The sequence below is a fragment of the Bacillota bacterium genome (genome assembly GCA_013178415.1).
Lineage (GTDB): Bacteria > Bacillota > SHA-98 > Ch115 > Ch115 > Ch115.
Map to the genome: position 1 here is coordinate 1 of JABLXA010000013.1, position 57,671 is coordinate 57,671.

Sequence of the window (57,671 nt, forward strand, 5' to 3'; positions counted from 1 at the left end):
GGGGGTTTGGGACAATGGCACAAGCTGCTACACATTTGCCTAGCATCAAGTACCTTGGCCATGCCAGCGTGAGGATCAAGACCGCTCAGAATGTAGTCATTTACATCGACCCTTTTGCCGGAGATGATTATGGCGAGCCGGCCGACCTCATATTGGTCACACATGACCATGGTGACCATAATAGGGTTGATAAGGTCACAAAGAAACCCGGTTGCAGGGTAATCACCCACCGGGAAGCCATCGAAAATGGCGTTTACCAGGCCTTTACTGTGGCAGGCGTACATATTCGGGCGGTCGCCGCATATAACCGTAATCATAAGAAAGACGCCTCGGTCGGCTACATTTTGGAGTTTGACGGCATAAAGCTCTACCACGCTGGCGACACCTCAAAGATCAAGGAAATGGCCGATCTGGCTTCGGAAAATATCACCTATGCCCTACTGCCCATGGACGGCGTATATAACATGGGCCCTGAGGAAGCAACTGAATGCGCGGAGCTGATTAAAGCCAAATATTACATTCCCATCCACACAGGTCCCAACGGCATATTCAGTGAGGCTAATATCGCCAGGTTCAAGGCTACGGGCAAGCTTGTTGTAAAACCGGGCGACACACTTGAACTCACGATCTGACATTGCTACAAGGAGAGATGGTCGTAAGGTCCCATTACCAGTTCCATTTTGTTCGTATTCAAGGTCATACATGAAGGTCGGCTTATTTACGTTCATAACGAGGAGCGTATCTGGAACGTTGTTGAATACGTAAGCCGCCGCTATCCTGAACCCTACTTCCGCTATCAGCAGGCTCTCAAGGATATCATGGCTGAGGTGGTTGGCAATGCGGGTCGATCCTGATAGGATTAGGAGCAAGATCGCCTATATCCATAATGGCATTTGGCGATTTCTACATCAAAGTAATATACAGGCCGGCAATACATTGATAAAATGCTGTATAAAAAGACCGCAGGTGGGACCCGCTGGCAGCATGATAACTCAATATCTATGGCGCTGAAGCACGTATGTGAAGAGGCGAGCATATCATGAGCGCAAAACTCGAACATGTCAGAGCGACTCCAAGCGAAACCCAGTATATAGAGGTTGAGAGAGTCTTCGGATGATTTGCTATAGATCGCCAAGTCCAGAGTTGAAAGATAATCTGGTTATGTCATCATGCGGTTGCCAGGCGCGCCGCGCAAGATCAGCTCATATTCTTAGATTTGAGCTTGGTCGTCTATAGAGGTGAGCCCGATGAGGTTCATGAGCTACAACATCAAAGCCTGCATGCGCAAGTCCCATAACCCGAAGGATCAGAGTGAAGTCCCCGGGATAATGGGTATCGCCGAGGTAATAGCCGCACAATCCCCGGATGTAGTGGCCTTGCAGGAAGTGGACCGATGGCGATTGCGCTCGGGCCGCGTTGACCAGGTTCGCCAGCTGGGCGAATCCCTGGGTTATCATTATGCATATGCGCCTGCCTTCAGCTCCCTTGAAGCCGACGGAAGAAAGGGCGAATATGGCAATGCCTTGCTTTCGAGATTGCCAATTCTGTCGTGGGATGTTGTGCGGCTATGGCACCGGAGCATTCCATTCCCAGGGGAGCCACTCTGGGTTATAGAGCCACGGTGTTGCTTTATAGCCCAATTACAATTGATTCCTTCAGGTTTGCCAGATTTACCCGTCCCATCTCAGGCTGACCTGCCCACACAAATTGATTCCTCTACTCAAGACATCCCGAATATCACAGTAATGGGACTACATCTTTCAACTACCGAGGATCAGCGCGCCCGCCAGCTAGAACATATAGCTGACCTTGTGTCTGAGCGCTGTGACTTCCCGCTCGTGCTCATGGGGGATTTCAATGCGGGGCATGAAGAACTCAATACATCTCGATTATCGGGATTGCTTACAAATATCCTCGCAGGTAATCCTATACCGACCTTTCCTGAAGGGGAGGCTGCTCAGACAGCCATTGATCACATCTTCGTGAGCCGGCAATGGGCAATCAACGCAGTATGGGTAGTCTCGGATCGGTTGGGCCGGTCTGACCATAATCCGATTGTAGCCGACCTGGAGCTAAGGGGATGAGCTATGTTCCTTGATCAATAGATTTCACATAGACATAATCAACCAGCAGGGGGGATCGATATGCCTATTGGGCAACTGCCCGATAAAATGAAAGCAGTAGTAGTGCATGGGCCTGAAGATTATCGGCTAGAGGAACGTCCCGTGCCGAAGGCGGGCCCGGGAGAAGTACTGGTCAAGGTTCTAGCTACAGGGGTTTGCGCAAGCGATGTAAAGACATATTATGGAATGCGTGTCTGGGGATCGGAAGATATCCCTCCATATATCGAGGTTCCGGTTGTTCCTGGCCATGAGTTTGTCGGAGAAGTGGTTGCCCTGGGGGAAGGATCTGAAAAATATGGCCTCGCAATCGGTGATATGGCGGTTTCCGAGCAGATTATCCCATGCTGGGAGTGCCGCTATTGCCGGCGTGGCCAATACTGGATGTGCCAGAAGCATGACATCTATGGATTCAAGCGGGGGCGCGCGGAGGGCTCGTGGGCACAATATATGAAATTCCCAGCCAATGCTATCAACTACAAGGTGCCGAAAGAGATTCATCCAGAGATCGCCGCCACTATCGAACCATTGGCATGTGCAATCCATACTGTCGAACGCGCTGATATTCAGTTGGGCGATGTAGTCGTCATCGCCGGTATGGGTCCAATTGGACTCTTCATGCTGCAGGTGGCTAGAATGAGGGGGCCGGGGCTACTGGTCGCGCTGGATTTGAAGCCACATAGGTTGGGGCTCGCGCGGCGCCTTGGGGCAGATGTGGTTATCAACCCTGCCACTGAGGATGCTGTAGAGAGGGTCCTGGATCTGACAGAAGGGTACGGATGTGATGTATATATCGAGGCAAGCGGAGCCGGCGCAGCTGTGCCACAGGGGCTGAAAATGATACGGAAGTTGGGCACTTTTGTTGAATTCAGCGTCCATGCAGGACCTGTAGCAGTAGACTGGTCCGTTATCGGGGACCTGAAGGAACTCAATATTCATGGCGCACACCTGGGACCATATGCCTATCCCAAGGCCATCAAATATCTTGAGGAAGGTAAAGTATCAGCTGATCTTATCGTCACACACAAGCTACCTTTAGAAGGCTATAAGGAGGGCATCCGGCTGGTTCATGAAGGCAATGAATCGGTCAAAACTATCCTCTTGCCACATGCCTGATAGGCCCCTCATGACGCTGGGGCAGCGCCATCAAAGGACTAGAGATGGCAGCTGCCTATTTGTAGGGTAGTTGGCCAGGATGGGCGTTGCCCGGCACCATCAAAAGAATGAAAATGGCCATCGGCTATTTTCAAAATGGTAGGGTTTTGAAGATACCTGGCAGGGGGCCGGAAAAACCAGAGCTCACCCCCTGCTTGCCCTCTCCCGGAGCCAATTGCGTTCGATGAGCACTTTGCCGGCAGTCCATATAGGTAGGCGTGGCAAGACTCTAAACCTTGGTGCAGGATTATAAAGATTTCCAAAGATGACGAAGGCCTTATATTTCCCTATCTCAATGATGCATGGGATTGTCCCTGAAAAGGATCGCGGTTTCCCCTTTCCCGTAATCTTTCTGATGATATTCCCCGCAACCACAAGCGACTGGAGGTGCGCAACTGCTCCCATCTTCGGAATCGGCACCCCTGAGGGGAGCAAGATTTCTGCTACATCTCCTATTGCGTACACATTTTCATAGCTGGTTCTCAGGTAATTAGGATCTACATGCACGAATCCACCGTCGCTCGAAAGTCTGCTTCGCCTTGCGATCGCAGGGGGACTATGGGGTGGAATGCAAACCAGAAGGTCATATTGAGCTGTTCCCTCTCTAAACCTCAAGAGACGCCGTCCGGGATCAACGCTCGTAAGGTGGCAACCTCCTGTATGTGTAATCCCAGAGTTTCGAAGGCTGCGCAGAATTCCATTTGTGGCCTGCTTCCCCTCGAATTCGAATGGCTTATATTCAGGCGTGAATACGCTTATCCGTATCTTATCTCGCTTTCCAGCCTTTCGGAAATAGCTATCCAAAAGCATAGCAGCTTCATAGGCCACCGGGGGGCACCTATAGGGTCCCGGAGGGGCCACAATAGCAACATCCCCACCCTGGAAGACCCGCAGAGCTCCCCGCAGGCTTAGCACGCCCTCCATCGTGTAGAGATTGAAGCCCGCGCCCGAATGATCAGACACGCCTCCTGGCCCCAGGCATGCTTTCAGACCAGGGATGGCCTCCAGATCATATTCGATGCCAGGGGAGAAAATGAGGAAGTCATAGGACAGCTGCCCTGATCTCGTTGAAATGGTACGCCGGTCGAGATCTAGATCGGTCGCTTCATTTAGCTCGAGGATGATCCCTCGTGATGTAACCGGTTCTATATCTCTGGTTATTGCCTCAGCAGTACGTCGGCCGTCCATCACCCATAGTAGAGAGGGCGGAAAATACTGGGTACACTCTCGTTCCACAACAATCACTTTGTGTTCGTTTCCGAGGCCTTTTTTGAGAGCGATGGCCGCAGAGAGGCCTCCAGTTCCGCCGCCGACGATAACAATGGTTGCCATAATTCTTACCCCTGGATTCCACGCTTCTTACTCTTGGATATAGTATCGTACAAATATATGTGAGACTTTCAGGTTTTTATCATCCAGGGAGGTTGACCGCGAGGCCAGCTGAGGGAAACAGAGGAACATCTTGTCGGTGGGCTCTAGCGAGGAAAATGCAAACCTAAAAAATACTGGCTGGGGAGGAGGGACTCGAACCCCCGCACTCAGATCCAGAGTAGGAAGGCATACATCCCCGCATCTCCCGCCTTATCCCCAAAGCCTTTATATATCTATATTTTTACCGTACTGTATCCCCGCTAAAATTAGCTTTTTACATTGAAAATTATCTGTCGGATTGCCATGGGATTGCCACAAGCTAGAATCCAACTTGCAGCGCGACCAACGCCCCCGGCTTGATGGTGCCCAGGGTGTCCCCTGGCTGGACGATTAGGCCGCCTATCACCCCGAGATTCTTCTTGCCCGCCAGCTTTAAGATGATGTCATGCTGCTGGTCTATGACACCCTGCAAGGTCTTGATCGTCTCCATCAACTGGCTCACAGAAGCTTCTGCGCTATCATACTGAATCTTGAGTTTCTCATAGGTGGCCTGGTATCCCTCCGCAATAGCGATAGCCTCGTCGCGCTGGGCCTTCAACTCCACGATCTGATCCAAGGCAGCGAAGTAAAGTTTCGCCAGCGCCGCATAATCTGACGGGAGCTGTGGGGCCTCGGCGCGCACCACCCCAGTGGTAATGATAGACATCGCCAGTAGAATCATTAAGGTCTTTGCTGCCCGCTTCTTCAGGTCCTCCAACCTCTTATCCAGGTCTTTCTTCTCAGTCTCGATCCCCTCGACGGCCCGTTTGCGGTTCTGCTGCCTCTCAGCCTCGACCGCCACCTTCTCTCTTCCGTCGTCGGCCTTGCGTTTGGCCCTTCCAGCATCTTGCACGGCGCGCCCGGTCTGATACCTGTTCCACCCGAGAAGTATGGCGCCGATCGCGGCCAACACACCGAAAACCCACTTAGCCGCGTTCTGTATCTTCGCCCACATTATACTGATCCCTCCCGACCAAGTTTATTTTTTGAAACACGTTCCCCCCGACATAGATAGCAAATGCCGCTATCCACCACTCAGGGTCGAATTTCCCGGCGAATAATGCCACCGTCGCTATCATAAATCCCAGGAATTTACGGCTGCCGATCTTGCTCAACCATGGCTGAGGCTTATATTCCTTCCCCATTTTCTTAACCCCTTCCATTAATAAAAAATGGCCTTCTAGTTTCGCTTAGAAAGGACCTTTACGACGTTATAGGTATAATATAGACCTGCGCGGGATTAAAACGCGCCAGAATCGATCCTGACAACGCAGGCGCGATTCTATGAGCTTGCCCGATTCATCCATCCTCTCTCGAAGACCGCTAGTTTCGGATTCCGGTCGATCAGCCGCCTGTAATGGGTCTTTTGCTCGACTCTCATTGCTTCCAGGAGCAACCCTGAGTCAGCCTCATTCACCGCCTTAATCGTCTGCGGTCCCAATATCCCATCGACAGCCACCGGTTTCCCGATCGTAGCCAGAGCGCGCTGCAATAGCTTGATGCCCGTCCGCGCCCCGACGTTTACACAGGTGTCCAGCGCCTTGGTAGCCACGGCATCATCCTGAATCTCGTCCAAGCGGAGCCTCTCCCACCAGTCACGCCGGTAGATCTCAATGGCCTCTTCTTGCGTAAGATTCCCGATATCCAGGTTAGGATAGCTCCGCTTGGAAATCCCATATTTCGTCTCGCCTCCCGGGTCTTTAGGATCGTTCACGTACCCACCTTCATGCCGTAACACTGTTTTGATTATCCGGGCGAACCTGTCCATCCAATCACCCCTTTAATAGATTGACTATCAGCAAAGCCAACGATACAATAGCCGTGCCGAGTAACCCCATGATCCAGTTTTTTATGCTATCCACCTTTTTGTCTAGGCTTCGTAGATGCCCATTTTGGGACTTCTGCCAACCTTCCAGGTTTGTAACCCGCGCTTCAACCGCAGCCACTGCCGCTTCTATGCTAGTCATGCCACAACCCCTTTCAATGAGCAGGACCGCCCGCAGGCGGTCCCCTTGTCGGGAGCTTGTCGGGAGTACGCTAACGCAGCGCCTCCTTCCCCATCGCCTCCCGTGCCATATTTGTCATACGCACCTGAATTTCATAGAGTAGCTTCTTCTTTTCCGCTGCTGGAATGCTCTTGTCTGCCAGGACACGGTTTCGCTCATCTCGATACATCTTGAGCAGATCGTTATACACCTTGAAGACTTCATGCCGTGCAATATTCTTTGGTATAGTCGCATCCTGTCCGCGTTCTAACCGCCGGTTGAATGTGTTCCACTCGCGGTCAAGCCTGGAAAGCTCCTCGTAAAACTGATCCAGACTGCGGGGGCTGGATAGGGGCCTCCCCACAAATGCCCTTGCTCCCGGTATAAGCTCCGCAGCCGTCTTTTTCTGGGTAGCTTCGCCCGCGAGCAGGTCGAGAGTCTCCAGCCCCATCATGCCCAGGCCACCGCTATACGCCCTCACCGCCGCCTCAATGCGTCGAGGCGAGATATTGAAGGCCCTCCCCAGGGCCTTTGCTGGCGCCGTCGTGTACGGGCCGTACTGCTCGGCAGACTCCAGCAGCTTCTCGCTCTCAGGGACAATCGGTGCGCCGGTCAGCAGGCTCTTGTTGGCATACTGCTCCACAATCCCGATGAACGCTGTGGGCAGTATCGACGGAGTCACCATATCCCACGCTGACTTGGCGAGATCTTTCATCGCCTCGGGGTCATGCTCGTCGAGCCATTCCAGGAACCTCTCGGTCAGGCTCCCGAACAATAACCCGGCCTCGTGCGGCTTCGGGATATATATGGCTGTGCCTTCCTCGGGATAGAAACACCAGTATTGATCCTTGCGCCATCTGGCCTCCTCCTTGTATTCCCGCTTGTCACGGTTGATGAGATATACCAGGAGGCTGATCATCATGAGGAAGGAACCGCGCGCCAAGACCTTGACCGGAGCGCGCCTGAATTCCCGCCCGAGTCTGTCAATGCCTTGTATCTGCGGGTTCAGGAACCGCCAGGCCATGTTTAATTGCCGACCTACCGTGCCCGCCCGCTGGAAGTCGAGAGAAACCTCTCTCGACGCATACGCGGCTTTGAGCTTCGCTTCCCGGCCCGTTTTACCTTCGGTATCACGCAGGTACTCAGCCATCCTGGAGACTTCATCTGATATTTCCAGGATCGTTTCGAGGAATGTCAGCGGCAACCGGACGGTCCCTACTACTTTTTCGGCGAATGTAGTTTTACCTGTCATGCGCATGGCCCGCCGCTCTAGTTCCGGCCTGGACAGGCTGACCATGGCGGCTTGCGCGCCGCCGGCAGCTTCCCATTCGACGTATTTGTCACTCTTGCCCAGGATGTTCGCCAGCGCCCTAACCGTGTCTACGGGGATTAACCACGGCTTTTGGGCATACAATACCCGAGAGCCTGTATCACGAGCTATATTCCGGGCCGCAAACTCAGGCGTGCTGAGAGCGCCTATATGGAGCAGTCTACTCGTAACGGCAAGCAGCCGCGTCACGAAGTCTGCGGCTTGCACGTCCAGACCCTGGAGTGCCTTATATAGCTCCGGATGGACCTGGTAGAAAACTGCTTCTTTCCCGCGCCGGATCACCAGGATGTTTTCTTTCTGCTCTTTGAAGCGCGCAAACCTGACCGGCTCAAATACCGTTGCTATCTTCTCCAGATCAGCCAGGTCAAGCTCGGACTCGGGCACACCCGCGTCAATGAGATCCTTCTTTAACCGCTCTAGCTCAATCCTGTTTGCTTCGATCGGAGCGGGGATTTTCTCGATGAGCCATCCTGCACCCTTGGCCTCATCCGCAATCTCTGCGAGAGCCTTGCCGACATACGCGCGTTTGGCTATGTCCATGAAGTAGAAGGTATCCCGGATGTCAGACTGTATCGGATCCCAAATCGGACGTTCGGAACCTTTATACCGCTTGATGGCCTGTGGCAAGTCCGCAAGGCGTTTCCCGCGTCCTGGCCCACCCTTGTCTCCTGCTAACACCCGGTAGAAGGGGACGTGATGCTCATTTAATTCGCGCATCTTATCTGCCATGTCGGATGATAACGCCCCGGAATCTACTAGCCAGCCGATGAGGTTGTCCTTGAACTTTTCCCGTTCCTCTGCGGCCTTGCGGAATTCTAGGCTATCCAGCTCCCTGACGATAGCCTCGGCTTCGTCCTTTGTAATGCCCAGCCCGGAAGGTTTTCCTTGCTCCTCTAGTTCGACGACACGCCGCGCCACGATGTATTCAACGAATTCATCTATTCTATCTTTGACCGGCTCCAGTATCTTCTTATAGGAGGGGCCTGCTACTTTGAGATCCGGCGTAACCATGCCATGTTCAAGCATGGCAGATGCCGCTCTCGATGAGGACCTGGCGAGCCTGGCAAGGATATACGGGTTCTTCCGTATCTCCGCGTCGAATTCGCTATGCAGTTCCTGCGGCAGCAACACCTGCATGGCTTTATACACAACATGGAGATCGTCGAAGGCCGCCTTATAGAACATCTCTTTTCGGTTAAGGAAGGTTTCTTCCTCTGGCGCCTTCTTCACGATGTGAGCGCGCATGGTTTCCCTTGCACTTTGGGACGCATATCTGCGATAGAGGGATTGGGCCTCCTTCAGCTTGCCCAGCATCTCATCGCCAACCCTGTGTTCGAATTCATCCATGAACAAGGGAGCTGCCGTCTTAGCTGCCCTGGGATCTGACAGATACAACCGGACGAAATCGGCTGCACCTTCTGTTAGCTGCACCCCTAGGCCAGCCTTTGGATACAGCTTCTCACCTAGCGGTTTCAACTCTGATTTGAATTGCTTCAGATCACTCGGTTTGATCCCCAGGATTCCCTGTATATGGTGCCCCAGTTCATGGAATGTCGCCTGGAGATCTCCTGGGGATTTGGTGCGCGCTACCTGCTCACGGCCCTTGTATTCGCCCCTCGCTTTTTTCTTGATCATGTGCCCGGTCCGCATCGGCACCAGGAATTTCCTCTCGATATAACTGATAATGCTCTGTCTGCCTACAGGGGTCCCCGCTCCTTTACCGGTAGCGGGGCGTGAAGGGGCTGAAGGAGCCGTAGGTTGGGCAGGCATCCCGTGGATTTCCTCCTCGCCCATATCCTCACCTGCAGTCTCGCCACCGCCCGTGATCTCCTCCTTTTGCCCTAATCCGAGTTCATCCGCAATGGCGGCGCTGCGCCTCTCCAGATCGGCCAGCTCTTCCTTGTGTTCAAAGCCCTTGGCAAGTTCCTTTTGCAGCTCTGACAGATTGTGTTTGGCTTTTTCCATCGCTGCGTTGAGGTCAGCAAGGTCTTTTTCCATGTTCCTGATTACATATTCGACACCTGCCAGGGTTCCTGTGGCCTGATATTCACCTTTCCCGACGATATATAGCTCATTGCCGCGCGCAGATTCGCTCCATCGGGTTACCAGATCAAACCCGGCTATCCGGCCTATTTTGCCAGGTTTCCCGTTGACAGCCTTCTGTAACGCCTCATCTGCATCTTTCCGGCTGGTATAAGTCTTGCCTTTGACCTCCATTTTGAATTTGTCCTTGGAGATATCCTCGCGGGTAGCGATGTCCGCCTCTAACGCGGAGATTTCTGTTTCCAGGGATTTGATATATGTCGGCAATCTCCGGGTTACCTGGTCCTCAGCATCGCGTCGATTCTCATAATAGTGGGATTCAAGCATCTTCAGACGGCGTATCTCAGATTGCAGCTCCATGTATTCTTTGATCTTGGGGTTGCCGGATGCAATCGCCGCCATCTGAGCGTAGCTTAGGGCTTCATCACTGATGTCTTCCATCTCACGAATGCTCGTGTCACCGCTCATAATCCGGCTGAATGATTGAGCCTTCGTCGCTATTAAATCCCACATGAATGAGTCAAATGATCCCTCTGTGGCGTAGGCGTATACCTGTACTTCTTCATTCTCATTGCCCTGGCGCAGGATGCGGCCCTCGCGCTGCTCTATGTCGCACGGCCGCCACGGAGCATCCAGATGGTGTAATGCGACTAGCCTCTTTTGGACATTTGTCCCCATGCCCATCTTTTGAGTGCTACCAATGAGTATCCTTATGGTGCCAGCATTCACGTCGTTAAATAGCTCTTGTTTGGCTGCGTCATTCTTCGCTTCCTGTATGAAGGCTATCTCCTCTTTGGGCACGCCTCTAGCGATGAGTTTATTCCGGATATCTTCATAAACATTGAGGAAGCGCGCATCGTCATCATCCGCTTGAGATTCCGCTTGAGTTTCTTGCGCCTCGGTATCTGCGGCCCCTCTGGGGGTTGACAGGTCGAGGAAGACTATTTGCGTCAATCGCTTGTCGGCAGTTTCCCGCCATATTTGCGCTATTCTATCGGCGGCTACAGCGATTTTGCTATGGGGTTCTTCCGGTAAAGATGGATCCACCAGACGCATGTCAAGAGCAGCCTTGCGACCATCACCGGTTACCTTTAGCGCATTATCTTCATCCGGTTTAACTTCCCCGCGTCGTATGGCTTCCATGCGTTCTACAAGCTTCTGAATATATGCTTTCAACCGCTCTGAAGCTGGCGCGGACAACATTTTGCGCCCCCCGCCAGCAATCTTGGGTACAGGTAGCTTCAACATTTCCTGCGTCTGGACATCCGCGAACGAGCGGAACATCATTAGTAATTCGCCTAGATTGTTAAACTTGGCGAACCTATCTGTTTGGCGGTAACCGCTTCCTGTCGGAGACATTTCCCATACAGAGATGACCTCTCCAAACGCTTTTGCCCACGCATCGAAATTGTGTATGCCCTTGGCCTTTAGCTCATCGGGTTGCAAATACCGTTGCAGGGTATACATTCCAGCCATTGAATTGGCAATTGGCGTGCCGGTCGCGAAAACTACCCCGCGTCCTCCGTTCAGTTTTTGTAGGTAGCGGACCTTCATATAAAGGTCGAAGGCTTTAGCTGACCCTTCTTTCGACCCTACTCCCTTTACCCGGTTCATGCGAGTGGTAAAGAAGAGATTCTTGAACTCATGGGCTTCATCGACAAACAGCGCATCAACTCCGAGATCCTCAAATGGCAATGCGTCTTTGTCACGTTTGATTTTGCTGAGTTTCTTTTCCATCTCTGTCTCAAGCCGCTTTTTCGCCTTCTCCAGGTTCTTCACATACCCTTTGGAGGACCGTGTTCCAGATTGGACCTCTAGTTCTATTGCCGTTTCTAACTCTCTAATCTGCTCGTTGTAAAAATCCTCAATTGCCTGGGAGGACATCGGGATCATCCCGAAACTGGAATGGGAGATGATGATCGCATCATAGTCTCCCGTCGCGATCTTACTGAGGAACTCTTTGCGATGCGCGGCATCCATATGTTTCGCGTCTGCCACGAGAATGTTCGCGGCGGGGTAAAGCTGCAAGAATTCCTCAGCCGTGCCCTGCACCCTGTTGTTTGGCACCACCATCATCGACTTCTTGCATATTCCCAGACGCCGCAACTCCATTGCACCTGCGACCATCTCAAAGGTCTTGCCAGCTCCCACTACATGCGCCAGCAGGCAGTTCCCACCCTGCAGGATACGCCATATGGCATTCTTTTGGTGAGGGCGCAGGGTAATGGCCGGATTCTGACCCGGGAGAGTCAGGTGACTGCCATCATACGTTCTCAGGCGTAGATTATTATATTGATCGTTGTATAGTTTCATAAGTCTATTGCGACGGTTTTCATCAGACCAAAGCCATCGCTCGAATTCTTCCTCGATGGCGCGCATCTTTTCACGCGCTGCTTCAGTCTCCTTGGGGTTAAAGATCCTATCGCCATCAGAGGTAGTATCGTATATCTCTGGTTTCTTGTTTTGCAGGATGCACTTTTTGATAATATCGAGACCATCCATCCGGTACGTGCCCCATTTTTGAGTAGCTTCCACCGACCGGTGAGCCCATCTCGACGTCTCTTCAACGATCCAATCGCCGGTATTCTGCATGTATCGCACTTTGAAGTTGCTATATGATGTATCGAACAGATATGCCAGGAAATCTTGCATCACATCTTCCGGTATCCAAGGCGCCCCCAGTCTCGCCTTGATTTCCGTGTGTTTTAGGTCAACAGGCTGCACCGCCTTGAGAGCCTCGACATTCTCCTTGAATGACGGGTCATTCTGCGCGGCGGCTTCTGCTGCACGCAGCTTCGCCCGAACATCGCCAGAAAGATAATCGTCCGCTGTACGCCAACCATCCTGTGGATCATGGTATATAACGCCTTTTAGCTCGCGGATCATGTCGGCTACAGTCTTTCCGGAGAGTTTTGACATACGGTCAAGGTCCACGGTGCCAGTTTCATTCAGTGATACGACGAGGGCCTCCTGCGCGGTGTCAACATGTTCAACCGGCTTATATCTCTGCAGGGTCCGTACATGAAAGACGTCCGCTTTCTCAGCGGACGCCTGCCGACCCTTGGCTTTGTTCGGCGGCCTGTAGTTCTTTTCTAGGGACATTACCAGATGGTAGTCCGGATCGTTGGCGAAGATGCTATTGTTGGCTTTATCATGGAGATAACCATATTTCTTGACGAAGTTATCGTAAAGCGTATTGAGCGCCTTCATAGATGCTTTGATCGCATTGGGTGAAGCATCTTCCGAGAGTTGGAGGCGCAAGTGGGTCCTTAGCGCGTCGCGCAATGCCATCATCCCACGCACACGTTTCTCTGCCGTATCAGATAGACCCGCTGGGACTAGCACGTTCCCTTTCTTTACATGGAGCTTGCCGCCTACGTCCACAAATGCGTCTTCCTTGACATCCCCTGGAGCCGGTATCAGTTCGCGTGGTTCCACTGCTTCCGTGGCCTTGTGGACTGGTTTTGTAATGATATTTTCCGGCAACCTGCCAAAAGCCTCGGATAATGCTGCCCCTAGATCGCGCCCATCAGATTCAAGGGCGGCCCGGCCAGGATGTAGCTTATCATCCACGATTTTCCCCAGCATCATCTCCGGATGACGCACGAAGTATTCGTTGATACGGAGAGGATCCCCATATTTGCCGCGTACACCCGAATCTACAGTTCCTTGCCATGCCTCGCCAGCAGGCGGTGTTCCCGGTTCCCTCTTTTTGAGGATCAGGATATCTGTCGTGACTTCAGTGCCAGCATTTTCTTTGAAGGCGTTGCCAGGTAATCTGATAGCACCGATAAGGTCTGCCTTCTGCGCGATCAGCTTGCGGGCAAGCCCACTCCGCCCGCTATTCATAGTTCCAGCGGTGGTGATGGTCATGACTACCCCACCAGGACGCACCTTATCGAGCGATTTGAGGATGAAGTAATCATGAATGTATAGTTTGTATTTGTTGTATTCTGGGTCATTGACAGAATAGTCGCCAAAGGGAACATTGGAGATCATTACGTCGTAATAGTCGTTCGCTAGGTTCGCTTCCTCAAACCCTTGGACGCGCACGTCGGATTGAGGGTATAGCTGTTTGGCAATACGCCCTGTGATGGAATCGAGTTCGACCGCTGTAAATCTAGACCTTGATGCCACATCTTCCGGCGCCAGCCCGATAAAATGCCCGATGCCTGCTGCGGGTTCCAGAACGCGCCCGCCCTTAAATCCCAAACGCCGTAATCCGCTCCACATGGCTTTTACGACGGTAGGCGAAGTGTAATGCGCGTTAAGAGTTGAACCTCTTGCGGCTTCATACTCCTCATTACTTAGTAGCTCGCGCAATTCCTTGTATTCATTTGCCCATTCTTCGTTGCGATCCCAACTTGTTGGTGGTTGGAATGCCCTTGATAGACCACCCCACCCAACATACTTCACCAGGACCTTCTGTTCCTCTGGCGTAGCTTGTCTGCCTTCGGATTCAAGCTGTTTGAGCAAACGAATAGCTTCTACATTGGCACGGTACTTTGTCTTGGCCCCGCCTTCACCGATACGATCCTCATTAGAGATACGATAGTTTACTCCTCGTTCTCCTCGTCTCTCAGCGGCGGTTCTAATGTCGCTGGGTTTCTGTGGCCCAGGTCCTTCTGTTCCTTCTCCTCCGGCAGGTCGATGTACTCCTGTATCGCTAGGCTCCGTGCTAGATACGGTTCCACGCCCTGCTGCGTCAGAAGGCTGCACATTTCCGCTGCGTTCTCCTGCGCCGCGTATGCCGCCTTGTAGAGTCTCCCCGCCTTCTTGAGGTCGCGGTACATTTTCGGCCTGAATTCCTTCCAATGGTCCAGCGCCCTCAGTCCTAACCCGAGGAGCTTCCGCCTGTACTCCTCCTCGGTCATCTCCTGTGGCATGCTCCTTCACCTCCGATTTGATTATAGCACTAGACGGCTCTGTGGCGGGAGATAGCTCCCTTGGTGGCACCTGTAGAGTTGGAACAGACCCCTCAGCCTGCGGCACTGGCGCTTGTTGACCTGCCAGGCTATTTGCGAATTCTATACGTTCCGGTGTACGCTTGCCATACCACATCTTCTGTTTCGGACTCCACCGGAATCCCAGATGATGGAGCTGACTAATGACGGATGCGTCCGGCTTACTCTGGAAGCGTATCTCGACCCCGTCCTTTTCCTCATTCTGAGTGACCTGAACGCCCGTTGTTCCATGAGTTGGAGCGACCGAAGCAGGTGCAACTGGGGCCTCATGCGCAGCCGGAGCGGGCGCAGGTGATGTTTCAGAAATCTCTAGTTCCCTAATCTTCCCAGACGCTTTGAGATCCTTGACATAGCTGTTCCATTCATCGGCGGAGATCGCGCCATCTACTAGTTTAAGGCGCATACGTCCGGTTTCCTCCGCATCCTGAAGCCTTACGCCTGGGACAGCCGCATTCCCAAGCAGTTGATATAGCTTTGTTTTGACTGGTGAATAGTCACCACCCTTATACGCCCTCAATTGGTCGATAAACATCTTCTCTTTCGCCGTATATGTCTCTGGTTTCACGGAAGCCTCTGTTTTGATCTCTGGAGCCTTTGCAATCTGTACCGAAGGTGATTCTGCCTCGGGTATTCTCTCAGGGGTTTGGACGGCCTCCCGGTGCATTACAGAGGCAGACGTAAAGACTGCTGGAGGCGTTTCTGCCACCGGAGCTGTAGGTGCTGCATCGCCCTTCTTGGGTTCAATGTTGGTGCCATCGAGCAGATGAATCGTGTGCGGACGGTTCTCCAGACCGGCGTAGCGTGGCGATATCGTCCCTTTGTCGAGCAGCCGCTCAATCCCTTTGTTAAGGCCATCTATGCCATTCTTATTAAGTGCCTTTTCCGCTTCTCGAATAGCCTCTTCTCGAGAAAAAGCGCCTGGTATGATGCGATATCCGGTTATCCCTTCCGAAACGAGCCATTCATCTGGACGTGTCGGATCGTGATGCACAAAAAATTCATAGCCCTCAAATCCGGGGAAATTGACTTTTTCACCCCTGACTTCGCTATATCTGCGAGTTCTCCCATCGTTATCAATCACCGCAGAGAACATCCTATCCGGGAGAACAGGTTCTTTGGGCGCTAAGGTTTTCGGCTCCGGGGCGGCAGTGGCCTCTTGAGTAGGCTCCGGAGAGACAGCAGTTACCTTAGTGGTTACGGCTGTTTCTGGGGCGTTGATTTCTCCTGCTGTTTCTTGTGGGCGACTCGCTCTTTCGACCTGCGGCACCTCTACCTTGCCCTCTGAAGCTTCCGGAACTTGCACCGAAGGTGTTTCTACCTTGGGGACTTTTACAGGGGCTTGTTCGGGTACTTTGGCCTTTTCCACCAGCTCAGGATAATCCTTCAGCACCTCGCGGGAGACGGGCTTGCCTGCGGCAAGGGCCTCCTCGACCGCACGGCGATGCGCTTTTTCCATCAAAGGCCGGAACGTTGCCGTATCAACCATGTAGCGCAAATCCGGCTCTGTATTCTCACGGGCCTGTTCAATCCACTCCTCCTGCGTCATCTGCCAGGGTTCCTTCTGACCCTCTATTTTGACCTCTGGAGTCTCCGGAATCTGTACTGAAGGTGTTTCTATCTTCGGCACTTCTACCGGGGCCTGTGTGGCCTCCTGGCGCGTTGGTAGAACCTCTGTCTTAATGGATTCTTCAGCGCCCGTTTTTACAGGAACCTCTGGGGTTTCTTGCGTTTGGGCCTCATGTGCCACTTGCGGCACTTGAGTTATCTGGGTCTCTTGCGCTCCCGGTTTTGCCGCTTCCTCTACCCGTGCCTGATGGACTTTAGGAGTGGGAATAGGGGTCTTCGAGACTAATAGACGCCCAATCTGAAATTCATTCCCGGTTACGGGATCTGCCCCTCTGATTAAACTGGGATCATTGGCGCCCGTGACCTTAAACTGCCTGCCGTCGATGTCGTAGACTATATCTCCTGGCTTGATTGATCTATCAATCTGCCGCTTCAAGACAGAACCGCGATCAAGGGTAACCTTCTTATGATCCTTGTCCTCAGCAATTAACACATTCGGATCTCTGGCATCAACGACATGATATATGTTCCGATTCGAATCTATTACAGCGTCACCCGCATTGATCCGGTCAGAGGGGGGATTAACTATTTGTGGCGCTGATAATGCCATTTCATCGGGTGTTCCAGCCTTGATTACCTCTTTGACCCTTGCTGTCCTGGGCCGTGGCACAGATTCAGGTTGCGCTGTGGGGGCCACGGGTGTTACAGGCTTAGCCGGTTCAATCTCTATCTTTGTCAGATCCTTGGTCGGGACAAGCCAGGTTTTTCTCTTGCCATCCAATGGCTTATCACTTTTCACTTTGGCGGCAGGAGCCTTATCTCCGCTGAGAGCCTCTATTGTCCCAGTCACGGTATTGCCTTTATGCTGCCAACTCACTCTATCTCCAGGCTTTAAGCCAATCGCCTGTATTGTCTGCGCGGTCTCGGCTGTCGAACTGGGAACTGTCTGCGTGCCTTTAGCCGGAACCGTTACAACGGGGGCAACCTGGACAGGGGCAACCTGAGCTGGAGCGGCCTTCTGTTTCTTGGATGGCTGGACCTGTGGAGCCTGTTGTGTTCCCTGTTGTAGCTGCTTTACGACATTGTTGGCTATTCTACGTGCCTGGAGTTCTTCAGCCACTTCGTTAGCAACGCCTGTCGCGCCCATACCCATGCCCATCAAAGCGCCGATAACCCCCGCCTCTTTCATGGCTGGATCCCACGCAACCTTCTGGCCTTGCGCCTTGCGTTGGAATACCTCTTGCGCGACTTCCTCCGCGCCCTCCTGAATGCCGGTGGTCGCGAGACGGCCTGCTCCGCGCATGATGGGATTGAGCTTGCTCAACCCAGGCACCTTTGCGAACGAAGTTAACAACTCACCTGCGTCGAGAGCGATAAGGCTCAGGTTGTATTTGAATGTCTTATCAGCGGCTTTGTCTGCTTCTTGAGGCGACATTCCGCGCTGGATCATATCATTATAGGTCCCGCCGGCCTCCATAGCGCTTTCAATCGCCCTGGACATGGCGCCACCAGCGACAGAACCTATAATCTCTGATGTAACTGCGCCAGCTCCAGCGGCTGCCGCCGCTTTTGTGCCTAGTTTCATGCCTCCGATACCAACCGGCAGGAGAGCAAGCATAAAGGGTATTGACCTTGCGACTGGGCCGGTATAGAAACTGGGATCGAGGAGATCTCGCCAAGTGAAGTCCTTTATCTGCGGCTTGCCGACCTTCTGAATCTCTGCTCCAACAGAGATAAGCGTATCACCTAACTGCTTAGCGCCGAGCCACTTGGCTGCACCACCAGCAGATGCGGCAACATCGCCTACGCCTGCTGTGATACTCCGTAATATTTCAGTGAGTGGTGGTTCAGCCGGCGCGTTTGCCACCTGGGGCATTCCCTGGTAAAAACTCGGTGAACGTGGGGCTGAACTTTGCACGGAGAATGACATTGGCGTAGGTTGCGGTATCGTGGAGGCGGCATATGGAGTGGCATTCACCCTTGGGACCGATGGGGCTGGCGAAGCCGCCTGCATACGATTGATGCCGCCCATAATTGCGGCTAGATACGGATGATGCGCAGCAAAGCCAGGGTCTATACCCTGGCCCTGCCATTGTTGTTCATATTGGGCCTGTAGAAGGTCCAGCAATTCATCTACAGAGTCCTTCTTCTTTTTGTCTTTGTCCTTCTTTTGGTTCTGCTGAAATAGCAGATCTATAGAAGAGGGCATTGCCGCACCTCCTATTTCTTCTTCTTGCTAAATAGGCTAGTCACCCAGTTTATAATCTTGGATACCGTGCCCTCTTGGTTCTGATTACTCAGCGCTTCCGTTATCGCCTCCGGCGTCGTGCCATATTCCTTCGCAACCTGCGCACGTATCGCTTCCCCTCTAGGCGTTAACCATATAGAACGAGCCTGGGCAACATCCCCATTTGCGCGCGCCAGTATGTCAGCAGCCGCTTTCATCGCCCCGGATCTCACTGGGTCATCTTTAGTGTGGATAGTAGCTTTCGGGGAAACCCATTCGGGTGGGGTCTTGCCTTGCATCGCTGCCGCTATATTCTGAGCGACGTTAGCCGAGAATACCTCTGGGTCAGGGATTTCTTCGCCTTTGCTTTTCATATATAATTGGACCTTTGGGTCACCGTATTGCGCATTCCATATTTTCAGTCCAAAGTCCATAAGCTCCTTCATGTTTATTGGCTGCCCGGAGCTTACCTTGGTCTGGAGGTTTTTCAATGTTTGGGCGGCAATTTTGGCATTGTTCTCGGCTTCTTGCACTCTAGCGTCCTTCGTCTTCATGCTGACATACGCTTCGTCAAAGGAGATTTTCGCCTTATTAGCCGTTATCGCAGCTTCATTCTTCAAATTCTCTGGGAGGAACTTGAGAATCAGATCTTGCTCCGTCGCTTTCCCTTCCGCGATCCTGGTATTGGCAGCTTGTTCGCGAATCCTAAGCCCCTTGGTAGCCTCCGCGACCTCGGCTTCTGCCGCCGAGATCTTTGCCCCACTTTTGGCTTTCTCGGACTCGGCCCTTAGTTGGTCTATGAGATCTTGCATAGTGGTTACGGCTACTTGAGCGTTAACCCCTGCTGTGGTGGCATTGGCCGCGGCAGTGTCTGCTTCTGCCCCTGCAGTCCTAATGACGTCATCCTTGGTGGCCTCATCAATGTCTGCCTTCACGTTTGCACTTCTTGCCCCAGCCTCTTTGGTCGCCACCTCAAGGTCAATCGCACCCGGCTGGTGCCCATGCGCTATCAGCCAATCGTCTACATATTTCCTGATATACGTGTCATATGCCGTTGCGTCGTTACTTAAATCAAGACCCTTTTTCTGTGCCTCTTTGATCGCAATATCAAGGTCGATCGCTCCTGGAGCATAGCCTTTATCTTCCAGCCATTTGTCTATCTTTTTTTGCTGTTCGAAAGCGTAACTTTTGGTCTGGTTATCTAGCTCTTTCCCTGCTACCTCCAGCTCAGCCCCCTTAATTCTTGCGCCTTCAGTGGCGTTCGCAACCCTCGCGTCTGACCCAGCGATCTCTGCGTTGGCTTTTGCCGTTGCCGTCTCGTAGGGGGCCAGTTCCTTGGAGTGCTCCAGATTAAACAATATAGTGTCAAGTTCTGCCTTCAGCCTCGGTTCGCGGGTTTGGTTCTCGATAATCGCCGCCTTCACATCTTCCCATGCCTTCTGGACCTCAAGCGGTCCTAGCTCTTTGGCATGCTCCAAATTGTATTTCAGTGATGCAAGGTTTGTACGAAGTGTATCGTCGAGATATTTGTTCTCTGTGATCAGACGATTCAGTTCTTGAACCGCTGATAGATTCGCGATCCTCTTGCCCTCAGTTTCTAGCTTAGCCCCCTCAATTCTTGCCTTTTCGGTGGCCTCCGCAACCCTCGCGTCTGACCCAGCGATCTCTGCGTTGGCTTTTGCCGTTGCCGTTTCAGATGGAGCTAGCTCTTTGGCGTGTTCAAGATTAAATGTCCCTGTGTCAAGTTGCAGCTTAAGCTGCGGTTCAAGGTATTTGCCTCGCGTGAGTAGTTGATTAAGCTCTTCCGCCGCAGTTTTATTGGCGGTCTGCTTCCCTTCAACATCTAGCGCGATCCCATTAGGTCCTAACCCCAGTTTGTCATAATAATCTTGCATGCTCTTTTTAAGACCAAGATCAAACCTTGCCCCTTCATTACTCAGTCCCTGTCCCGTTACTTGTTCGCCTAATAGCTTATTAGATAGTTCTAACCTCGTGGGCAGGTATTGTCTCTCAATTCCCCATTTATCCTGCTCGCGGACCTCCTGCCCCTTGACCGCCGCAGTATTAGCTTCCGTGTTAGCTATACCGGTCTCCTGGGCCTTTACTATCAGGTCGATCATCTCCGGGCCATAACCATGGTCTTTAAGCCACTGTCTTTTGTCTGATTCATTCATATTCTTGATCGCTTGAAACGCATTCGCTAGTTTTATGCCTTCTACAGTAGCCTGAGATTGCGGCAATGTCACTTCATTAAATATCTTTTCCTGAAGTTCCTGCGCGCGCCTTCGCAATTCTTCATCCTTAGCTTGCTGCAATTGCGCCCTATACTGGTTATACCCTTGCAGGAACCCCTGCAACAAAGGTCCCAAACCTATCGCCATACAGACCCCTCCCCCTTACATCTTGAACCCTGGGAAGGCGTTCGGGAACATCATCGGAAGCCACATTCCGGCTAACCCGCCCAGACCACTCCAGAAGTCGCTCTGGTTTTGCATCGAGTTCTGGTATTGAGCCAGCTGTCCCTGGAACTGCAGGTTGCTGCCGGGTTGCATGGCTGCGAATAGCTGCATTGCTTGCTCAATAGGTATCTGTGCGGCCTGCTGCTGTCGTATCCATTCCTGGTAGGGGGCTAATACCCCCTGCTGCGCCTGCGCCTGTTCAGCTTGCGCTAAGTTCCACAACTGACCTAACCCGGCATCCTGATATTGTCTCTGGACATTCCCCAGCTGCTGGCCCATCGCCATCGCATTGGCTATGTCCTCCCTCGTCATCTGGGAGCCCTGGATGGCTATGTCTCGCGCGAGTTCCCTGATCTGCTGCCCTTCCTGCTCACCCAGCTTCTGCTGCGCGCCAGTGAGGAGTCCAGACTGGTATAAACCCCTTCGCGCATAGTCCTCAGCTTGCCGGTTCCGGGCCTCATTGAAATATTGGGACACCCTATCCTTAGCCCGGCCCCATAGCGCATCCTCCAGCTCATTGGACATGGCGTTATATCCAGGTTGCAACCGCTGGTTGATGAGGTTCTGGATCCGGTTCTCGATGTCCGTCAATCCGGTGCCGGTCCGGCCCATGATAGCCTCGCGCATCCGCTGCCAACTCTGGGTAGGGCCTGCGGTCAATGGCCCCTGATATGACGCAGGAGGTTTGCCTATCTGGTTCTGGATGTATGGCATAAGCGTGCCTAATAGCTGTTGCTGTTGTGGTGAGTATGAAAACTGTGGGGGTTTTGGCGTTGGCCTTGTGGCGCCAAAAAGCCCGATACCCCCCATAATCGTCGGTATCAACCATGGAGGCATGTTATCACATCCTTCCGTTGCATTATCGAGACTACGATGGCTGTACCCTTACCCACGCGCCGCCCGAACGCGCGTAGAGGTAGGTCGCACCTGTGAAGGCAAATAAAAAAACGGCCTAAGCCGTTCAGGAATATCCGTCAATTGAAATTCATACTTCACTTAGCTTCAAGCACGGCAACCCGCGCCTGCAAGTTCTCCACCTTCGCGTTAAGCTCCTTAATTACCTCCACTTGCACTTAAAGGTTCGAGTCTCATATAGTCGTCCAGTTTCCTACGGAAGCTGAAAGCCCAGAGATTTCGCCCATTCGATAAGAGCATCCAACTTCTTGCTCGGTGGAAACACGGCTGTGCTGGGGCTAGGCGGTTTAAGATTGCGTCTAACAACCCACCGATCACCTGCCCTAGCTGCTTCAGCAACCTCCAGCGGAATTTCCTCTGCTTCAACAGCAAGTTCACCTCTGGACCGTAGGTCTTGCTCGTCTGGTTTACCACTACACGTAGCCACAACACACCCAGTTGATGTATTTATCACATACCACATAGGTCAACACCTCAACTAAGGCTTTTTAATTCCCAAGATCCAGTAGCGCACCCGACAGTTTGCATCGGACTTCCATACGCCGCCATCCATACGATAGAGGGTGACAGTACGCCCACTCCAGTCAATACGAAAACCCCCGAAGTCTAGTGTGGTCTCTGGGTCGACAGCATAAATCCACTCTGCTCCCCACAAGCACTCCGCTTCAGTAAATCCGGAAGGAAGGGGAATCGTGCCAGACTGAGAAATGGTGCCTGTAAGCCACGCTATGTTAGCGTTACCCGCGTGCCAAACGGAGAAACTATTTTTCATTAGGTTGGTACACTCAATATTCAGAGTGCCACCACCAGACACACCGTTACCACCGCTTGCTATAATACGAGAGTCATAATCAACAACTGCTGCGCCGGTGTGAAAATCAATGTATGAAAGCGAGGCTACCCCATCTGTCCGGCCCAGCTCTATCCCGGTATTGGCAGAAACCCCTTTGATTCGTAGTTGCCCTGCATTGGGGGAAGCCCCCTCATTCCCTCGAATTGTCAGCGGCCCACTATAAGCTGTGTTCGGAGCCTTATATAATTCTAGCCATCCGATCACCGTCTCAGTAGGCGTCACCGTCCCGTAGTAATTACAGATGATTATGAGGTCGAAAAACTTCGCTTCAGGATCAAACTTGTTAGGATTGCCTTCCGTCGTGGCGTTGTAGCCAGAGATAATGCCCTCAGCATAGTATACAGAGCCAGCAGGAATGGAAACATTTGAGGCACCGAAGTAGTTATATGACATAGCCAGGTCGGTGGAGAGTTCGTTATAGTTCTCATCGAGCGATACAGCCCCAATAAAGAAGGTTCCGTCGCCGCTCTTCTTCTTGACTTTGGCCCGCACGAAGTAGAGACTCTCCGGATCAACCGGCATTCGCACTCGCACTTTAATCCAGTTGCTGATACCGGAGACGAGCACGCCACGGTCCGCTGCGCTATAAACCGGCATTCCCGCCGAGGCGGCGTAAATGAGCGGGGTCCAGTCTTCGTTTCCGAGGATCAACGCAGGAATATGCTCTAGCCTCTCGTAGACCGGCACATTCTTGATGGACAGCTCCCCACTCATCGCGCCCCCAGTGGTGGGCACAGCGTCTGCCTGGTTCGCCGGCACCTTGCCGTTGCTATCAAGCGTTGCGACACCATTGGGCTGGCCCTTCTCGGTGGAGGGGATGGAGGCGTTTATGCCTCGCACAAGCTCCACAACCTGACGCTCTAAGTTTGGGTCAGAAAAGCGTGCCACTTTGTTGGCCATGAGATCAACTCCTTAGAATCGCCAGCGGTAGGATAGGCCCCAATACTGCGGGAAACCATACGTCTTGGAAAATCCATTGTTCTTTGCCACATTCGCTAGAGCCGACAATGCCCATGCGCCAAGTAAAAGCGTGGATAGCGGCGGCTCCATGTATTGCGTCATCAACTCCGTCATGTCGCCCAGGAAACGAAAATACGGTTCTCGCAACTCTGGTCTGCTTGCGACGATCGGATTCACCTCATAAACGGGAAACCCGTTAGGGCTTCTAACGGGTTTCTGTTTGGTGCCGTCTATCCAGTGCTGGGTCTGTAACTTGTCGGTATAGAGTGCAGACTGGGCGATTAAATTCAAAATAGGATTTAGCGCTGCTGGCATATCTATTCCCGATGTCTGCAGCACCGATCACCCCTTCAGGATTTATTCGCTAGCCTCTTAAGTGCCTGATTGAGTATCAGCATATTGGCTCGCTGGATGGCAATCTCATTAAGATGCTTCTTTGCATAATCATGGACGCTGGTTCCATCCATACGTACGAAACCGGTCTCTTGCGGCGCGTGCGGCTGAAAATAGATTACATTATTAGTCGCGGTGTCACGAATCAAATAAATCTCCGCATTTGGGTCTACGTCACTTCTAGCTAGCATCGTCTTCGCAGACACTCCATTTATGTCACTCTTCTTGTCCCAAACCTCATATTTGAACTTGCTTTTCTCTTCGGCCTCAATCGCGGACTGATCAATACCAGCTAGGGCAGCCTGGGCTTCTGTGATAGTGACCACTCGTCCTTGCCTTGCCAGCACATTTACGATGAAATCTGGGCTAATCGCCATAATCATAGCCTCCTCGCATAAATTCTCGCATGAATTAGCTATCTGGGGTGTACTCTTGGACGTTTGCCAGGTAGATGCTATCTGCATAACCTCCAAACGCATAGATTTTGCCATTTTTCCCTACTGCGATACAGCCAGGCATCCCAGATACGGGTATTTGTGCCTTTACTGCCCATGTATTTGTATTTGGATCGTATTCCTCAGTGGCGGAAGGGCTGATTTTATATACCTTTCCATTTCCAGGAGACGCTGCGTCGCAATCTCCACTTGTAGGAGCGGGGGCTTTTGCTGTCCAGGTATTAGTCGCTGGGTCATATTCTTCATTAGCGTTAGAGGGAGTGGGCATGAGCACACTACCAGTGGAGCCTCCAACGGCATATATTTTACCATTTCCAGGTGAGGCTGCACCTAAACTGCGCCGTGCTGTGAGCATATTAGCCTTTTGCGTCCATGTATCCGTCACTACGTCATATTCAAGAGTGTAACCATTGGGAGAAGGCGTTCTAGCATTCACATCCCAACCCCCGATTGAATATATTTTGCCATTACCTAGCGATACTGCGGCTGCTAATTCTTGTGGCCCAGGCATATCCGATATTTGGGTCCAAGAATTTGTTGCAGGATTATATTCATAATTATGGCTATAATCATCAGGGTCTTCTCCTCCAATTGAGTATACCTTGCCATTCCCAGGTGAAGCTGCCGCATGGCCGCTTAAAGACAGAGGCATCGATGCTTTCGTCGTCCAGGTATTCGACATAATGTCGTATTCCTCATTGGCGTTAACGTTATAAGGAGAAACGCCATTATAGCCTCCGAATACATATATCTTATTATTCCCTGGAGATGCCGCTGCCGCCCCATTTCGTGCGGTCGGCATTGGTGCCCTAGCTACCCATGTATTCGTCGCCCATAGTCTCTTCCATATTCCTGAGATGTTTACCCAGGCCTCTTTCGCCAGTTTCCATGCTCCAGCTACATTTATATAAGGCTTGCCTTCACTCCAAACCCCACCTGCATTTACATATATCGGCACCGTAATTCCCCCTCACGCATAAACAATCCATACATCTCCATCTGCGCCGCCCGATGGAGGTGCAGTTGATATGGTGATTTTCCGCAATCCCGGGGTGTTAGATGGAGTCACATCTAATCCGTCTACTTTATCGGCATTAACGGCGCTTGTCACGGCAGATGTTATATCATTACCGCTATGCTGATGCGCACTTGGAGGGTAGCTCTCAGGCTTATTTGCTATGTTAGCAAAGTCCACAGGAGGAGCATCCGTTCCGGCGCTTCCGGCATGTGTATGAGCATTATATGCATCTCTTAGTGCATAAAAGTCTGCCATCACTTCATCCGCATCATGTGGATGGGTTGGACCATTCTGCAGAATATTCGGCAGCGTAACCGGCATAAAGATCACCCTTTCAATTGTCGTTTCGGACGATAGAAAATACTCATAGACGTTATACCGGAATCCGATACGTCATCATTCATTCGAATATTGAATTGCGCCGCCCGACCTATTACACCCTGAGGAAAACTCTGAATTAGCCTAATTGGGACAGCGGCATTCCATGTCCCGCCATCTCCCCACGTCCCACCATCTCCCCAGCATCCGAGACCTTGTGTGGATTGCACATTTATCGTGCCTGCCACAGCCCCATAGTCGATTACATAATCGACAGCGACAGCAGGCCCAGATTTCTTCTGACCAATAGCCAATCGTCGCCACATTTTGGCGTGGCCTGGCATCCCGAATATATCCTGCTTGCTTTTCCAATAAGCCGAAATGTTTGTCCCGTCATCCGTCGTTCCGGTTTCAAGCCAGTATAACTGTCCTTGATCTTCACATCCCACAAGGAATTCTCCGGAATCTACTCGACCATCTAACACAGCTGCTGCCCCAACAGAAAAGGCCCGGACATCTCGCGTCCAGACCCCTGTCTTCAAGTCGAGAATATATGCCTCTGTATTCTGGGTTCCCCCGAATGGCGTCATGAACAACCAGTATTCATTTTGTCTTACCACTCCTACGGCAGCCGATGGCCTGGGGCTCTTGCGAATCAGTGTGTCTATCCCGCTCCCGTCCGGTCTGGAGGATAGCTTAGTCAGACTACCACCATCATACGAGTACACTCCGTCCTGGGCAAGCCATATGACTGATGTTCCATAATGCGCTATCGTCTTGGGGGCGACACACCCCACGGAGAATAGTTTCCTTATTTGCACGTTACTTGTGGCAGGATCAAAACTGTCGCCATAAACCATAAATGTAGAGCGATTCTTGAATACCAATAACCCTACTGGCAACACAGCAAGCCCGGTTATGACATCGCCATCGTCGGTCGCTATCCTAGCGAAATTGAAGGCATCCCATGTCGCAGGGTCTCCGAGGTTAGACCACCAGACGAAACTCTGCATGTCCGGCCCGACATTAGCTACAAATATCCGCTCCATATAATCAGCTATATACTTGCCCTTCCTGGCGTTCGCCAGGTCAGTTATCGTCGCGCCGTCATACTGCATTACCGGATCTATGCCGTTCGTGATATAGCACTTATCCAACCAGACAGTAAAGGTAAAGTCAGATGCGGCATTGAGACCGGATTTGATTGCCGCTCCAATCGTGCCGTCTTTTGCTCCGGTATAGAGATACCCGCCCCAAGTTATCATGATCTTTCTTGTGTCGTCGGCCTTGTAATACGGGTAGATGCCCCTCACTGCGTCTGCACCTAAACTAGCGACATTATACTTGGTGCATCCTAACCGTCGCATAATGCTGCCGCTGCCGAACCTGACATTCGCGCAGTCGGGGGTGGCACCATCGGGTAGGGCATAGGGATCTGTATCTGTATCTAACCCCTTGGAGAAGTTGGCTATTTCTTTGACCATTTCCTCAGACATCGCAACTACCTCCGCTCAATCCCCATGCGGTCAGGCATCCTCCGTAGAGTGTTGGCCCGGCGTTCAGCGCAGGCTCTATCATAGGCCGCCATGAACACGGGCGCACGTTCATCGCCTTTTACCGAAAGGACATTAGCCAGGGCCAGATTGACAGCAGCCTCGCACCATTCGTCGGTAAGGTCCACGGCCGAATTCAAGGAGTCAATCGCTATTGCGGCAGGCCGTTTCAGGTAGTAGATCCTGAGCGTCCCTGTTTCTGCCGGCGTGGGATACAGCCAGATCTCATCCGCGAATACCCCGAAGGCATATGGCATTCCGGATGCAGCCTCGGAGTCAAGTATGGTTGAGATCGCATGTTCGGTGAGTCGTTTCCCGTCATACTCGGCATGCAATATCCTCATGCAATCCGTCGGTATTTGGTATTTCTGCACACCTTCGAAAGTATTGATATTCGCCGAGTCTACAAGGCACTTGGTTCTTGCGACCAGAGCATTCTGCGCCGCGTTCAATTCCTGAATAAGATAGGAGTCGGTGAAGTTATCCGGGCACACCTCCCGGAGCCTGTCTCTCATCAATGATAGAATCTGTTTTCCTGTCATTGCGTTAGCGTCACCGCTTTCTCCCCAGCCATTTTGATAGACAGCGCATCGGTCCATCCCTGGCGAATGATCTGGAACGCGCGTTCGTAGCTCTGTTCAAGCGCCGCAGTTGGTTTATCCACCTTCTGCATAGCTAAGATCTGGGCGTAGAGTACGATCAGAGCATGGTATTCGACGGGGATTTCGCTTATATCAGCGTCAGCCGTGAGGTCTGAAAGTCTCTTGAAATACCACAATTTTGCCGTCCCGGCTGCTGTCGGTGTCGGAAAGACCGATATCTGCTTTCCCCATTGATGGTAGAAGGGCTGTGCTGCGGATGGCGTGTGGTTCACATTGGTTTCAAGCGCGCCCAATTTGGTCACATCCACTGCTTGCGCCTGAACATTGTTTATTGTCACACGCATGATTTTGCGGACATCGGCGGGTAAGTCATAGTCTTGAGTTCCAGACACCAAACTTATGTCACCTGTCTTGCCGAACCAGACAGAGGATATATTGTCTAGCCTGCAGGCAACGTCCTGCTGTCCCAGGTTGAGCCAGGATTTGAGCTCAATATCGGTATACTTGTCTGGCGCAACGTCGCCTATCCTGGACCTTAAGTCAGAAAGCATTTGTTGAAATGTCATGCTTTTACACCCACATTCGCGGCTGCGACACCCTCCCGGTAGAGCCCGAGGAGCGCGCCCGCCTCGTTGTATTTCTCGTCCTTCTGAAGGGCGATGGAACAGGCGTAGAGCACAAGGAGTTCATGCAATGTCACCGGGAATAATGGGATATCCGCATCAGCAACAAGCTGCGTCGGACGTTTAACATACCAAATCTGAATTGCTGTGCCGTCTACCGCTGGGATGGGTCGCACGTTGATTCTGCCGCTCCACTCGTAGAAAAATGGCTGCGCTGATGACGGCGCATAATTGAGATTGCGGCTGAAGGCTTCAATCATTTCCGGCGTGGCTTTCATGCAGGTGACACCGGAGAGACGCACCATCCGCGTCCTCACCCAGTCAGCGGGAAGCGCATAACTCTCGACGCCTGCGCTGGAGATGCGGTTGTCAAGGACGCACAGCGCAGGGATGCTCTCATCCCGCAGTACCTCAACGAGATTGTCCTGGGCGAGGTTTAACCATCTATTCCATTCCGCGTCCGTAAAATATTCGGTCCCTGGCTCTGAGAGCCGAGACCGACATTCTGCCCTAAGTTCCGCGAGGGTCACATGACCCACCCCCTTAATCCCAAACCGCTAGTCCCGCTGTGCCAACCGGCCTACCTTTTTCGCTTTCTGTTTTTGCGCTCGGGCAGCTTTGATATGCTGGGAGTGTGCCTTTCCCACTCCTCAAACTCCCTCTTCGAGATCTCCCCACGCTCCGCCATCGCCGCGAACTTACGCATTTGAGCCTTCGACTTGAATGGCATCGTCGGTCCTCCCTTTGCACGCCCTCATATGCAAGGCAAGCGCCCCAGCGTTGGCGAATTGCCTACCGCATTTAGGACACGTAGCCACGTTGTCCTTATCCACCGGCCCGCCATCCGGCGCTGCCATAGCGGACAATATCTCTGCAGCAACTGCCTTCGGGTCTTTGTCCTCCCAGAAGTCAACCCCGAATGCAGGATTTGCCTTGAGCATTTCTGCAAGCTCTACATCATCGGTCTCGAATTTACCATCCTTGAATTTCGCGACCTTGCCATAATTCAGCATGACCTGCCCGTCTATCATCTGCGAGTAATGTGGTTTCAACTGGACTGTGTATCCGCTATACCGCGAGTAAAACTTCGGCATATGATCCACCCCTCATATAGATTTAGGGAGCGGGATTCCTCCCGCCCCCATTCTGATTATCCGGTGACGCCCTTGAGGACCGCATGGGTTTCCTCTAGTTTGACCTGCCAGCCAGCTTCCGTCATGAACATATCTTGTTCGATGTCCATTCCGGATTCCTGGACATTGGTGAGTAGCTTCGTATCCCTGCCTCGCAGTGGACGATACGCAACATTCTCGAAGTCCACGACAATGGCATAGCCACCAAACACATCCCCGGTAAGCAGCTCATCCTGCGCGAGCAGGAGAGTCCCAAACGGGGTGAGGTATTTCTGCACACTCACGCCGTATGTTTCCTCTCCGCTGGCGGTCTGTAGCTTATTCTTGGAGAACGAGTTTATCACCGCTAGCACTAAAGGCGAACACAGCATGAGTTTCTTCTTGGAACCACGGTAGAACGCCATTGGAACGAATTCCTTATCGAAATTCGCTTCAGTGAGCACCCCTCCAGCGTTATATACATTCGTCTTTATTGCCTCTAGGATACCGCCCGTGGTGCGGATTATCTGGTCACCAGCGACATACTCCTTCTTCTGGCCGAATATCCCAGCATACTCGATCTTCTTCTTGTGTTCGCGATTGAAGATCATCCGCTGATGGGACAGTTCCTTTGGCCCGCGCTGCTCGGACGCGATCACCGTTCCGGTTGCGCCGATGATGGTCTTGAAAATCTGGGTGTAGTTATACTGCTTCACTGGTTCACGGAACTTCTGAGCAGGCTTCCCAGAGCCTTCAGGCATGGCGTTATCCAGGATCATGAGGTAATCGTTATCCTGGATAGCCGCTGCAGAAACGGTTCCGAATCCGCGTATGACAGTCAGCGTGTTGGTACCTGTATCGACGGCAGTTACCAGGACGATCTCTCCGGTCCGCTCGATCAACACGCGATCATACGGCGCGAAATAGGAAGCATGATCGACTACTAGGTTGACAGCGGCAGGGTCATAACCGACAGCGTTATTGATCTGGTCCCTAACAGCGCCTTCCGCTTCCTCGAACCAGTTATACTCTGGGTCTACTGTAGGTTTCCTCTGCGATTTCCCAGTAAACTGGAGCAAGGGTGCTATGTCTGGCCAGGAGTTGTATATTTCCTCCGACCAATCGACTATATACCGATCCGGATGTAGACCGTATGTTCCTTTAGTTGATCTTACTGTCATGGTGCTTTCCCCTCCTTACGAGTTAAAAGCCACCTCCCCGCGCCTTCCAGGCTTCACGGACACCTTGGATAATCTGCTCTTGCGGGGAAAGTGGACCTTGCATTCCTGATCTGCCTCCGCTGCCTGCAACCGCTGAAGCTGCCTTAGCCGCCATCGCTGATGTAGCTGCGTCTGCCCCGGCATTGCGAGCCAGGATTACCGCGTCTTCGGCATACTGCGCCTTAGCGGCGAGGTATGCGATCTTCCAGCCGGCGTCGCCATACTGCCTGAGTTCTGGGACATACTGCATGATCTGCTTTACCGCGCCCTCGATATGTCCGAAATCAGGATCGGAGCGGAATTGGCTCAATACAGCCTCATCCCTCATGCTCTGCAACTGTTTTTCTAGTGGGGTTAGCCGTTGCGCTATGGCGGCTTCCATGAGCATTAGCTGGGTCTGTAATGGATTGTCATAGAAGCTCTGCAAATACTTCTCATTTAGTTCTTTTGGGTCAATCTGCGGCGCAGCCTGTGCCGGTTGCATAGGCATCTGAGGCATCTGTTGCGGCACTTGAGGTATCATCTGCGGGTATCCCTGCGCGGGGTATCCCGTATTCCCTAGTCCAGGGATCGGGGCCTGCGCCCGATACTTCGAGAGTTCCTCTCCTTGCCGGCTGATTAACCGCTGAGATTCAATGTAGGCCCTCTCTAGTTCTTCCGGTGACGCATACTTTCCAGCGTATTTCCTTGGCTGTGGCTGTTCCGTTGTTTCGCCAGCATCACCGGCTTCGGCGGGTGTCCCCTCTGGGGCCGCCATATCATTGGTTTCGTCTACCTGGTTCTCGGCCTCGGCTGACTCGTATCCTGCATCCTGTGCCGGGGAGCCGCCTTGGGTTTCGAGATCATCCATCGTAGTAGCCTCCTTTGTGTAAATGAAAAAGCGCCCCTTGCGGAGCGCCTTCTCTGCGCGATTAGATTAGAAACGGATTATATGCCCACCTGTTCTATCTGTTCGGTCTTGGCCTTGCGCTTCCACTCCTCCACTTTACCTAAGAGGGTCTGGAGCGCATGGAACTGGCCGCGCGCGAACTCTACCCTGTCATGATCTCCTCTTATCAAGCTGTATGCGATAACATTGCAGTAACTCTCAATCCATGCCTTTATCACGCCCCATCCTTCCGTTTGCGCGATATTGGCTACTTTTTGCGCATCATCCTTATCCTTGTCACTGGACAACCTCACCACCTCCCTCCACCGGCATCTGACCTCCAGGTGCTATCGGCGGTCCTTCCGGTGGCACCGGTCCTCCCGCCATAGGCGGGGCTGGCGAGCCGGGAGGTGTCGGACCCGCCAGCAGTTGAGGAGGTATTATCTGCGCTAATTGCACTTGGCGTAAGATGTCAAATATCTGCTTATTGAGTATCCTATCGGCGTCTTTGATCTCGAACGCCTCATAGATGTCTTTGATCATCTCATACTCATCAACACCAGGATGACCTTTGACGATACCATACAGCGTGGTGAGGGCCGTCTGTTTCATCTGTTTATTCGCGAGAGGCTCTACAGCACTCCCTGCAGGTTCAAGGTCATACTGGCCCGCAATGTCCTCCGGCCTAACAGGCACCCAGTTGAATCCCTCGTTCTCGGTGATGCGCAGGACGCGGTCCTCTGAAATGAACTGCTGGTCCAGCATAAGGAAAAACTCCGCTATCTTGCGGAGTCCTTCGCGCTCCATGCGCCTAATCTTATGCCGGAATCGTATCTCTGCAACCTCCTGGAGGCTCACAACCTCCGTGGCTGTCGCCCGTCGCGGAGCAGACTGGCCCCTTGCGAAGTCATAGACACCCAGGCTGCGCTGGATGTCCTGTTTGATGATTTGCTCCTCGTTGTAGCTTGACGCGGATACATCCATCATCTCAAGCGGCTCCACATCCGTCATAGAGTTGACCTCGACGAACCCTCCTGGCCGACTCACCAGCTGGTCTGGGTCAATATCCGCGCCCCGTAGTATCTTCCACATGCGGTTGATTATCAAGGATACATTATCAATGCGCTGGTTGCGGGTCGTGTTCAGTTCGGCCTGGAGGTATTTAATAACCTCCACCTCACCGATCCCATAAAACTCATGCGGGACAATCACATCCCGAATGGCCACAAACGGCTTACGCCCATGCCAGTACGGGTTCGGCTCGTCCCGTATCACGACAGAACGGTTGGCGACCGTGACGATGCGGTCGTCCTCCCAGTACTCGAGCAACTCGACGGGCTTGGCGTCCTCGTCATACTGCTCGCCCGATCCGAGTCCGACGACCGATAGCCGCTCCCGCTGTGGGGGGCTGGTGCCGTCATTCTCGCCCTCTGCAATGGCGGCGATGTTGTGATAGATACCCTGCCTCTCAGCCTCAAGCAGCTCATCCATGTCGGCGCGGGAGCGATGGATGACATACCGCGCCTGGTCAATGCTTGTCGCGTCGGGGTCAATCCAGAAATCCATAAGATCAATCGGTTCGAAGGTCGGATCGTCATATAAGACGATCGGCACCTCGACCGTCCTCCAACCAACACGAACGCGGAGGAGCGGGATCTGCACTGGCTGACGCCGCTTGGTGACCTTAGTCTGGACCCGCCAGCGGACCTTGCCTATGGCCGTGCCGTATATAAGACACTCCTTGACCATCTGTTCAAACCGGTCAACCAGCTCCGACCGGTCGAATTGATAGTCCAACAACATCTCTGCCGGTTTGGTCTTCTTTACATCCTCCGGCCCGCGTGGGAGGACCGTCACGACAGGCGATGCCTGGAATATCGCCTCGATGATACGCGGGACGATAGTCTCAACGGCGCTAAACGTCTCAGGGATAAATAGATTGGCCCTCCCATCTACCTTTTGTTTGTCTACAAATGACCGGTAGAGCCGATAATACTCGCGCCACCCATCAACCCTGTGCGCCCGGTCATCGTCGGCTCGCTGAAACCGTCGCATAACCATATCGAGAGTGCGTTTGTCATCTGAAGCGTTCAGGTCAGCTCCTTCGCCCCCAGGCGGCATAGGCAGCGCCATTCAATCACCACCTCATCAATACCCTGTATATGGATCGTGTTCGACTGCCTTTGGCTCCCGTGTCCGCTTCGGAGCCACGCGGGACAGTAGGCCATATCGCAGCGCGTCATATAAATGGTCCTCAGCGTCCGTATCGACGTCCTCGGGGTGCGTCTCGTCATGCGGCAGCTCTGGCAGTGTGCGTATCAGCTCGGTGCAAGTCGAAAAGACCACAAGGTCCGGGACGCCGCCCTTGCGGACCCGTAACATCTCGTGGACCTTGGCTAGACCCTGCATCCTATCGTTGTCTGCCTTTTGGAACACTGCGCCCCCCTTGGCAAGGCTCTCCGCGATCGTCGGCCCCTCGTGGCCCGCCTTCGACCAGCAGGCCGGATCAGCATAACCGAGATGGACAACCTCTCCAGCACGCCTCTCTACCTCTGCAATACGCCGGCCTACCTCCTCGGCATCGAGCCTGACTCCTGTATCCGGTTCGCCTGGAACGCAACCGTAAAGCTCACGGTAGACAACCGTCATACCCGCAGGGTCCTTCGCGAACCAGAGGACCGCAAATGGCTTTGCGTAACCCCAGTCCAGGCTCCTCCACCTGCGCCAGCCTGGGGGGATAGCGAATGGCTCGATGACATGTATCGCATAACGCCACTCGGTGAAGACCTGCCCGGCGAAGATGTTCCAGTCACCATCCATGAGCGCCTTGCGTGTGTGTTCCGGCAGCTCCATCAGCCGCGCTAGGTAGCCAGGGTCGGCCTGCATCAGTATCTGATTATCCTCCAGCTTGGCAGGTACAAAACAACGACGCCTGGGTGTAATCCCAAGCGCCGCCTCTTCGACTGTCTGTGGCGCCGCCCAGATCGTCTCGGGCGGTGCAGGATCAATCCATCGTCGTTTTACCCATCCGTGCCCTGGCCCGCCAGGGTTGGTGCCACCCGCCATTTTCGGCCTCACCCGGGGGTCCGTGGTCCGGTTTCGCGAGAGCAAGTAGAGATACTGGCCCTCCTGGAAATGTGTCAGCTCGTCAAATACGATAAGCGCAAACTCAGCAGATTGGTATCGTATCTCATCTCCAGATCGGTCGAGAGACCCGAACTGCAAGACAGAACCATTGGCAAACTGCCAACGATGCTTAGTCTCATTATAGGTAGCCCACTTCGCCGGGATAAGCTGCTTCGAGCGGGGGATCGGCTTCTGCTCCAGCTCGGGAAACGTCCGGCGTAGGAACAGCGTCCACACGCCCGGGTATAGCCGACAATACGTGATGCAGGCGATTAGCAAGGCATCAGTCTTACCACCGCCAGCCGCCCCGCCGTAAAGGATCTCATCTGGCCCTTGGGGATCGAGTAGCATTTGCAAAAATGTCTCCTGCCGGGGCTGAGCCTGCCAGACTCTACGTTTGCTCTGGCTTTGAGGTTGTGACATCCTTGCCTCCGATTATGATGGTGAGGCCATCATCCCCGGCAGATAGCTCGTTGGCGACACGCTCCTTATATTTATCCGGCAACGCGCCCTTGAGGAGGAAAATCAGAAGCGTGTCGCTGTAACGCCTCACCGTCCCGCATACCTGACCTTGGTAGTAAACAGGCTCTTCGACCCCTTCGACTGCTCGACGGCGAGCCTCAGCTTCGAGGCGATCAGCAGCCTCTTTCTTGGCGACCTCAAAAGCCTCAGCATACTCAGGATCCTGCATCCAATCATAATGCGTATTGCGATTGATCCCCGCGATCTCAGCGGCCTGCGTTAGATTTCCGACCTGGCCGAAGGCGGCCAGGAATGCTCGCTTTTTAGGGTGCTGTATTTCGCTGGCCACTCCTGGCACCTCCCATCACAACTGGCGGAGGGAGTAGGATTCGAACCCACGAGGGTCGTAAGACCCTGACGGTTTTCAAAACCGCTGCGATCAACCGCTCTGCCACCCCTCCGGCAAAAACTAAAGCCCCGGATTGCTCCGGGGCCATCTCTATCCTCAAAATACCTCTGGTACCAGTATATCACGCCGCTGTCAATGCATACGCGTCATATGCGTATCAAATATGCGCCAAATTCGAGTCACATAACAATTGTGCGCACTTAACCATTACGCCATTCTTAACCCGCCTAACCGTGGTCCGTGATAGCCCCCACTGTCGAGCGATCTCTGCTATGCTAAACCCCTTGAAATAGCGTTGTACCACGAATTCATACTCTCGCTTGTTTAACGCCAGCAGACACGCCTCGCACATGGCAATGGAATTTGAGATAGTAGCCAGCTCCATGCGCATGATGGTCTCGCTCTCGACAGGACTGCCGGAGCGGGATGTCCCATCGACCTTTACCCAGCCTGCATGCATTTCAGCCAGCAATATCTCCAGGACAGCTTTCCGTGCGCACCAGCGCGGATACTGTCGGAACATGCGTTCCACGGCCTTACGCCGCTGCTTGCCTATATCGCCCGTCTGTATTTGCTCCATGTTGCCTTCCACAGCCGCCTCCGGTCCGCGCGGGACAGCCGGCGTATATACTTTGCCGCCGCCAGCTTTGGCTTCGGCGCAAAGCTCGATACTACGCGCCGTATCACATCGACGATCCATGCCATCATCTATGCCTCCTCTCGTATGCTCTAATCGCCGCCTCGACCTCTTGCCGCCGCTCCCTGTCTGCCCACGACTTGCACTCACCCAGCTCGTTGCGCCAGGGATCGCGCCGATCGCGGAACACTATGCACCCGCCCTCGATCCCGTTAGACTGCCAGGCGCATCCCTGGCAATAATCGGGGGAGGGCCCTGGAACATCATTAGCCCACTGTGTCTGCACGATCGCGCCGCGTCGCCTGGTGTAGGCATCGTGTCGCATCAACTCCTTTAGCTCGCTCACATCTACCTCCCCCTTAAAACAGTGAGGCCGACCCAGCTCCGTCAGGAGCCGAATCGGCCTCGCGTTCTGCGCGTCAGCCTATCTCTATCTACCAACTGCCTTCGTTAGTTCAGCGGTGTCCGCCTTATAGGGATTATCGCCTACCCTATGATCCCCACACCAATCGTTATATGGATATACAACCGGATATCCGGCCATAGTTGGGGCGTGCCGTCTACAGCGCCCAATTCCCGGATTCTTCGGGGCATAATAAGCACACGAGGCACAACAGAAATCCGTCTTTCTATCCCATTTATCTAGCATAGATTTCCTCCCTAAACCTGGTATCCCTCAGTAATTCTGATCCGGACAGGCTTTCCGTCTTGGACAATGATCTCTACTACTCCATATCGCATGCCCCCGATTTTCTTTGCAAACCGCGTAATTTCGCGGATGATAGACTTCACCAGCTCTGGCACCAGCTCTTGGATTAGAATCCCTCCTCTTTTGCCTCAAGTGGCGCCTTAATATAAACAACCACGGACGCTGAATCATAACCATCCAGACATTTAAGCACCCACGCTTTAGCTTCATCCAAAGCATTTAAGATCTCTTGTCGATTTCTAGGCCGATTCCCACCATCTCGACGTAGTTCCAGACTCATTTCCTTGTAACGCATTCAATGCCTCCTTCCATGTGTTTTACCCCCACCAATACTTATGCTGCAAATAGTGGGGGTTCTATCCGGTTTCTTTACGGCTTGATGGCTTCTACCTCACCGATGCCGTAGAATTCTTGTGGCGCCACCCACGTGGCACCTCCAGCACCGCGCCTCATAGCGTACGTTGCCATCATCCAACACCACCCTGGGTTCATCCCTACGCGCCGGGGCCCCATCGAGATGGAGACGCTGGGTGCATAAGGCGGGACTGCCACAGACGGCACATTTCCCTTTCCTGAGTATATCTACATCAGCGATATTGAGAAGGTCCCACGTCGTCTCCCAAAAATCTCCCTTGAAGTCATAATTTAACCCTGAACATAGAATGGTCCATCCCCACTCGCGCGCAGCCCGCTCCACAACGGGAATGATAGACCTATCAAAAAACTGCACCTCATCTATACCGATAGCAATTGGTTCCTTAATCTGTCCCTCACGGGCATGAAGATCAATAAATTCTCTCTCAAGATCCTCAACGGGATGAACAACAATCTCTCGACCATCATGTGTCTTCATTTTAGCGAGTTTAAATCTCCCAGATTTTGCAACCGTCGTAGGGACAATCACATTAGGGACATACGCAGTTCTCCGTTGATACTCCATCCTCATAAGCAATTCTGTCGTTTTCCCTGCACCCATTGGTCCCGAAATGACCTCTACACTACCAGGTATTTCAGACATTTATGATACCTCCTCAATCTCTATCACCACGCGCGGACGTTTAGGGTCCACTCCTGCTATCAATGATCCGTCCACGCACACGATATCCCGGTCGTTTGCGATTATCCCCGCCGCCTGGAGTATGTCATGTGTCGCCTGCATGAGTCCGACTAGGTCGGGCCAGGATCGGCGGTCGGGCATGTAATACTGTGCCGTCACCCGCACCGGCCCGGAGAACCGAGGGCCTTGATAGGCCCTCAGCTCCCGCAATGCGCTCTCCTCATACTCCTTATACGCCTTCGACGGGACCACAAACCGCTTGCCGCTCTTCCGATTTTGCCACACCTGCTGATGGTTCTTCTTCGTCACCGGTCTCCCTGGAATGACGATCTCAGCTCGCACAAAAGCCACCCCGCTCTCGCACCGCCGCCAACGACCGGGACACCTGCGCCTGGGAGCATCCCACTTTCGCGGCTATCGCCGTTTGCCCTAATCCTTTTGCCCGCAGACGCACAATCTCTGCGACGCGAGGATGGAGATCTGACACCGCCCGCGTCATGTCTACTTGGGTTGTGACGATGTCCTCCCAATCCTCATCCACCGCCAGGGTTTCACCAAGCGGAAGTTCCTCGCCATGCTTATTGACGGCTAGGGGCGCATCCAGCGATACAATTATCGCATCTCGCCGTCCATCTTTGCCCCGCCAGGGGCGAATAAGCTGACCATCTCGAAACGCTCGAAACATGAACCCCTCTATGTATGGCATCGCATATGTGGAAAAGGCAGTACCACGATCGGGATCGAAACGTCTCAATGCCTTCATACATCCGATCATACCCGACTGAAATAGATCCTCTTTCTCTATCCTGGCCGCCGCCAATTTCTCCGCCGCATTCCCAAAATGCCGCCAGTAACAGCTCCACACCAGATCGTGCATTTCCCCCGCCAGGGCCTCCAGAGCAGCAGAATCATGCTGCGCTCGTTTAATTGCTTCAAGATCAGATAACAACCTCTGCTGCATCTCTATACCCTCCTACGCTGTCGCAATGCGGTGATCCGGTCCATCTATGACCACGCCCTGGCACATGCCGGCTAAACGCGAAGCGATACGTGGTCCCAGGAGCTGCTCTATTTCTTCTAAACTGTTGTTTGATGTCAACACGGTCGGGAGCATCTCTTGATATCGCGCGTCGACCAGGAGGAATAGCTGCTCACGAACCCATTCCGTTATCTTCTCCGCGCCCAGATCGTCCAGAATCAGTAAATTCGCATTGGCATATCGTTCAAGTGCGATGTGGGCATTCTCGTCCCCGCGACTTATGGCAGCCCGGATCTCCCCCAGGACCTCCGGCACCTGCCGTATAACTACATCCCCTATGTTGACTTTTAGCGCCTCCCTCGCGATCGCAACCGCCAGGTGGGTTTTCCCGACTCCGCAAGGTCCGATGATGAGCAGACTCTTGTCACAAGGTAGGCTCTCGGCGTATTGCTGGGCCATTTTCAACGCGACGGATTGTGATGGCGTGGCGGGCACATACGTTTCAAACGAGCATCCCAAGAATCGTTGCCCTACACCGGCATCTTTGAGATACTCGCGTAATTGCCACTCTGCATATTTGGGGCAACTCTCCATATCAAGTTGCCCCAGCCGTACGGTCATTCGGCAGCCTGGGGCAATACTAAGGTTCAAGCTAGTCCAGGGGACGCAGCGCGGTCTGGGCGGATCTGGACGTTCTGCTAAACACCGTTGGCAATCATTTTCGCGCAACTCACCGTCATGCAGGATGCGTGGATCAATTTCCGCTAGTGCCTCCGGGGACAGCCCCGCCAGCCTCTCCTTCAGCATCGGAAAGTGATCGCTTAAATATTGCTCCGTACCGCCCACCGACGTAATGAGAGATATCCGGTCTACACGTTTCTGCTCGATCTCCTTTAGCCGTTTCTCCAGGAAATCCGTTACTTGTCTTTCCACTATGTTCTGCCTCCCTTTCTAGGCGGCGCATAATGCCGCGTGTGTATTCCTCCCGTTTGGTTTGGCACTTACGGATATGGATCTCCAGTGCCTGCATCACAATCCCCACGGGGAACCGCTCCCAGTAGTCCATCTCGCGTGCGACGATGTTATCCGCGACCTGTCCGGTTTTGCGTGTGAAGCGAATCACATCCCAATACTGCCGGATCACGGTCCACTGCTCATTGGTGTAACGCGGGAAGCGTTTCTCCAGGGGAATTGATTCAGGTTCCGTTTTTTCATCCCCACCCTCAGCCCCCTCCACAACCCCGTCAGGGGTTGGGGAGGGAGGGGGAGGGGTACTAGTACTGGTACTGTTAGGTACGGTACTGGTACGGTTAGGTACGGTTGGTGTAGATTCAGGTTTGATTTTTACTTGATTCTGACTAGATATTTGTAGATATTTAGTTGGAGCTGGTAAAAGCCTATAGCCTGCCGCCTCGGGAGTTCGCCGTCCCTTCCCAGCATTACAGGCACGACATGCTACGACTACGTTTTCAATTGTCGTAGGGCCATTCGGGTCAATATAATCATAGGTAGCACCGGCTGGGCTCTTTCGGTCTTTCCAGTCTACTAACCGCCCGCAATATCTGCACCTATTTTGATCTCTCTCTCGGATCGCCTGCGTGAGCGGCTTGTTGGCATACAACTCCCGGTGCCGTTTCTTTTGGCTGGCAGCATGTTCCCTTTGCTCCAGAAGACGCCCGGCATAGTCGTACCAATCGTGGATAGATAGGTTGCCCTGTCCATCATCATCGAAGAAGCCAGCCGCCAAAGCAGCGCGGCAGAAAGTGTCCGGATCGCCCGGCCATCCAGCCGCAATTGCAATAACACGCGGAGGGATGTTGATGAGACATCCGTTCGGTACATTATCGATTGCCCAACACCAGAACTGCGCCATGTGCCCAACCGCGTAAATCGATGGGATCTCTAGCTCAGCCGCAAGGCGCAATGTCTTACGGTGTGTCCACACGCTTTGATGCAACTCAATCCATGCCATACCTCTACTCCCTCGCCGTAGGCATGTTCAATGCCTTCCTTCCGCCATCTTCAGTATCAGATCCATGATCATGAATGCAATCCCAACACCTGCCCCGAAAGCGCATACGCCAAAGGCCAGCTCCAGGCACAGGTCTGAGAACTCACGCAACTTCTCATACAGGTTTTTCATCAATCTGTCCCCCCGATCTTGAGCTGGCGACGGATACGGTGCAATTCCCATGTGTGCCAGATCTTCGCAATGATAGCGCCGCACAGGAAACCCAAGGCGAAAACCATCATCCCCGCTCACCGTCTTCCAGTGACCTAACTGCAATGAAGAGCCGATTAAAGGCTTTACGCCCCTCAAATTTCCGCCTATCGGGGCAGGCAAGGAAATCTCTCGCCGCCTCTGCCACAACCTCTAATCTCCGTATCCGCTCATGGTGCCTTTTGAGATTGCATTCTATTTCCTCTAAGGTTTTTAGATACATCATGCTCCTATTTTCACTAGCTTCAGCCATTCTGCTGCTCACCGTCCTTTAATAAATCCCAGGGCTGCAACGCATCCCATCTATTCTCCCTTGCTACCTCATCTACATATGGGACAGCGAGCCGAGGCCAATCATCATTACTACGGTACCGTATCGCTTTAATACCGTAGCCTTCGCCATCGCCAACAAAAACGCCATCGGACATTTTGTCGCTATCGGCAGTTCCTCTTGCGAGCGCAGCTTTTATAACTCTACATAAAGTTTCCAGCCCTTCTTTATTTCCAACAATGTAAACGTCATCGTGCCAATCCCTTTGCGCGTAAATATGGAGAAATGCCGGATCCTTCAGCATTTTAGGCATCCTGTTCACCGCCTTCTAAGCGGATGCCTTCCCCCCATAACCGCCCCATTAAAGAAGCCCGGGAGAACAATGGTTCTGTGTTGTGGGGAGATGGCATCCTTTGTGCTTTTTTATCCTCGCCCTTCGCTCTTTCTGCGCCTGATGCCCGGTCTTCACACCCCTCCGGCGCAGAATTCATCGCAAAGAGTTACTTTGGTTGGGTATCGTATTTTAGCGAGGCTGGGGGCTATTGCCCCACAGCTTTTGCCTCAGACGTTTCGGCTTTCTGACACTTCATGCACAATGCCCTACCCCAATGTTCCTGGCTGTATTGCAGCACCTTCTCCGAGATGCTCGCCCCGCACTGGTCGCAAAAGGCGACGTTTTGAGATGCTTTCTTTGTCGTCCTTGCCAGCTCTGACGTGGATTCCGGCGGGGGAGTAAGGCCCATCAAGTCCGGGAACATCCCACTAGAATCACGCATATCCGAGGGCGTAGTCGCGGATGTCGCAGGTGCCGGCGTGGGTTGCGCTGGCTTGACTGGTGGCTGCGCCTGTGCCTGTGTTTGTGGCGCACCGTCTGATAGCCATGCCATGATTTCCTTCGCCAGGTCTTCGCCAGGGAGTTTGAACACACGGTCAGCCAGGGCCTTACACCGGCTCTTGGTGATCACCATGGTGTGATCGAGGTCCATTTCTCCGACGATATCAAACTCGTATTCCGCGCCTTCGCGGGTGATCGGCGCCATGCCGACTTTCTTGATTTCGGTCTTCCCGCGCTCATTCTCGGTCTGGATGTAATCCATTTTTGAACGCATGGTGGCGATGATATGCAGCTTACTGGCGTGTATAGCTTCGATGAAGTCATTGTGGAGTGGCGTGACGTCTGCCCAGGCAGCATATTTGTTCCCTCCCCGATTGCGCTTTGCATACAGCTCCACAAGTTCAAGACAGCCATTCTTGCCGTTCCACTCGTGGGAGATCGAGTCGATGATGAGGCCGTCATAGCCGGCTGCCTCGGCAGCCTTGATGGCCTCGATGTAGTTGTTGGGGTGGAAATCGTCCAGTTCCAGGACATCGAAGCTGAACTCGTCAGCATATTTGCTTGCGCTGCCGTGTTCCGTGTCAATCACTGCGACCTTCTTGCACATGGCGGTAGCTAACTTCAATGCGGTGTAGGTCTTGCCCGACCCCGCTGGGCCACTTATGCCTATTCGGGCCTTCGCCTGTCGCTTAGTGGCTTTTTGAAATGTTATCATCGCTGACATCCTCCTTTATGACCACTCTGAACGTAGGAGGCTTTGGATTGACCATGATCCCCGGCACCTGCTCGCCCTCGTAGACGGTCTTCGTGCCCTCAACCTGCAGGGCCTTTTTCAGTTCCCCCCACTGGGGACGTTCAATGGTCTCGACATATTGGGTTAGATTCCGCTCCTTGAGCCAGCGTAATAGGATTTGATCATCCCGGACGAATTCAGGTTGGGTTTCACGCATCTGCAACTGTCCATTCGGGAGCTTGTGAGTTTTATGCTTGGGGTCCTCAGCCAATAGCCCCATGTGATATTCGCGGAGCAATCCTGCGAAAAAGCTCTCCTCCCGTTCGGCACTTTTCTCGATATCATCCAGCCACGCCTGGATCTTTCGGACCTCGAGCATTGCAAGTTCCTCAGCCTCAGCGAAACGTCTCCGCGCCTTGGCTATCTTCCTCAGTGCCCAGTCAGCCTGCGCGTCGTCTTTGATCCGGAACCTCTCGCGCAGAACCTCCTGCGCCTGTTGATCATCCGGGATTTCCTCGGGGGCCTCGTAGGCCCCCAGCAGAACGTCCTCTAACGGCATTACCACTTACAACGCCTCCTTTGCGGGTATTTCTATCAACCCAGCGCACAGCAGGCGATTTACTCGGTTCCGCAAGTCTACATACGGACTGATGACATCATTCAAGATCTGGTCGATGGCCTCGCGGAGTTGCTTCAAAAACGCAGGTGAGATAGATGAGATCGAAAAATCTTGAAACGGATCGGTCTTGATGTTTGCCTTCACATAACCTTGGCCATCAATGAGAAACGTCACGCTAAACTTGTATCCGCCAAGTTCAAAGCGCCTACCGCAGGTCTCAGGGGCATGGACTTCATGGAGATATTTAATGAGCTGGGGAGCGATCCCATGGGTAGTAGGTAATTGCTCGAAACTGATGCCTACTACTAACCCACTTTCGTTATTCAACAACATACCTACCATAGCTCGTCGTCCTCCTCGGGGTCCCATTCTTGTATCTCAGCCTCAGTGAGACGATCCTCAAGATCCTCCAAATCTTCCTCAGCAAGGTTCGGCGCGTATTTCTTGATACAGCGTTTGTGAACATAACCGTCTTCCATCGCATATACGCGCTCGGCTGCATATATCTCCCGTCCACATTCCGCGCACATAGCCGCGACTGGAGCCTCGTCAGGGCAGGCGGTGCGCCAGGAATCGTAGCTAACCGGCAAATCATCCCACAGCATTAGTGATCACCTCACCGGCCACCGCGACTACATACGGCTTCTGATCTTTCTCGATCTTCGCGGCAAGTTCTTTTGTAAGCGTAATGAGCCGGTGGCAGTCCTCGATTGTCATTCCAAATAGAGATAGCTCAGCATTCGAGTAAACAATATCCAGGACGGGTGTGCCGTCGCTCAATATGATGCAACGTCCCTCCAGTGGCCTATCACCATCGTGCTTATGTATCGAGATCATATCCATTTTCTCTACCCTCCTTACCTCTCCCTAGCCGTAGAACCTTAAGCCTTCTTCCCCTTCCCGTCAAAGATCTCCCAGGTCGGCTTCTTTCCTTCATCCATTCGCCGCTTTAGTGCCGCCTTGGGGATCCTCCACAGCCGACCCAGCTTGATGGCGATGTCGCATAGCTCGCCATACCTAATTTCCTCGTAAACTCGATTGCGCCCGATCCGCAGGATGCGGGCCACCTCCAGCGGCGTTAGCATGTCTACCTTGCAATCCTCCAGAGTTAGCGGTCTCATAATGCCATCTCCCATCATATTGCTACAGCGAACTTTGGTTGCAGATGCAATCATTAAGTGTAAAAAATATCCTCAAATCTGCAGTCCAAGGCTTTTGCCAATTTCATCGCCGTTTTCGGACCGGGGTGCCTTGTTCCCCGGTCAATCTGACTCATAAATGGGCTGGATATCTTACTACGCCGGGCCAATTCGTTCAGCGTAAGCCCTTTTTCTATCCTACGTCTCAGAAATTCCTCGAACCTGACATTGATCTGGTTTCTCAATCTATCTGTTTCCCCCCTTTCGACCAGGTTTTGCTTCTGCAAACACTATATCATATTCCGATTGCTAATGCAACCACTTTTTTAAAAAAATTTCTTAACCCAGGTGACGCACATATTTTTCGGTTGCACTAGCAAATATACGCATTGATATGCACTTGCAAGCATATAGATATACGTGCTACATTATTCCTGTGGGAGGGGCAAAAAGGGGGATAACAAATGAGTGCTTTTGGACGTTATCTAAAGAAACTACGTGAAGATAGGGACATGTCGATAAGGCAACTAGCGCTTCGTTCCGGCGTTTCAAGCCCCTATATATCTCAGATAGAAACTGGCGCGCGCGGGGTCCCCAGACCCGAGGTGCTGAAAAAGCTGGCAAGGGGCCTCCGCGTCCCATATATGGAATTGATGAAGGTTGCCGGTTATATCGACGAGGAAGGAGATAAGGATAAGCTATCTACTCGCAAGGCAGCCTCACGCAAAGATGGTTACGACACCCCACTATCCCCAGAAGCTCAACGGGCAATCGAAATCATTCTGAACGAACTACGGGAACGTGACAAGGAAGGGTTATAAGCTTGCAGATATAACTGGGGGGCGGCGCCTTTGAGTTTCGATCCTTTTGAATATGCAGATAGAATGAAGGTCCGGTGGTTTACACGTGATCTACCGGATCCTCTTCTTGGCCTCTATGTTGTCGCAAAAGATATCCGTCCAACTATTATCCTTTCTCCTGCATTAAAAGATAACGCGCGGCTTCGACGCTGCGTGATGTCGGAAGAACTAGGGCACCATGAAACATCGAGCTTTGACAGCCTGCAATCATACCTTACATATCAAGATCTATTACGGGTCTCCCGTGAAGAACACCGCGCGCGCCGCTGGGCGGTGATGCATCTCATACCGGACGATGCGTTGTGGGAACTCGCAGTATCCAATTCAGTGATTACTGTCGAGGAAGCCAGCGAAATGTTTGATGTTATTCCTGCTTATATGAATTTGCGACTACAGATATTTCTGTCGGACCATTCTTCCATATTTACCCTCGGAGAGGGGAGGATATGGGTTTACCAGAAAGAAGCCTGAGTGCGTAGCATGAAGGGGGTGAGATTGTGAGGCTCCCGGACAAGTGGAAGCCTATCATTATCGGTGCATTATTGGGCGCGGTTCTGATGGCGCTCGTCCTCGGACGTTATAAGATCGTCGGAGACGCGGAATCAGTCTACAAGCTAGATCGGCTCACAGGGCGCGTATGGTGGGTGCTCTATGATTCAATGAAAGAGGTGGAGGTAAGATGAAGGGCCACGTCCGTAAGCATGGGGACGGCTGGCAGGGGGTCGTCTACCAGGGCAGGGGACCCGACGGCAAGAAGCGGTATAAATATCTGCCTGTCGCCCAAACCCAAAAGCAAGCCCAAAGGATGGTAAACGACATCATTGCTGAGATGAACAAGGGAACCTACATAGAACCCACACGGCAGACTGTCGCCGAGTGGTGCCGGGAGTGGCTGGAACTATACACGCGCGGAGTCTCTGAGGGTACCAGGGTGTGGTATAAAGATGTGATAGAACGTCTCATCGCGCCCGCGATCGGCGGTATACCTCTCGCAAAACTCACAGCAAGCGATGTCCAACGCTGGCTCAACAATGAGTTAGATCAGGGGTATGCGCCAGATACAGTGCATGGACATTATCGGGTGCTTCGGGCCGCTTTGTTGAAGGCAACCCGCATGAGGAAATTAGCTGTCAACCCGCTCCTCGAAGTTGAACCGCCAGCGCGGAAACGAGAGGCGGGGAAAGCCATTACCGCAGAGCAGGCTGAGGCATTCCTAGCGGCCGTACGAGAGCATGCCCCATATCGTTATACACTCTACCTAACCGCCATGACAATGGGGATGAGGCGGGGTGAAATCCTGGGGTTGCGCTGGTCGGATGTAGACTTCGCGCGCGGCATGATAAACGTGAGGCAACAATTACATAAGTCATCGACCGTCGCGAATCCTAAGTTCAAAGAGGTAAAAACAAAACATGGCCGACGGGACTTGCCCATGCCGAGGATGCTGGCAGAGGCCCTAGCGATATATAAAGTTGAACAGGATATGATCAAGCAGGCTCTAGGTAAATCTTACAACCCGTATAATCTCGTGTTCACTACGTCTAAAGGAACGCCTATCATGCCGTGTGACCTGACCCGCCAATATAAATCCTTGCTCAAAAAGGCAGGAGTGCCCGAAATACGATTGCATGATCTGCGTCATACCAACACTACATGGTTGCTCGAAGCAGGAGTCTCTCCAAATGAAGTCGCACGATTCGCCGGGCACGCTGACCCTGCGTTCACCGTGCAAAAATACGGCCATACCCTTGAGGATCACTTAACTAGGCCAGCGCGGGTGATAGATGAAATATTGCGTAAAAAAATAGGGGGGTAGCAGGGACTTTATCGTCGGATTGCCACAGGATTGCCACAGGGACAAAAAGAAGGGGTCGCGCGATCTGCGACCCCTTGAAAATACTTGGCTGGGGAGGAGGGACTCGAACCCCCGCACTCAGATCCAGAGTCTGATGTCCTACCGCTAGACGACTCCCCAGCATCAAAAGACAAGTAATAAGAAGTTGTCATCTATAATGATACTTTCCCCAGCTAGAAATGTCAATATGTATGGCGAAACGGCGAAACTACATGCGCGAAATCCTACATCATCCTTTGGCGGTAGTCCCCCGCGCCGCCCAGGCGGCACCGACGGGGAATGAAAATGGCGCCCGGCTATTTTCAAGACAGCATGGCTGCCCGGAACCCTGGACAGGAGGAATCTTGCTTGACATGTCGAAAGTAGAGTTATCAAAATAAGCCGAATTCAATATCGTAATGAACTGGAATCAGAATAGGCATTCATTAACTCTCTCTCGCTATTGTTGTTACCCAATGTCATATTACACTTTGCTGCTTTAAACCCCTAAATTTATATAATCAGGCATCATAGGCCCCTTGCCTTTTCACCCACTGCATTGCTGACAGGAGCAATGTTCAGTAATTGTCGAGGATCATTGGATCTTGGCATGAAAGGGGGAAGGCCCAAATGTAGCCAGCTGTGCCCACTTAAGTTGAATCAGAGACGTCGGATTCCCAACAAACAGGAGGTAGGCGAAATATGAGATCTTCTGCAAAACCTGTTTTCGCTCTGATCATCTCGCCAGCCCTTCTATGCGTTACCGCGCCATTGACAAGCGCAGCTACCCAATATCACGAGTCACCTCAGCTTGCTCAGTTGGTAAAGGAAGGGAAGCTTCCTGCTGTTGAAAAGAGGCTTCCCAAGGAACCTCTTGTAATAAAGCCAGTCGAGGAGGTGGGGCAGTACGGAGGCACATGGCGACGAATTGCGATAGGGCCGGGTGATGCGGGGATAATAAGCAATCGGCTGTCCTATGAAAACCTGGTGCGATGGAGTCCAGATGGTAAGACTGTAGTCCCGAACGTGGCAAAAAGTTGGGAAGCTTCTAAGGACGGGAAATCTTTCACATTCCACCTTCGCGATGGCATGAAATGGTCGGACGGTCAACCATTTACCGCAGATGATATTCTATTCTGGTACCAGGATGTGCTTTTGAACGAGGAGCTCACACCGACTTTCCCCACATGGCTCTGCACTCGCGGTGTGCCCGGTAAGGTAGAAAAAGTTGATACCAATACCATAAGATTCAGCTTTGCCCACCCATATGGCCTTTTCCCTATGATGCTCGCCGGACCCGTGGGTGGAGGAATCACCCAATATCCAAAGCATTATCTGAAGAACTTTCACCCCAAATATGTCCCCAAGGCAGAACTTGAAAAGGCTGCAAAAGCCGCTGGTTTTGACTTGTGGTACCAGTTCTTTTGGGATAGACAAAGCTGGCAGAACCCCAGCTGTCCCAGGATATGGCCTTGGATACCAAAACGTGTGCCTCCATCAACGCCAGTAGTCTGTGAAAGGAATCCATACTACTGGAAGGTAGATACAAAGGGTAATCAGCTTCCGTATATCGATAACATAAGTTTTGATATCGTATCGGACATCGAGACGCTCAACGTGAAGGCAGTCGCCGGCGAAGTAGACATGCAGCTCCGTCACATCTTGTGGGAGAACTATACATTGTATATGACCAATCGAAAACAGGGAGATTATAGGGTGCTCAAGTGGACATCCGCCGAAGGCTCAAATGCGCTTTTGATGTTCAATCTCAATGATAAGGATCCGGTATTGAGAAAACTCATTGAAGATCGACGTTTCCGCATCGCGCTTTCCCAAGCTATAAATCGCGATGAGATCAACGAGATATGCTACCTCGGCATGGGTGAACCGAGACAGGCAGCCGTCATCAAAGAAAGCCCCTATTATGAGGAAGAATTCGCAAAGGCTTACGCACAGTATGACCCAGCCCGAGCCAACAAGATCCTTGATGAGATGGGTCTCATGAAACGAGACAAAGAAGGATTCAGACTCCGGCCAGATGGCAAGACATTAAGCCTTACCATAGAATATGCGCCTGTATTTGGACCATGGCGTGATGTTGTGGCCATGGTGAAGAAATACTGGGAGACTGTGGGAGTGAAGACGATCGTCAAGGAAGAGAGTAGGGATCTATTCAGCCCACGGGCCATGGCTGGTGATTTAGATGTCGGCGTGTGGACTATGGATCGCTGCTTCACGCCGCTCATCGAGATGCTCTACTGGATGCCGATAGAGGGTGGCACCCCGCCGAGCACTGGTATTCAGTACTGGAGGTGGTATAGAACCAGAGGGAAAGAAGGAGAAAAGCCTCCTGCTGAGATTCAAAAGATCTATGAACTCTATGATAAAATAATTGAGGCGATTGATGATAGTGAGAGGATTCGCCTTGCAAAGGAGATTATGCGCATTAATGCAGAGAACATCTGGAATATCGGCCTGGTGGGAGGGTTGCCTCACATTGTGATCGTGAAGAATAACTTCAGGAATGTCCCGGAGAAGGCCATTTCTGATTGGCTCCAGCTGACCCCGGGCAACACTGCGCCAGAGCAGTACTTCATTAAGAAGAAATAGGAGAAGAATTAGGATGAATTCTGAATAGGAAGCGACGGCCTGGTGATCTGCAACTTATATCCCGGATCGCCAGGCCTTTTGGTTATCACCAGCGCGATCATAGGGCACCTATGGGTACTGTCGAGCAATCTCCAGGCCCGTCACTGGTTTCGTAATTCAGTATATAAAATCCATGCCCATTTACCACGCATGTGGATGCGACTCTGGTGATACGTTCCTGTCTGGCTTTGTAGTTCAAATGAACATGACCATGGAGAAAGTAACGCGGTTTGTAAGATTTGATCATCTTCAAGAAGACCTTGAACCCCTGGTGGCAAACGTCCGGAAGGTCGTGGACGCTGTATGGGGGGGCATGGGTCACGAGTATATCGATCCCACGTGATAGCCAAAGCTTTGGTTTCAAGGCTATCAGTTTCCAGAACATCTCTCTTTCGGAATATTGAACTGCATCATCTGTATAGCGTCGGGATCCTTCTAATCCTGCGATCCTGATCCCCTTGTAATTGACGACACGCCCGTCTATGTTCGTACACCCTTCAGGCGGGCGTGAAGCGTAGGAGACATCGTGATTCCCCCGAACATAGAATACTGGCACATTGAGCATGGTGGCGATGAAGGAGAGATACTCCCCTGGCAAATCACCGCAAGAGATCACCAGGTCTATGTCGGAGAAACGTTCGGGATTGAAGTAATCATATAGGAGGGGTTCCTCCCGATCGGCGACAACCAGGATTTTCAAGTGTGACCGCTTCCTCACGAAAAAATGCGTATCAGTGATTATCTTGCCATTCAGCCTGCGACATCTGTTAATATTGTGTCACATTTTGGCGGCCATGGCAACATCAATAGCGCCTGATTATAGGTCGTCGATAATGCCACCGGTAACGGTTAATTGTGAATAAGCCTCTGCAGGGATAGCAATTGCTATGTGGAATAGAATAAGATGCGGCGCGGTTCGCATCCGGACCATGAAGATTTGTATGAATTGTGATACTCGGTATGAGTTATGGCGTTTCAACTGTTTAGCTATAGGGAGGGCACTAGTTTGAGAGCACTCAAGGCCGCTCTGGAAAGGGCGCGGCGCCTGGGGGCCAGCTACGCAGACCTCCGGGTCGTCAAACGCAGAGATGAAGGTATAGTAGTCAAAAATGGAAGGGTGGATTCTGTAGAATCTTCAGAAGAAGAAGGCGTGGGTATCCGTGCCTTGGTAAATGGGGCATGGGGATTTGCGTCTTGTTCGAGCTTAGAGCAGGAAGACATTGAGAGGACAGCCGAACTTGCCGTTCGGATAGCAAGGGCCAGCGCTCGCGTGAAGACAGACGATGTGACCCTGGCGCCAGTAGATGCTATCTGTGATTCCTATAAAAGTGCCTATGATATCGACCCGTTTACAGTGTCTCTCGATGAGAAGATAGGGCTTCTCATGGACGCGGAAAGGCTCGCGAGACAAAATCCGAAAATCCGGGTCGCCACCGCAGATATGGGATTTCGCAGGGAGGAGAAGATCTTCCTGAGCAGTGAAGGCGCAGATATAAGACAGGAGATAATTGAGTCTGGGGCTCATATGTCGGCTATCGCCACCGATGGCGAGGAAATTCAAGAAAGGTCCTATCCTTCGATCTTTGGGGATTACGCTACCAGGGGGTATGAATTTGTAAAGAGCCTGGATCTTGCCGGACACGCGGAGGAAATAGCCGACCAGGCGGCAGAACTGCTTTCCGCCCCTCAGTGCCCGAGTAAAGTCACTGATCTCGTGCTGGGGACAAATCAGCTCGCCCTTCAAATTCATGAATCGTGTGGTCACCCAAGTGAGCTTGACAGGGTGCTCGGCACTGAGGCCAGCTTTGCCGGTACAAGCTTCCTTACACTGGAAAAGCGGGGAAATTTCAGATATGGTTCGGATGATGTCACGATTGTGGCTGATGCAACCATTCCTGGTGGACTTGGGACTTTTGGATATGATGACGAAGGGGTTCCAGCTCAGCGAGTTGAGCTGGTGAAACGCGGCATTTTCTCTGATTATCTCACGTCAAGGGAGACTTCCCCCTTAGTCAACCAGAGAAGCAATGGATGTATGCGCGCGGACGGGTGGAACAGGACTCCAATAATTCGAATGACCAATATAAACCTAATGCCTGGAGATTGGACGCTTGACGAGATAATTCGGGACACTAAAGATGGAATATATATGGAAGCGAATAAAAGTTGGAGTATAGACGATAAGAGGCTAAATTTCCAGTTCGGCACTGAAATCGCATGGGAAATCAAAGACGGTGGACTCGGCAGGATGCTCAAGAATCCCACATATACTGGCATAACGCCGGAATTCTGGAGAAGCTGTGATGCAATAGCCAATAGGGATTTTTGGCATCTGTGGGGGCTCCCATCTTGCGGGAAGGGCGAACCCATGCAGGTGGCGCATGTGGGGCATGGAGCATCTCCGGCTCGTTTTCGCAAGGTAAGGGTAGGTGTGGGGAAATGGTGAGATTGTCTGGGAATGATTCGACCTTCGGAGCCGGGCGGACCTCTGGGGCTGGCCGCGCTATGGAAATCGCTGAGATGGCTCTTGCGATGTCCCAGGCCGATCAAACAGAGGTGCATTGCATAGAAAAGGAATCCTTTCTTACCCGTTTCGCGAATTCAGAGATCCATCAGAATACGGCCGAAAGCGCTGTACTGGTTACAGTACGGGCCGTTGTTGGGAAAAGGATCGGGATAGCATCCACCAGCAGGTTTGATGAAGACTCACTCCAATCTGTGGTGTCGCGGGCCTTTGAGATCGCAAAGAGACAGCCCGAGAATCCCCGGTTTGTGTCTTTGCCAGGGCCAGAGGCGCATGATTCTTCTGTAGAGACCTTCTTTCCTGAGACTGCGAACTTCGGACCTGAGGACCGTGCACTTGCCGTAGATGCTATAATAAAAAGGGTGCGCAAGGCCGGGCTCCTGGGATTTGGTTCATTCAGCACGGCTGTCTATGATATAGCCACGGTGAATTCCCTTGGTGTGGCGGCAGGAGAAAGGTCAACGCTGGCGAGTTTCGTCACAGTGGTGATGGGAGAAGATGGTACAGGCTATGCTGCTCGCACGTCGCGAAATGTCGCTGCCCTGGATCTGGAGGATGCAGGGAGGGAAGCGGTGGAGAGATGCCTTGCCTCCCGGGGAAGCGTTGCCATAGAGCCCGGGGAATATACAGTCATCCTTGATACCTATGCCGTTGCTGACATGATAGACATGCTCTCATATATGGGATTTGGCGCCCTCGCCTACCAGGAAGGCAGGAGCTTCATGTCCGGAGCCCTCGGAAAGCGTATCGCCGGTGAGAATATCTCCATCTGGGACGATGGACTGGCCGAGGAAGGGATTCCTATCGAATTCGATTATGAGGGCGTTCCCAAGGAGCGTGTCGAGCTCATAACAAATGGCATCGCCAGAGGGGTTGTATATGATTCATATACTGCTGGCATAGAGGGAAAGAAGTCGACCGGGCACGCGACATCGCCATCCTTTGCCAATGGCCCTTACGCTACGAATCTTTTCATGGCGCCTGGTCAATCTGATCTCGATGAGATGATAGACTCGACAGATTATGGTATTCTGGTAACGAGGTTCCACTACACGAATCCAGTTCATCCTATTAAGACATTGTTTACTGGGATGACGAGAGATGGAACATTCCTGATCGATGGCGGGAAGATCTCAAAACCATTGAAAAATCTCAGGTTCACTCAGGGCATTCTCGAGGCGTTGTCCAATGTTGAAATGATCTCAAAGGAGCGCAGGGTCCATGAAGGGGTGGCTTGTGTTCCTGCGCTGAAGATAAAGGGCTTTAATTTTACGGGGGTAACAGAGTATTAGACGATGGCGAGTTTCATAGATCAATTGAATCCGCAACAAAGGGAAGCGGTTTTGCATGTTGAAGGCCCTCTCCTCATTTTAGCGGGGGCAGGGAGTGGGAAAACAAGAGTAATCACCTATCGTATAGCGCATCTCTTGGGAGATCTCAAGGTTGCTCCGGTGAATATACTTGCAGTGACTTTCACTAACAAGGCAGCCAATGAGATGCGGGAGCGGGTGATATCGCTGGTCGGGCCCGCCGCAGTGTCTGTATGGATCAGTACTTTTCATTCGTTTTGTGTCCGTGTGCTGAGAAGAGATGCCGAGAGACTGGGATTTAGAAGGGATTTTTCCATCTTTGACCGGGATGACCAAATGACTGCAATAAGGCAGGCGCTTCGGGAACTGAGTCTCAATGAGAAAAATTATCCCCCTGCTGATTTGCTTTCGACTATCAGCAGGGCCAAAAATGATCTGATAGGACCAGATGAATACGATGCGACCGCCAGCGGCCCCTGGGAGAACACTGTGGCTCGGGTGTACAAGCAATACCAGAACATTTTGCGCGCAAATGGCGCAATGGATTTCGACGACCTTCTTATCGAGACAGTGCGTCTTCTGAAGGAACACTCGGAAGTGCAAAGACGATATCAGGAAAGATTCCGGTATATCATGGTCGACGAGTATCAGGATACAAACCGCGTTCAGTATATGCTGGTGAGGATCCTCGCCGCAAGGTACAGAAATCTCTGTGTTGTCGGAGACGAGGATCAGTCGATCTATGGATGGCGGGGGGCGGATATCCGCAACATCCTGGATTTTGAAAAGGACTATCCTGACGCTAAGGTGGTAAAGCTCGAGGAGAATTATAGATCGACGAAGTGTATCCTCAATGCTGCAAATAATGTGATAACCAATAACTCCGAGAGGAAGAAGAAAAAACTATGGACCAGAAATCCTGATGGCGATAAAGTCATATGTTGCTATGTGCCTGATGAACACGGCGAGGCGCGATTTGTTGCTGAGCAGATAGCGGAAATGCGCCTTCGTGAGCATAGGCCATGGACGGATTTTGCCATTCTGTATCGAATGAATTCGCAATCCCGCGTCATTGAGGATGAACTGCTGAAGCAGGGTATACCTTATCAGGTGGTAGGCGGGGTGAGGTTCTATGATCGTAAGGAGATCAAAGATATCCTGGCTTATCTGAGACTCCTGGTGAACCCTGACGATTCGGTGAGTCTGAGGAGAATCATCAATGTGCCCCGGCGTGGTCTCGGGGATTCCACTGTGGAGAAGTTGGCTACCTTCGCGCGCCGTGAGGGTATTTCCTTGTATGGCGCGATGCTCAGGATCGACGATGTACCTGAGATAAGCGCCAGGACGCGGAAGCCCATCGCTGCATTCATTCAGATGATGGAATCCCTCCGAAATGAGGTAGACGATCTGTCATTGCCGGAATTGATCGACAAAGTGGCAGATGCAACAGGTTATCTGAAAGCGCTCGAGGACGAAAAGACCGTGGAGGCAGAGTCAAGGATAGAGAATATAAAGGAGCTCCTGTCTGTTGCACAGGAATTCATCGTCCGTCATGGCGGCGCAGTTGAGGAGATTGGTGCGGGAGCTGGGGATGATGAGCGCGATGGCCAGGATGGCGGGTTTGATGTCATGCAGGAGCATCAAAACGGTGCCCCGGGAAGAGAACAACTCGCTTCTTTTCTCGAGGAAGTAGCCCTGGTCTCCGATATTGACAATTTCGATGACAGGGTGGAAGGTGTCACTTTGATGACTCTGCACTCGGCAAAGGGGCTAGAGTTTCCGATAGTCTTCATGGTGGGAATGGAGGAAGGGATCTTCCCTCACTCCCGGGCGCTCGAGGATTATGGCCAGATGGAGGAAGAACGCCGGCTCTGTTATGTGGGCATGACACGCGCTGAGGAGCGGCTGATACTTACATGCTCTCACCAGAGGCTGCTTTTCGGACAGCGCATCGATTCGGTGCCTTCTCGATTTATAGGGGAAGTCCCAGAGGATCTTTTGGAAATCGTTGAGAGATCATATGGATGGTCCTGATTGCATGTAGACGGTCTTGATGTCATGGGGGTGGCAGCATGGCACAGTTGCCTTTGGATGTGCGCGAAAGGGTTGAGAAACTCCGCGAACTGATCGAATATCACAATTATCGCTACTACGTGCTCGATGATCCTGTCATCTCTGACGCGGAATTCGATGGTCTGATGAGGGAGCTTTCCCGGCTGGAATCTGAGCATCCCGAACTCATAACGCCCGATTCCCCTACGCAGCGTGTCGGCGGGAAGCCGGCTGAAGGATTTGCCACCGTCATTCACCGGGTCCCAATGCTAAGCCTCCAGAATGCTTACAGTTTTCAGGAGCTAAGGGAGTTTGACGCTAGGGTAAAGCGTTTCCTTGGAGTGGGACAGGTAGAATATGTTTGTGAGCTGAAAATCGATGGGCTTGCCATATCCCTCGAGTATTCAAACGGGCGTTTCGTGAAGGGGGCCACCAGAGGAGACGGGGTCACAGGCGAGGATGTGACTCATAACATCAGGACGATAAAATCCATTCCGATGCGGCTCCGCGGCGATGACGAGGCCGATCTCGATGTCCGTGGAGAAGTCTATATGATCAAGTCAGAATTTGAGAAGCTCAATGAGGAGAGAAGCAGGAGAGGGGAGGCGCTTTTCGCCAATCCCAGAAATGCTGCTGCAGGATCTCTCAGGCAGCTGGATCCAAAGATAACGGCCTCCCGCCCGCTGAATGCCTTTTTGTATGCTATCGGGTTTTCCAACAAGCGCTTTGAGACTCACATGCAGGTTTTAGCTTATTTAAAGTCTGTCGGGTTCCGCGTCAATCCGAATATCCAGATAGCCCATGATATTGAGGAAGCCATTGAATATTGCCGCAGGTGGGGTGACCAGAGGGATACTCTTGACTATGAAATAGATGGAGTCGTTATCAAGGTCAACAGTCTTCGTTACCAGGAGATGCTGGGGGCTACCGCCAAAAATCCCAGGTGGGCCGTGGCGTTCAAGTTTGAGGCCCGGCAGGCCACTACGAAGATCAAGGATATAAAAGTGCAGGTCGGGAGAACAGGAGCGCTTACCCCGCTTGCGATTTTAGAGCCAGTCAGGCTGGCGGGATCAGTCGTATCCAGGGCTACTCTTCA

At 52.4% G+C, this 57,671-nt stretch carries 58 protein-coding genes and 2 tRNA genes (1 of these 60 running past the window's edge); 13 read left to right on the forward strand and 47 right to left on the reverse strand.

Going from position 1 to position 57,671, the window contains the following annotated elements:
- Positions 1 to 14: 14 nt before the first annotated feature.
- The 4 genes from HPY52_10970 (at position 15) to HPY52_10985 (ending at position 3,236) form a co-directional block, all read left to right on the forward strand.
- On the forward strand, positions 15 to 632 hold the full coding sequence (locus HPY52_10970) for an MBL fold metallo-hydrolase (GenBank protein ID NPV80780.1): 618 nt from the start codon (positions 15 to 17) through the stop codon (positions 630 to 632).
- A 48-nt stretch (positions 633 to 680) separates the two neighbouring features.
- The gene (locus HPY52_10975; GenBank protein ID NPV80781.1) at positions 681 to 854 is read left to right on the forward strand and encodes a hypothetical protein; all 174 of its coding nucleotides are present in this window, start codon (positions 681 to 683) and stop codon (positions 852 to 854) included.
- 393 nt (positions 855 to 1,247) lie between these two features.
- On the forward strand, positions 1,248 to 2,084 hold the full coding sequence (locus tag HPY52_10980; GenBank protein ID NPV80782.1) for a hypothetical protein: 837 nt from the start codon (positions 1,248 to 1,250) through the stop codon (positions 2,082 to 2,084).
- Between the two features lie 60 nt (positions 2,085 to 2,144).
- Positions 2,145 to 3,236, forward strand: coding sequence for an alcohol dehydrogenase catalytic domain-containing protein (locus HPY52_10985; GenBank protein ID NPV80783.1), 1,092 nt, complete (start codon positions 2,145 to 2,147; stop codon positions 3,234 to 3,236).
- 183 nt (positions 3,237 to 3,419) lie between these two features.
- Here the strand turns inward: HPY52_10985 and HPY52_10990 are convergent, their stop codons facing one another.
- From HPY52_10990 to HPY52_11210, 45 genes are all read right to left on the reverse strand, one after another.
- Positions 3,420 to 4,607 (reverse strand): NAD(P)/FAD-dependent oxidoreductase, encoded by a 1,188-nt coding sequence (locus HPY52_10990; GenBank protein NPV80784.1) that lies wholly within the window; start codon positions 4,605 to 4,607, stop codon positions 3,420 to 3,422.
- A gap of 358 nt (positions 4,608 to 4,965) precedes the next feature.
- The gene (locus HPY52_10995; GenBank protein NPV80785.1) at positions 4,966 to 5,640 is read right to left on the reverse strand and encodes a hypothetical protein; all 675 of its coding nucleotides are present in this window, start codon (positions 5,638 to 5,640) and stop codon (positions 4,966 to 4,968) included.
- Positions 5,612 to 5,830, reverse strand: coding sequence for a hypothetical protein (locus HPY52_11000; protein NPV80786.1), 219 nt, complete (start codon positions 5,828 to 5,830; stop codon positions 5,612 to 5,614). Before HPY52_11000 ends, HPY52_10995 begins: the two co-directional genes overlap by 29 nt.
- A 137-nt stretch (positions 5,831 to 5,967) precedes the next feature.
- On the reverse strand, positions 5,968 to 6,453 hold the full coding sequence (locus HPY52_11005) for a hypothetical protein (GenBank protein ID NPV80787.1): 486 nt from the start codon (positions 6,451 to 6,453) through the stop codon (positions 5,968 to 5,970).
- Positions 6,454 to 6,457: 4 nt separating this feature from the next.
- On the reverse strand, positions 6,458 to 6,652 hold the full coding sequence (locus HPY52_11010; protein NPV80788.1) for a hypothetical protein: 195 nt from the start codon (positions 6,650 to 6,652) through the stop codon (positions 6,458 to 6,460).
- Positions 6,653 to 6,722: 70 nt separating this feature from the next.
- Positions 6,723 to 18,782, reverse strand: a complete 12,060-nt coding sequence (locus HPY52_11015) for a DEAD/DEAH box helicase family protein (protein ID NPV80789.1) — start codon at positions 18,780 to 18,782, stop codon at positions 6,723 to 6,725.
- Between the two features lie 11 nt (positions 18,783 to 18,793).
- A complete protein-coding gene (locus HPY52_11020; protein NPV80790.1) occupies positions 18,794 to 21,181 on the reverse strand; it encodes a hypothetical protein in 2,388 nt (795 codons plus the stop codon).
- A gap of 15 nt (positions 21,182 to 21,196) precedes the next feature.
- Positions 21,197 to 22,096, reverse strand: coding sequence for a hypothetical protein (locus HPY52_11025; GenBank protein NPV80791.1), 900 nt, complete (start codon positions 22,094 to 22,096; stop codon positions 21,197 to 21,199).
- Positions 22,097 to 22,367: 271 nt separating this feature from the next.
- Positions 22,368 to 22,637 carry a hypothetical protein gene (locus HPY52_11030; GenBank protein NPV80792.1) on the reverse strand — a complete coding sequence of 90 codons (270 nt, stop codon included), beginning with the start codon at positions 22,635 to 22,637 and terminating at the stop codon, positions 22,368 to 22,370.
- Positions 22,638 to 22,652: 15 nt separating this feature from the next.
- Positions 22,653 to 23,927 carry a hypothetical protein gene (locus HPY52_11035; protein ID NPV80793.1) on the reverse strand — a complete coding sequence of 425 codons (1,275 nt, stop codon included), beginning with the start codon at positions 23,925 to 23,927 and terminating at the stop codon, positions 22,653 to 22,655.
- A 12-nt stretch (positions 23,928 to 23,939) separates the two neighbouring features.
- On the reverse strand, positions 23,940 to 24,326 hold the full coding sequence (locus tag HPY52_11040; GenBank protein NPV80794.1) for a hypothetical protein: 387 nt from the start codon (positions 24,324 to 24,326) through the stop codon (positions 23,940 to 23,942).
- A gap of 11 nt (positions 24,327 to 24,337) precedes the next feature.
- On the reverse strand, positions 24,338 to 24,757 hold the full coding sequence (locus HPY52_11045; GenBank protein NPV80795.1) for a hypothetical protein: 420 nt from the start codon (positions 24,755 to 24,757) through the stop codon (positions 24,338 to 24,340).
- A gap of 34 nt (positions 24,758 to 24,791) precedes the next feature.
- A complete protein-coding gene (locus HPY52_11050; GenBank protein ID NPV80796.1) occupies positions 24,792 to 25,793 on the reverse strand; it encodes a hypothetical protein in 1,002 nt (333 codons plus the stop codon).
- A 12-nt stretch (positions 25,794 to 25,805) separates the two neighbouring features.
- Positions 25,806 to 26,183, reverse strand: coding sequence for a hypothetical protein (locus tag HPY52_11055; protein NPV80797.1), 378 nt, complete (start codon positions 26,181 to 26,183; stop codon positions 25,806 to 25,808).
- Positions 26,180 to 27,667: a hypothetical protein gene (locus HPY52_11060; GenBank protein NPV80798.1), complete on the reverse strand. Its 1,488-nt coding sequence runs from the start codon at positions 27,665 to 27,667 to the stop codon at positions 26,180 to 26,182. The genes HPY52_11055 and HPY52_11060 overlap by 4 nt, the downstream gene beginning before the upstream one ends.
- A 5-nt stretch (positions 27,668 to 27,672) precedes the next feature.
- A complete protein-coding gene (locus HPY52_11065; GenBank protein ID NPV80799.1) occupies positions 27,673 to 28,266 on the reverse strand; it encodes a hypothetical protein in 594 nt (197 codons plus the stop codon).
- The gene (locus HPY52_11070) at positions 28,263 to 28,892 is read right to left on the reverse strand and encodes a hypothetical protein (protein ID NPV80800.1); all 630 of its coding nucleotides are present in this window, start codon (positions 28,890 to 28,892) and stop codon (positions 28,263 to 28,265) included. Before HPY52_11070 ends, HPY52_11065 begins: the two co-directional genes overlap by 4 nt.
- Positions 28,889 to 29,479 carry a hypothetical protein gene (locus HPY52_11075; protein NPV80801.1) on the reverse strand — a complete coding sequence of 197 codons (591 nt, stop codon included), beginning with the start codon at positions 29,477 to 29,479 and terminating at the stop codon, positions 28,889 to 28,891. Before HPY52_11075 ends, HPY52_11070 begins: the two co-directional genes overlap by 4 nt.
- A 50-nt stretch (positions 29,480 to 29,529) precedes the next feature.
- On the reverse strand, positions 29,530 to 29,679 hold the full coding sequence (locus tag HPY52_11080; GenBank protein NPV80802.1) for a hypothetical protein: 150 nt from the start codon (positions 29,677 to 29,679) through the stop codon (positions 29,530 to 29,532).
- Complete coding sequence (locus HPY52_11085) at positions 29,648 to 30,052, reverse strand: hypothetical protein (GenBank protein ID NPV80803.1); 405 nt, start codon at positions 30,050 to 30,052, stop codon at positions 29,648 to 29,650. The genes HPY52_11080 and HPY52_11085 overlap by 32 nt, the downstream gene beginning before the upstream one ends.
- 47 nt (positions 30,053 to 30,099) lie before the next feature.
- Positions 30,100 to 31,242 carry a DUF5309 family protein gene (locus tag HPY52_11090; protein NPV80804.1) on the reverse strand — a complete coding sequence of 381 codons (1,143 nt, stop codon included), beginning with the start codon at positions 31,240 to 31,242 and terminating at the stop codon, positions 30,100 to 30,102.
- Positions 31,243 to 31,264: 22 nt separating this feature from the next.
- Positions 31,265 to 32,131, reverse strand: a complete 867-nt coding sequence (locus tag HPY52_11095) for a hypothetical protein (GenBank protein ID NPV80805.1) — start codon at positions 32,129 to 32,131, stop codon at positions 31,265 to 31,267.
- 77 nt (positions 32,132 to 32,208) lie between these two features.
- The gene (locus tag HPY52_11100) at positions 32,209 to 32,457 is read right to left on the reverse strand and encodes a hypothetical protein (protein NPV80806.1); all 249 of its coding nucleotides are present in this window, start codon (positions 32,455 to 32,457) and stop codon (positions 32,209 to 32,211) included.
- Positions 32,447 to 34,282 carry a hypothetical protein gene (locus HPY52_11105; protein NPV80807.1) on the reverse strand — a complete coding sequence of 612 codons (1,836 nt, stop codon included), beginning with the start codon at positions 34,280 to 34,282 and terminating at the stop codon, positions 32,447 to 32,449. The genes HPY52_11100 and HPY52_11105 overlap by 11 nt, the downstream gene beginning before the upstream one ends.
- 15 nt (positions 34,283 to 34,297) lie before the next feature.
- Positions 34,298 to 35,698 (reverse strand): Terminase-like family protein, encoded by a 1,401-nt coding sequence (locus tag HPY52_11110; GenBank protein NPV80808.1) that lies wholly within the window; start codon positions 35,696 to 35,698, stop codon positions 34,298 to 34,300.
- Complete coding sequence (locus tag HPY52_11115) at positions 35,667 to 36,086, reverse strand: hypothetical protein (protein NPV80809.1); 420 nt, start codon at positions 36,084 to 36,086, stop codon at positions 35,667 to 35,669. Before HPY52_11115 ends, HPY52_11110 begins: the two co-directional genes overlap by 32 nt.
- A 22-nt stretch (positions 36,087 to 36,108) precedes the next feature.
- Positions 36,109 to 36,198, reverse strand: a tRNA-Ser gene (locus HPY52_11120).
- Between the two features lie 105 nt (positions 36,199 to 36,303).
- Positions 36,304 to 36,933 carry a helix-turn-helix domain-containing protein gene (locus HPY52_11125; GenBank protein NPV80810.1) on the reverse strand — a complete coding sequence of 210 codons (630 nt, stop codon included), beginning with the start codon at positions 36,931 to 36,933 and terminating at the stop codon, positions 36,304 to 36,306.
- A gap of 510 nt (positions 36,934 to 37,443) precedes the next feature.
- Entirely contained in the window at positions 37,444 to 37,605 is a 162-nt protein-coding gene (locus HPY52_11130) for a DUF2292 domain-containing protein (protein ID NPV80811.1), read from the reverse strand.
- Positions 37,599 to 37,787, reverse strand: coding sequence for a hypothetical protein (locus tag HPY52_11135; GenBank protein ID NPV80812.1), 189 nt, complete (start codon positions 37,785 to 37,787; stop codon positions 37,599 to 37,601). The genes HPY52_11130 and HPY52_11135 overlap by 7 nt, the downstream gene beginning before the upstream one ends.
- A gap of 96 nt (positions 37,788 to 37,883) precedes the next feature.
- Positions 37,884 to 38,510: a thymidine kinase gene (locus HPY52_11140; GenBank protein NPV80813.1), complete on the reverse strand. Its 627-nt coding sequence runs from the start codon at positions 38,508 to 38,510 to the stop codon at positions 37,884 to 37,886.
- Positions 38,511 to 38,891 carry a RusA family crossover junction endodeoxyribonuclease gene (locus HPY52_11145; GenBank protein ID NPV80814.1) on the reverse strand — a complete coding sequence of 127 codons (381 nt, stop codon included), beginning with the start codon at positions 38,889 to 38,891 and terminating at the stop codon, positions 38,511 to 38,513. It lies immediately after the preceding gene.
- Entirely contained in the window at positions 38,881 to 39,510 is a 630-nt protein-coding gene (locus HPY52_11150; GenBank protein ID NPV80815.1) for a sigma-70 family RNA polymerase sigma factor, read from the reverse strand. The genes HPY52_11145 and HPY52_11150 overlap by 11 nt, the downstream gene beginning before the upstream one ends.
- Before the next feature lie 12 nt (positions 39,511 to 39,522).
- Positions 39,523 to 40,149, reverse strand: a complete 627-nt coding sequence (locus tag HPY52_11155) for an ATP-binding protein (protein NPV80816.1) — start codon at positions 40,147 to 40,149, stop codon at positions 39,523 to 39,525.
- A gap of 133 nt (positions 40,150 to 40,282) precedes the next feature.
- Positions 40,283 to 41,500 (reverse strand): hypothetical protein, encoded by a 1,218-nt coding sequence (locus HPY52_11160; protein NPV80817.1) that lies wholly within the window; start codon positions 41,498 to 41,500, stop codon positions 40,283 to 40,285.
- Between the two features lie 27 nt (positions 41,501 to 41,527).
- Positions 41,528 to 41,671: a hypothetical protein gene (locus HPY52_11165; GenBank protein ID NPV80818.1), complete on the reverse strand. Its 144-nt coding sequence runs from the start codon at positions 41,669 to 41,671 to the stop codon at positions 41,528 to 41,530.
- 106 nt (positions 41,672 to 41,777) lie between these two features.
- Positions 41,778 to 42,014 carry a hypothetical protein gene (locus HPY52_11170; GenBank protein NPV80819.1) on the reverse strand — a complete coding sequence of 79 codons (237 nt, stop codon included), beginning with the start codon at positions 42,012 to 42,014 and terminating at the stop codon, positions 41,778 to 41,780.
- A complete protein-coding gene (locus tag HPY52_11175) occupies positions 41,995 to 42,333 on the reverse strand; it encodes a hypothetical protein (protein ID NPV80820.1) in 339 nt (112 codons plus the stop codon). The genes HPY52_11170 and HPY52_11175 overlap by 20 nt, the downstream gene beginning before the upstream one ends.
- 226 nt (positions 42,334 to 42,559) lie before the next feature.
- A complete protein-coding gene (locus HPY52_11180) occupies positions 42,560 to 43,570 on the reverse strand; it encodes an AAA family ATPase (protein ID NPV80821.1) in 1,011 nt (336 codons plus the stop codon).
- A complete protein-coding gene (locus tag HPY52_11185; GenBank protein ID NPV80822.1) occupies positions 43,545 to 44,153 on the reverse strand; it encodes a hypothetical protein in 609 nt (202 codons plus the stop codon). Before HPY52_11185 ends, HPY52_11180 begins: the two co-directional genes overlap by 26 nt.
- Positions 44,154 to 44,549 (reverse strand): hypothetical protein, encoded by a 396-nt coding sequence (locus HPY52_11190; GenBank protein NPV80823.1) that lies wholly within the window; start codon positions 44,547 to 44,549, stop codon positions 44,154 to 44,156.
- Complete coding sequence (locus HPY52_11195; protein NPV80824.1) at positions 44,543 to 44,812, reverse strand: hypothetical protein; 270 nt, start codon at positions 44,810 to 44,812, stop codon at positions 44,543 to 44,545. The genes HPY52_11190 and HPY52_11195 overlap by 7 nt, the downstream gene beginning before the upstream one ends.
- Positions 44,799 to 45,050 carry a hypothetical protein gene (locus tag HPY52_11200; protein NPV80825.1) on the reverse strand — a complete coding sequence of 84 codons (252 nt, stop codon included), beginning with the start codon at positions 45,048 to 45,050 and terminating at the stop codon, positions 44,799 to 44,801. The genes HPY52_11195 and HPY52_11200 overlap by 14 nt, the downstream gene beginning before the upstream one ends.
- 38 nt (positions 45,051 to 45,088) lie before the next feature.
- Entirely contained in the window at positions 45,089 to 45,292 is a 204-nt protein-coding gene (locus HPY52_11205; protein ID NPV80826.1) for a helix-turn-helix domain-containing protein, read from the reverse strand.
- Between the two features lie 89 nt (positions 45,293 to 45,381).
- Positions 45,382 to 45,591 (reverse strand): helix-turn-helix transcriptional regulator, encoded by a 210-nt coding sequence (locus HPY52_11210; protein NPV80827.1) that lies wholly within the window; start codon positions 45,589 to 45,591, stop codon positions 45,382 to 45,384.
- A gap of 219 nt (positions 45,592 to 45,810) precedes the next feature.
- On the opposite strand from HPY52_11210, the gene HPY52_11215 reads away from it, so the two are divergent.
- From HPY52_11215 to HPY52_11230, 4 genes are read left to right on the forward strand one after another with little or no spacing between them, the layout of a single operon-like run.
- A complete protein-coding gene (locus tag HPY52_11215; GenBank protein ID NPV80828.1) occupies positions 45,811 to 46,167 on the forward strand; it encodes a helix-turn-helix domain-containing protein in 357 nt (118 codons plus the stop codon).
- 30 nt (positions 46,168 to 46,197) lie between these two features.
- Complete coding sequence (locus tag HPY52_11220; GenBank protein ID NPV80829.1) at positions 46,198 to 46,677, forward strand: ImmA/IrrE family metallo-endopeptidase; 480 nt, start codon at positions 46,198 to 46,200, stop codon at positions 46,675 to 46,677.
- A gap of 26 nt (positions 46,678 to 46,703) precedes the next feature.
- The gene (locus HPY52_11225; GenBank protein ID NPV80830.1) at positions 46,704 to 46,889 is read left to right on the forward strand and encodes a hypothetical protein; all 186 of its coding nucleotides are present in this window, start codon (positions 46,704 to 46,706) and stop codon (positions 46,887 to 46,889) included.
- The gene (locus tag HPY52_11230) at positions 46,886 to 48,022 is read left to right on the forward strand and encodes a site-specific integrase (GenBank protein NPV80831.1); all 1,137 of its coding nucleotides are present in this window, start codon (positions 46,886 to 46,888) and stop codon (positions 48,020 to 48,022) included. The genes HPY52_11225 and HPY52_11230 overlap by 4 nt, the downstream gene beginning before the upstream one ends.
- Positions 48,023 to 48,107: 85 nt before the next feature.
- Here the strand turns inward: HPY52_11230 and HPY52_11235 are convergent.
- Positions 48,108 to 48,181: transfer RNA gene (locus HPY52_11235), tRNA-Gln, on the reverse strand.
- A gap of 561 nt (positions 48,182 to 48,742) precedes the next feature.
- On the opposite strand from HPY52_11235, the gene HPY52_11240 reads away from it, so the two are divergent.
- Positions 48,743 to 50,650, forward strand: coding sequence for an ABC transporter substrate-binding protein (locus HPY52_11240; GenBank protein NPV80832.1), 1,908 nt, complete (start codon positions 48,743 to 48,745; stop codon positions 50,648 to 50,650).
- 97 nt (positions 50,651 to 50,747) lie between these two features.
- Here the strand turns inward: HPY52_11240 and HPY52_11245 are convergent, their stop codons facing one another.
- The gene (locus tag HPY52_11245; GenBank protein ID NPV80833.1) at positions 50,748 to 51,428 is read right to left on the reverse strand and encodes a metallophosphoesterase; all 681 of its coding nucleotides are present in this window, start codon (positions 51,426 to 51,428) and stop codon (positions 50,748 to 50,750) included.
- Between the two features lie 228 nt (positions 51,429 to 51,656).
- On the opposite strand from HPY52_11245, the gene HPY52_11250 reads away from it, so the two are divergent.
- The 4 genes in view from HPY52_11250 to ligA are tightly spaced (at most 53 nt apart) and all read left to right on the forward strand, a layout consistent with a single transcriptional unit that may run on beyond the window.
- Positions 51,657 to 53,135: a TldD/PmbA family protein gene (locus tag HPY52_11250; GenBank protein NPV80834.1), complete on the forward strand. Its 1,479-nt coding sequence runs from the start codon at positions 51,657 to 51,659 to the stop codon at positions 53,133 to 53,135.
- The gene (locus HPY52_11255; protein ID NPV80835.1) at positions 53,129 to 54,505 is read left to right on the forward strand and encodes a TldD/PmbA family protein; all 1,377 of its coding nucleotides are present in this window, start codon (positions 53,129 to 53,131) and stop codon (positions 54,503 to 54,505) included. Before HPY52_11250 ends, HPY52_11255 begins: the two co-directional genes overlap by 7 nt.
- 3 nt (positions 54,506 to 54,508) lie before the next feature.
- Positions 54,509 to 56,557: a UvrD-helicase domain-containing protein gene (locus tag HPY52_11260; protein NPV80836.1), complete on the forward strand. Its 2,049-nt coding sequence runs from the start codon at positions 54,509 to 54,511 to the stop codon at positions 56,555 to 56,557.
- Between the two features lie 53 nt (positions 56,558 to 56,610).
- Positions 56,611 to 57,671 carry the 5' portion of an NAD-dependent DNA ligase LigA gene (gene ligA / locus HPY52_11265; GenBank protein NPV80837.1) on the forward strand. The gene runs 940 nt beyond the window's last position, so 1,061 of the gene's 2,001 nt are visible here — the first part of the coding sequence; its start codon is at positions 56,611 to 56,613; its stop codon lies off the right edge, out of view.

Excerpts from the sequence above, each read along its gene's own strand:
- HPY52_11045 (NPV80795.1), bottom strand. The coding sequence starts at position 24,757 with ATGGCGATTAGCCCAGATTTCATCGTAAATGTGCTGGCAAGGCAAGGA.
- HPY52_11240 (NPV80832.1), top strand. The coding sequence starts at position 48,743 with ATGAGATCTTCTGCAAAACCTGTTTTCGCTCTGATCATCTCGCCAGCC.
- HPY52_11005 (NPV80787.1), bottom strand. The coding sequence starts at position 6,453 with ATGGACAGGTTCGCCCGGATAATCAAAACAGTGTTACGGCATGAAGGT.
- HPY52_11015 (NPV80789.1), bottom strand. The coding sequence starts at position 18,782 with ATGCCCTCTTCTATAGATCTGCTATTTCAGCAGAACCAAAAGAAGGAC.
- HPY52_10990 (NPV80784.1), bottom strand. The coding sequence starts at position 4,607 with ATGGCAACCATTGTTATCGTCGGCGGCGGAACTGGAGGCCTCTCTGCG.
- HPY52_11080 (NPV80802.1), bottom strand. The coding sequence starts at position 29,679 with ATGCCATTCAAGTCGAAGGCTCAAATGCGTAAGTTCGCGGCGATGGCG.
- HPY52_11230 (NPV80831.1), top strand. The coding sequence starts at position 46,886 with ATGAAGGGCCACGTCCGTAAGCATGGGGACGGCTGGCAGGGGGTCGTC.
- HPY52_11165 (NPV80818.1), bottom strand. The coding sequence starts at position 41,671 with ATGAAAAACCTGTATGAGAAGTTGCGTGAGTTCTCAGACCTGTGCCTG.
- HPY52_11180 (NPV80821.1), bottom strand. The coding sequence starts at position 43,570 with ATGATAACATTTCAAAAAGCCACTAAGCGACAGGCGAAGGCCCGAATA.
- HPY52_11260 (NPV80836.1), top strand. The coding sequence starts at position 54,509 with ATGGCGAGTTTCATAGATCAATTGAATCCGCAACAAAGGGAAGCGGTT.
- HPY52_11250 (NPV80834.1), top strand. The coding sequence starts at position 51,657 with ATGGCGTTTCAACTGTTTAGCTATAGGGAGGGCACTAGTTTGAGAGCA.
- HPY52_11070 (NPV80800.1), bottom strand. The coding sequence starts at position 28,892 with ATGACATTTCAACAAATGCTTTCTGACTTAAGGTCCAGGATAGGCGAC.
- HPY52_11190 (NPV80823.1), bottom strand. The coding sequence starts at position 44,549 with ATGGTAGGTATGTTGTTGAATAACGAAAGTGGGTTAGTAGTAGGCATC.
- HPY52_11020 (NPV80790.1), bottom strand. The coding sequence starts at position 21,181 with ATGGCGATAGGTTTGGGACCTTTGTTGCAGGGGTTCCTGCAAGGGTAT.
- HPY52_11255 (NPV80835.1), top strand. The coding sequence starts at position 53,129 with ATGGTGAGATTGTCTGGGAATGATTCGACCTTCGGAGCCGGGCGGACC.
- HPY52_11095 (NPV80805.1), bottom strand. The coding sequence starts at position 32,131 with ATGGATGATCTCGAAACCCAAGGCGGCTCCCCGGCACAGGATGCAGGA.
- HPY52_11090 (NPV80804.1), bottom strand. The coding sequence starts at position 31,242 with ATGACAGTAAGATCAACTAAAGGAACATACGGTCTACATCCGGATCGG.
- HPY52_11010 (NPV80788.1), bottom strand. The coding sequence starts at position 6,652 with ATGACTAGCATAGAAGCGGCAGTGGCTGCGGTTGAAGCGCGGGTTACA.
- HPY52_11000 (NPV80786.1), bottom strand. The coding sequence starts at position 5,830 with ATGGGGAAGGAATATAAGCCTCAGCCATGGTTGAGCAAGATCGGCAGC.
- HPY52_11110 (NPV80808.1), bottom strand. The coding sequence starts at position 35,698 with ATGTCACAACCTCAAAGCCAGAGCAAACGTAGAGTCTGGCAGGCTCAG.
- HPY52_11025 (NPV80791.1), bottom strand. The coding sequence starts at position 22,096 with ATGCCTCCATGGTTGATACCGACGATTATGGGGGGTATCGGGCTTTTT.
- HPY52_10985 (NPV80783.1), top strand. The coding sequence starts at position 2,145 with ATGCCTATTGGGCAACTGCCCGATAAAATGAAAGCAGTAGTAGTGCAT.
- HPY52_10980 (NPV80782.1), top strand. The coding sequence starts at position 1,248 with ATGAGGTTCATGAGCTACAACATCAAAGCCTGCATGCGCAAGTCCCAT.
- HPY52_10995 (NPV80785.1), bottom strand. The coding sequence starts at position 5,640 with ATGTGGGCGAAGATACAGAACGCGGCTAAGTGGGTTTTCGGTGTGTTG.
- HPY52_11215 (NPV80828.1), top strand. The coding sequence starts at position 45,811 with ATGAGTGCTTTTGGACGTTATCTAAAGAAACTACGTGAAGATAGGGAC.
- HPY52_11160 (NPV80817.1), bottom strand. The coding sequence starts at position 41,500 with ATGGCATGGATTGAGTTGCATCAAAGCGTGTGGACACACCGTAAGACA.
- HPY52_11175 (NPV80820.1), bottom strand. The coding sequence starts at position 42,333 with ATGCCTAAAATGCTGAAGGATCCGGCATTTCTCCATATTTACGCGCAA.
- HPY52_11200 (NPV80825.1), bottom strand. The coding sequence starts at position 45,050 with ATGGATATGATCTCGATACATAAGCACGATGGTGATAGGCCACTGGAG.
- HPY52_11065 (NPV80799.1), bottom strand. The coding sequence starts at position 28,266 with ATGACAGGAAAACAGATTCTATCATTGATGAGAGACAGGCTCCGGGAG.
- HPY52_11150 (NPV80815.1), bottom strand. The coding sequence starts at position 39,510 with ATGCAGCAGAGGTTGTTATCTGATCTTGAAGCAATTAAACGAGCGCAG.
- HPY52_10970 (NPV80780.1), top strand. The coding sequence starts at position 15 with ATGGCACAAGCTGCTACACATTTGCCTAGCATCAAGTACCTTGGCCAT.
- HPY52_11105 (NPV80807.1), bottom strand. The coding sequence starts at position 34,282 with ATGGCGCTGCCTATGCCGCCTGGGGGCGAAGGAGCTGACCTGAACGCT.
- HPY52_11135 (NPV80812.1), bottom strand. The coding sequence starts at position 37,787 with ATGCGTTACAAGGAAATGAGTCTGGAACTACGTCGAGATGGTGGGAAT.
- HPY52_11035 (NPV80793.1), bottom strand. The coding sequence starts at position 23,927 with ATGGCCAACAAAGTGGCACGCTTTTCTGACCCAAACTTAGAGCGTCAG.
- HPY52_11155 (NPV80816.1), bottom strand. The coding sequence starts at position 40,149 with ATGACCGTACGGCTGGGGCAACTTGATATGGAGAGTTGCCCCAAATAT.
- HPY52_11030 (NPV80792.1), bottom strand. The coding sequence starts at position 22,637 with ATGTGGTATGTGATAAATACATCAACTGGGTGTGTTGTGGCTACGTGT.
- HPY52_11140 (NPV80813.1), bottom strand. The coding sequence starts at position 38,510 with ATGTCTGAAATACCTGGTAGTGTAGAGGTCATTTCGGGACCAATGGGT.
- HPY52_11205 (NPV80826.1), bottom strand. The coding sequence starts at position 45,292 with ATGCTAACGCCGCTGGAGGTGGCCCGCATCCTGCGGATCGGGCGCAAT.
- HPY52_11060 (NPV80798.1), bottom strand. The coding sequence starts at position 27,667 with ATGTCTGAGGAAATGGTCAAAGAAATAGCCAACTTCTCCAAGGGGTTA.
- HPY52_11195 (NPV80824.1), bottom strand. The coding sequence starts at position 44,812 with ATGCTGTGGGATGATTTGCCGGTTAGCTACGATTCCTGGCGCACCGCC.